This is a genomic window from Rhodococcus sp. IEGM 1241 (assembly GCF_033142365.1).
Taxonomy (GTDB): Bacteria; Actinomycetota; Actinomycetes; order Mycobacteriales; family Mycobacteriaceae; genus Rhodococcus_F; species Rhodococcus_F erythropolis.
In genome coordinates, this window is the sequence record NZ_JAWLSE010000005.1 from 512290 (window position 1) to 553984 (window position 41695).

Genomic DNA, 41695 nt, shown 5'->3' on the forward strand with positions numbered 1-41695 from the left:
CCCGATGACGAACCCTGGCCGTACCAACATCAACTGCACGCCCGAACCGTGCAGCGCGTCGCCCAGACCGCTGGCAAAACCTTCCAAGCCGGCCTTTGCGCTCCCGTAGACGTAGTTGGCGCGGCGAACCCGAACGCCGGCGACGGACGAGAACACCACGATCTTTCCGGTTCCCTGTCGGCGCATGATCTCCGCGAGGTGCGTGAGGATGCTGATCTGCGCCACGTAGTCGGTGTGCACCACCGCGACCGCATGCGCCGCGTCGGTTTCGGCACGCGCCTGATCGCCGAGAATTCCGAAGGCCAGCACTGCAACCGAAATCCGACCGTGCTCGGCGACTACGGCGTCCAGGAGGTCTCCGTGCGTGTCGACGGCGTCGGCGTCGAACTCGACGGTGGAGACGCCGACCGCTCCGGCGTTCCTGAGCATCTGCTCCTGCTCCGACAGCTCGCCGCTGCGTCTGGCAGCCAGAACGATGTTGCGGCCCGGCGCGAGCCTGACCGCGATCTCGAGGCCGATCTCACTTCGTCCGCCGAGGAGCAGTACCGTCTCGATGTCATTCACGTTCGCACCCGCAGTCACCGCTCCAGTGTCCTGGATTACCGTCGTGGCATGACGCTCACCCCCTCCACCACGCCATCGGCACAGCAGACTCTCACCGAAGACGGGCTGAAGTTCGTCGGTGAATACCACCTCGCGACACTCACGACGTTGCGTCCGAACGGCACCCCACACGTCGTGGCCGTCGGGTTCACCTGGGACCAGGAAGCCGGAAAGGCGCGCGTGATCACCAGCGGTGGTTCACAGAAGGCGATAAACGCAGCGCGTGGCGGATACGCCGCAGTCAGTTCGGTCGACGGTGGTCGCTGGCTCACGCTCGAAGGGCCGGCACGCGTGCTCGCCGACGAGGACTCCGTGGCCGACGCCGTTCGGCGCTATGCCGAGCGGTACCGCCAGCCACGGGTCAACCCAGCGCGCGTGGTCATCGAAATCGACGTCACCCGCATCCTCGGGTCCGCGGCGTTCAAGGAAAGCTGATCAGCCGAGGACAGTCAGGCCGTGCGGACGGTTGTTGAACGACTCGCAACCGTCCGCGGTCACGACGACGATGTCCTCGATACGGGCACCCCAACTGCCGCGGAAGTAGATTCCCGGTTCGATGCTGAAGGCCATACCTTCGACGAGTTCGATGGTGTTGCCCTCGACGATGTACGGCTCCTCGTGCACGGACAGCCCGATACCGTGACCGGTGCGGTGAACGAAGACCTCCGCAAGACCTTGTGCGGCAAGCACTTCGCGGGCGGCAACGTCGACGGATTCTGCGGATACTCCTGGCCGCACCGAATCGACGGCAGCCTGCTGTGCCGCTTCGAGTACCGCGAACTGCGCTGATACCTCGGCGGACGGCTGTCCCATGCTGTACGTGCGGGTGGAATCCGAGTTGTAGCCGGGCTCGACCGGTCCGCCGATGTCGATCACGACGACATCGCCGCTCTCGATCACCCGGTCCGAAACCTCGTGGTGCGGATCGGCGCCGTGCGGGCCTGATCCGACGATCACAAACGCGGCCTCGGTGTGCCCCTCTTCGAGAATCGCCTCCGAAATCGCCTCGCCCACTTCGGCTTCCGTACGGCCGACGATCAAGAACTCGGCCATGCGGGCGTGAACACGGTCGATCGCCGCACCGGCCCGTCGCAACGCCTCGATCTCGGCGTCGTCCTTGACCATCCGCAATTCACGCAAGACGCCGGTAGCGAGGATCGGCAACGCGCCCAAGGTGTCTGCGAGCGGGATCAGGTGCAATGCAGGCATCGCATCCGTCACCGCAACCTTGGCGCCGGTCGGGAGTTGCGCCGCCACAATCGCATACGGGTCGACACCGTCGACCCAGTCGAGGACGGTCAGCCCGAGATCGCCCACCGCCGATTCCTTCAACGACGCCAACTCCAAGCGAGGAAGCACGACAGACGCCTTCGCCGTATCCGCAGCGATGACCAACGCGGTCAAGCGCTCGAAGGAGTCGGCCCGAGAACCCGTCAGGTACCGCAGATCCGGGCCTGGAGTCACCACCAGACCGTCGAGCCCTGCTGATCGAGCCAACTCCGCGGCGCGAGCGATACGTGCGCCGTACACGGCGCTGGAGAATCGGGAATCCTGTTCGGCTGGAGACGTCATGGCTTACAGGTTAGTGCCGACTGGCAGGATGGTGACCATGAGTGGGCCATTGCTTCTCCTCGACGGTGCCAGCCTGTGGTTTCGTGCGTTCTACGCGCTGCCCGAGTCATTCGTCGACCCCGACGGAAGACCTGTCAATGCCGTGCGCGGTTTCACCGACATGGTGGCTTCCCTGATCACCAAACACCAGCCGAGTCGTCTCGCGGTGTGCCTGGACTTGGATTGGCGACCGCAGTTCCGCGTCGATGCAGTCCCGACGTACAAAGCGCATCGCGTCGAAGAAGGCTCTGACGGTTCGTCCGAAGAAGTTCCGGACACGTTGACGCCTCAGGTCGACATGATCATGGACGTGCTCGCAGCAGCAGGAATCGCGACGGCGGGTGCCGTCGGACTCGAAGCCGACGACGTGCTGGGAACGCTCGCCGCCACCGAGCGCGAAGATCTCACCGTCGTCGTCAGTGGTGACCGAGACCTTTTGCAGGTCGTCACCGACGAGTACGTGCCCGTTCGTGTCCTCTACGTGGGCCGTGGCTTGTCCAAGGCCGAACTCTTCGGACCGGTCGAGGTTGCCGAGAAGTACGGAGTACCCGGTGACCGTGCGGGCGAGGCATACGCCGAACTCGCGGTACTGCGCGGAGACGCCTCCGACGGTCTACCCGGCATCAAGGGTGTCGGTGAGAAGACTGCGTCGACGCTGATGCTGCGCTACGGCTCGTTGGCCGGACTTCGCGCGGCCGCAGCTGATCCGGAATCCGACATGGCCAAGGGAATTCGCGCAAAACTCACCTCACCAGAGGCCATCGCTTACCTTGATGCTGCGTTGCCGGTAGTACGAGTGGTTCGCGACGCGGACGTTCAGTTCTCGAAGGACGACCAACTCCCGGCGGCCCCCGTCGATCCCGCACGCTTCGAGGAAGTGGCGGCCTCGCTGAACATCGAGCGTTCGGCCGGACGGCTTGCCGCCGCGCTCGAGGCTGCGGCGGCAGGCCGTTCCGACCAGTAGAGCGTCAGCTCGGGCGGCTGACCTCGTACGTGCCGTTGTCGTCGACAAACGTCACAGTCACGTTCGACTTCACACCCGCGATCGAAAGCGTGCAGGTGAACTTGTTGCCTGACTTGACTTCCTGGTCCGCGGGGCACTGAACGTTGCTCACGTTCTTTGCCCCGTAGGACTCGGTGACGATCTTCTCGACGCCGGCCTGAGCCGCGCTCTGATCGAGTGTGTTCTTGCCGAAGACACCGAACACCAGGGCCACCACGACAGCAGCAAGAACGACGAGAACACCGATCGCACCGAAGATCAAGGGCTTCTTCGACTTACCCGACTGGTTTCCGGGCGCACCGGGACTCGGGAACGGCTGAGCCTGGTTCCACTGATTCTGCTGTCCCGGCGCTTGGCCGGGAGCGGCGGCGCCCCATGCCTGCTGAGGTGCGGCAGCAGGCGGCTGACCCCAGGCCTGGGTTGCGTCAGGTGCCTGCTGTTGCCCCGGCTGACCCCACGGCTGAGCGGGAGGCTGCTGCTGAGGTTGTCCCCACGGCTGTTGCTGGCCGGGTTGTCCTTGTCCAGGTTGCTGCGGCTGACCGTACGCAGGCTGACCACCAGGCTGCCCGGGCTGGCCGTAGGCAGGTTGTCCCCACGGCTGTTGCTGGCCGGGTTGTTGACCGGGCTGCGGTGTTTGACCAGGCTGACCCCACGGCTGCTGCTGGCCGGGCTGCTGACCAGGCTGCTGCTGACCGCCCGGCTGCTGAGGATTCTGCCCCCACTGCTGCTCGTTCGGCTGCTGCTGATCACCAGGACCCCATTGCCGATTCGGATCGTTCGGTCCGTAAGGCCCGCTCATGTTCGCCTCCCACTCGAAATACCAGTCTGCGAATCAAACCACATAGTTGCGGTCATGCTGCGTCGACAGCAACTACCCCGCGACGAATTGCAGCTACCGCCCGCGCCGCAGTCTTCGCGACGTCGGCATCCGTCGATGTCAGGCGGACCTGATCGAGGAGATCGATCACCTGACGACACCAACGTACAAAGTCACCCGCAGACAACGCACGGCCCTGCACTCCGGCCGCGATCAGTGCGTCGACAAGCGAGTTCTCACTCGCCCAGTGATAAACGGCGGTGACGAATCCGAGATCCGGTTCCCGCGTCGGCGGCAGCTTGTGACGAATCTCGTCCGACCGCAGTTCGCTCCACAATCGTTGAGTGTCGTTGAGGGCGTGACGAAGCGCCGCTGTCGGCACCCGATCAACGGTGTCGCCGTCCCGACGTGATTCGTAGACCACCGAGGAGACGACGGCCGCCAACTCGGCCGGGCTGAGACCTGTCCACGCCCCGGTCCGCAGGCACTCGGCGACCAGAAGGTCGCTTTCCGAGTAGATGCGGCTGAGTCGTCGTCCGGATTCGGTGACTTCGGGCGCTGCTTCGGCAGTCATGTACTCACGCTCTTTGAGTAGCGCAATGATGCGGTCGAACGTCCGCGCCAACGAGTTGGTGGTGGCCGCTGCCTTTTCCCTCATCGACTGCGTTTCCCGGGCCAGTCGGTTGTAGCGCTCACCGATCCGGCTCAGATGTTCACGATCGGGCCAGCTGTGGCACGGATGCGAGCGAATAGCGCGTCGCAAAGTAGCGACCTCGGCGTCTTCGGACGCGCCCGCCTTGTGGCGCTTTTTCCGCCGGGGGGCACTGATCCCGGTACTACGCAATGCCGAGGCCAGATCGCGCCGGATCCTTGCGGTGTGGTGATCGACATGCTTGGGCAGGCGCATCTTTCCCAGAACGTCGGCTGCTTCCGGGAAATCACCCGAGGAGAGTCGGCCGGCCCACTGATCGGCAGTCAAAACCAGCGGACGCGGGTCCTTCGGATCGTTGTCCGGGACGAGGACCACTGCCACCCCGGAATGACGACCGATGGGAATTGCGATCACGTCACCGCGGGCGAGTGCACGGAGGGACTCCACCGCATCTCCGCGTCGGTCTTCGCGGCCCTTACGTTCGAGCGCGCGCTCGCGCGCACTGAGCCGCTCACGCAACGACGCGTACTCGAAGTATTCGCCGTCCGCACCGCCGAGTTTCTCCTGCAAACCCTTCAGCGCTTCTTCGTTCCGCTCGATGCCACGCACCAGGCCGACCACCGAGCGATCCGCTTGGAATTGTGCGAAGGAACGCTCGAGCAGCTTCCGTGAATCGGCCGCGCCCATGCGTTCGACGAGGTTGATCGACATGTTGTACGAGGGGCGGAACGAACTGCGGAGCGGGAACGTCCGGGTCGACGCCAAGCCGGCGACATCCGTGGGCTCGACCCCGGGCTGCCACAGGACCACAGCGTGCCCTTCGACGTCGATGCCGCGTCGGCCTGCCCGACCGGTCAGCTGCGTGTACTCCCCCGGTGTCAGTTCGGCATGCGATTCACCGTTGTACTTGACCAGACGTTCGAGGACCACCGTGCGTGCCGGCATGTTGATGCCGAGGGCCAGCGTCTCGGTCGCGAAGACCGCACGCACGAGACCCTTGACGAACAGTTCCTCGACTGTCTGGCGAAATGCCGGCAACATGCCGGCATGGTGAGAGGCCAGTCCGCGTCGCAGTGCCTTGCACCAGTCCCGATATCCGAGAACTTCGAGATCCTCCTCGGGTAGTTCCCCGGTGTGTTTCTCGATGATGGTGTCGATCTCGCGAACCTGCTCCGGCGAAGTCAGATCCAGTCGGGACCGCAGGCACTGTGCAAGAGCCGCATCACAACCGGCGCGGCTGAAGATGAAGGTGATCGCCGGGAGCAGTCCGGACTGGTCCAGCTGCGCGATGACGTCGGGGCGTGGCAAGGGCCGGAAATCGTTGGAACTCTGGTAGCTGCCACGACGCCCGCGGCCACGCGGCTGCCAGCTCTCGACGCGTTCGAGAGCCTGACGCTGCTTGACGTGGCGAACCAGATCCTGGTCGACGAGCACGGTCTTCGGCCCAGCCGCAGGATGACTGCGGCTGTCGAAGAGATCGAAGATCCGTCGACCGACCATGATGTGCTGCCACAGCGGGATCGGCCGCGTCTCGTCGACGACCACGGTGGTGTCGCCGCGGACGGTTTCCATCCAGGAGCCGAATTCTTCGGCATTGCTCACGGTCGCCGACAAACTCACCAGCCGAACATCCTCGGACAGGTGCAGGATCACTTCCTCCCACACCGCACCACGGAACCGGTCCGCCAGGTAGTGCACTTCGTCCATGACTACGTGCGAAAGCCCGCGCAGTGCCTCGGAATTTGCGTAGAGCATGTTCCGCAGGACTTCAGTGGTCATGACGACCACCGGTGCGTCGGAGTTGATACTCGAATCACCCGTCAGCAGGCCGACCTCGCTCGGGCCGTACCGCTCGACGAGTTCTGCGTACTTCTGATTACTCAACGCCTTGATCGGCGTCGTGTAGAAACACTTGCGGCCCGCCGCGAGAGCCAGGTGGACAGCGAACTCGCCGACCACGGTCTTGCCTGCACCGGTCGGCGCGCAGACAAGGACTCCGTGGCCCGCTTCGAGCGCAACGCATGCCTTCACCTGGAATGGATCGAGTTCGAACTTCAGGCTGGACGCAAACGTGCTCAGTTCACTCTTGTTCATAACCACCTCGTCAGGGTTTCACACGCCGCCGACGTGGTGGCACGGCGCTCAGAGGGTGTCAGTGAAATCCTGACCGGGCGCGTTGTCGCCGCCGGTGTCGGATTTCTCCGCAACCGGAGCCTTGGACTTGGACTTACGTCCGAACAATCCACTCGATTCGGCCTTGGGTTTGGTCGGATTGTCGAAAGCCTCGTTCAGATCGGACGGAGACGAGATGGAGGAAGCTTCCTCGTCGGACAGTGCGCCCCAGTCTTCACCGGCTCGCTTGGCCTTACGTTTGTCGTTGAGGCGAGCGATCTGAACAGCGACCTCGAAGAGAAGCGTCAGGGCCAGCGCGAGCGCCAGCATCGAGAACGGATCCGAACCCGGCGTGGCGACTGCAGCAAATACGAAAAGCCCGAAGATCAATCCTCGACGCCAGGCCTTCAAACGCTCGTACGTCAGAATGCCGGCAAAGTTCAGCACGACGACGAGCAGTGGAATTTCGAAGCTGACACCGAAGATGAGCAGCAGATTGATGATGAAGCCGAAGTACTCCGAACCACTGAGCGCGGTGATCTGGACGTTGTCACCGATGGTCAGGAGGAAGTGCAAAGCCTTCGCCACGACGAGGTACGCCAGGATCGCGCCGAGAATGAAGAGAGCGGCACCGGCGGTGACGAATCCGACCGCGTATCGACGTTCTTTGGCGTAGAGCCCCGGGGTGATGAATGCCCACAATTGGTAAAGCCACACCGGGCAAGCAAGAACGATGCCGGCGGTGAGCGCCACTTTGAATCGCAGCATGAACTGCTCGAACGGCCCGGTCGCCAGCAATCGGCACGCGTCGTCGGTGCTGAGGTTGGCGCGACTCTCGGACGGAAGCTCGCAGTACGGTCCACGAAGCAGATCGCCCAGACTCTCGAGACCGAGTATCGAGTGTGAGTACCAGAAGAAGCCGAACGCCGTGGTGATGATCACGCCGAGGAATGCGAACAACAAACGAGTCCGCAATTCGTACAGGTGGTCGACCAACGACATGGTGCCGTCTGGGTTGACCTTCCGCTTGCGGTTACGCGGATCTAACGGAATACGCACTGTGCATCCTGGTCTTGGTCAGCAGACAACCGGGGTGAACGAATATTTCACCCCGGCTAGAACGCAGTGTGTACTAGAGCGGCTTGACTTCGGTCGGCTGCGCAACAGGTGCTGCTGCACCGTTTGCGACAACCGCGGTGTTGGCCGTCGGCAACTGTGCCGGAGCAGGCTGTGCGACCGGCGCGCTTGCGGGCGCCGCATCGTCGTTCTGCATTTCCTTGACTTCGCTCTTGAAGATGCGGAGTGAACGACCCAGACCGCGTGCTGCATCGGGAAGCTTCTTCGACCCGAACAGAATTACGACGACAACAGCGACAATCAGCCAATGCATCGGCTGCATTGCACCCATAACGACCTCCCATGATCAGATTCCTCGATGCTACCGGACACAACCGGCGCTCGGAGGTGTCAAAGCACTTACTTCAGCTACCTTTTACCTGTTTGTTTCCTGCGAACCCACTGAACGCGGAGTTTCCCCAACTTTTACGAACCGATTACGTCGTAGGCGTCGAGTGCCGCAACGGCCCGATCATGGACTTCGGAGACCAGTTCCGGCGGATGAAGGACCCGAACTCCCTCACCGAATCCCAACACCAGCCTTGCCATCCATTCGAGTGTTCCGAAACTCATCGTCGCCTCGACCGACCCGTCGTCGTTCACGTGCTCGACGTCCATCGGGTAGTAGTCGAGCATCCACACCCACTCTTTGGTGATGAACAACCGTGCTTCCGGAAGGGAACCGTCGCCGCTGAACAACTCGAGATTCGAATCTTCCTCGAGGGCCTGCGGCGGCGGGTCGGCGGGCTCGTCGAGTTGGACGGCGGCATCGATCCGATCGAATCGGAACAACCGCACACCCTCGGCCTGACGGCACCAGGCCTGGAGGTAGCTGTAGTTGTCGACCAACACGATACGAACGGGATCGACGATGCGCTCGGAGACCGCGTCACGCGAGGCCGAATAATACGTCAATCGCAGGGCGGTCTTGTCTGCGAGCGCGGCTCTGACCGTCGCGGCGATCGGGTCTTCGGCGATGTCCGGCGCCGGCGATGTATCCCGGTCCTGACCGATAGCTCGTGCCGCGGCCGAGCCTGCTGCGTCCTCGATCTTCGCGATAGCGCGCTGGGCCGACGACGGATCGACCATGCCCGGCATTTCCACCAACGACCGAAGGGCGATCAGCAATGCCGTCGCTTCGGTAGAGGTGAGGCGCAGCGGGCGATCGATCCCGGCCGAGAACGTGACCTCGATACTTTCCTCGGAGAAGGACAGGTCGATGAGATCGCCGGGACCGTACCCGGGCAGTCCGCACACCCACAGCTGATTCAGATCGGTCATCAGTTGAGTCGTGCTGACGCCGAGTTCCTCGGCCGCCTCGGCGGGACTGATGCCCGGATTCGCGATGAAGTACGGCACGAGGTTGAGCAGCCGTGCCAACCGCGATGACAGTCGATTGCTCATCAGTTGTCCCCCTGTCCGTCATTGCTGGTGGCCGGGCTCGCCGCGGCGGCGCGAAGCTTCGCGACGACCTCAGCACGCAAATCCGGTGGGTCCAACACCAGTGCATCCAAACCGTGACCGGCGATCAACCGAGCGGTCCATTCCCAGGATCGGACGGGAATGGCCAGCACGCTGCCATCACGATCGGTCAGCCGCCGATCGGACGACGACGTCGCAAGCCGCCGAAGCTCATGTGCGCGGCCGTCTGCGACCCAGACCGTGGCGGTTCCGGTGACGACTCCCGATCCGGTCACGCGGTCGACGACCTCGCGAAGATCAACACCTTCGGGTTTGTGAACCGAACCGGCCGGGCCGAACTCCCTGACATCGTCACCGATCCGGGAGAGCCGGAAGGTCCTCACCGCATCACGGTCGACGTCGTGCCCGACCAGATACCACTTGCCGTTGTGCGTGACGACGCCCCACGGCTCGACGGTGCGCTCGGTGAACGGTTCGTTCAATGCGCCGCGGTGCTGAAAATGAACTGCTCGGCCGGCGTCGACGGCTGCAAGCAGCTTGCCGAGCGCGGGCTCCGAACCCCGGGTGCGCGCGGGAATCGCCGTGACCGGCGCGGCACTGACTTCTGAGTCGACCTGGACGCCGGCCGCTCGGAGTTTGAGTAGTGCACTCTGGGCTGCCGAAATCAGTTCCGGCGACTCCCACAACTGCACGGCGACAGCAACCGCAGCAGATTCCTCGCTGGTGAGGTCAACGTCCGGAAGCTCATAGGCATTGCGATTGATCCGATAACCCTCGACCGTCGAGAACCGTCCTGCCAGACCGGTTTCCAACGGGACACCCAGGTCACGAAGTTCGTTCTTGTCGCGTTCGAACATGCGACTGAACGCTTCGTAGTTCGCGGAATCGTTGTACCCGGCCACACTGTCGCGGATTTTCTCCGCCGTGAGGAACTGTCTGGTGGACAGCAATGCGATCACCAGGTTCATCAACCGCTCGATTTTTGATGTCGCCACGCCGAAATCCTAGTGGCTATCCGATAACCGAACGCGCGCCGGACACTTTCGTGCCCGGCGCGTCGCCGCAAAACAGACCTGCCGTGTTGTAAATCGTGAAAATGAGTGACCTACATCGAAGCGATCAAACGCTCGACACGCTCGTCGACGGAACGGAACGGATCCTTGCACAGCACCGTTCTCTGCGCCTGGTCGTTGAGCTTGAGGTGAACCCAGTCGACCGTGAAGTCCCTGCCTGCGGCCTGGGCTGCAGTGATGAAGTCGCCTCGCAATTTGGCGCGCGTGGTCTGCGGCGGATTCTCGACGGCATCGTCGATCGTCTCGTCCTCGGTGACCCGCTTGACCAAGCCCTTGCGCTGCAGCACGTCGAAGACTCCCCGGCCGCGTTTGATGTCGTGGTACGCCAAGTCGAGCTGCGCGATCTTGGGATCGGACAGGTCGAATCCGTGACGGTCCTGGTAGCGCTGGAACAGCTTGCGCTTGATGACCCAGTCGATTTCCGTGTCGACCTTCGCGAAATCCTGAGCTTCGACGGCATCGAGGGTGCGACCCCACAGGTCGACTACCTGCTCGACCTGCGGGTCCGGTTCGCGGTTACGCAGGTGTTCGACTGCCTTGGCGTGGTATTCGCGTTGAATATCGAGGGCACTGGCCTGACGACCACCAGCTAGACGGACAGGCTTTTTACCCGTCACGTCGTGACTCACCTCGCGGATGGCACGAATCGGGTTGTCCAAAGCGAAATCGCGGAACGAAACCCCGGCTTCGATCATCTCGAGCACGAGTGCTGCAGAACCGACCTTGAGCATCGTCGTTGTTTCGGCCATGTTCGAATCGCCGACGATCACGTGCAGTCGGCGGTACTTCTCGGCGTCGGCATGCGGTTCGTCGCGGGTGTTGATGATCGGACGCGAGCGCGTGGTCGCCGACGAGACACCTTCCCAGATGTGTTCCGCACGCTGCGAGAGGCAGAACGTCGCGGCTTTCGGCGTCTGCAGCACCTTGCCGGCGCCGCAGATCAACTGGCGCGTGACGAGGAACGGCAACAAGACATCCGAAATGCGGGAGAACTCACCGGCGCGCGCGACGAGAAAGTTCTCGTGGCATCCGTACGAGTTTCCGGCCGAGTCGGTGTTGTTCTTGAAGAGGTAGATGTCGCCGCCGATCCCCTCCTCGGCGAGTCTCGCCTCGGCGTCGATCAGCAGTTCTTCGAGCACTCGCTCACCGGCACGGTCGTGATTGACCAACTGGATGAGGCTGTCGCACTCTGCGGTCGCGTACTCCGGGTGCGAACCCACATCCAGGTACAAGCGGGCTCCGTTACGGAGGAAGACATTGGAGCTGCGACCCCACGACACGACACGACGGAAGAGGTAACGAGCAACCTCGTCGGGGCTCAGTCGCCTGTGCCCGTGAAAGGTGCAGGTAACGCCGAATTCCGTCTCGATACCCATGATTCGTCTCTGCACACTTCGACACTACAACCAGAATGCGAGGTTCACCCGTGTACTTCGATCGCGTCGTAAGTCACGACTCGACAACGTCGGGCGGCGGCATAGTGTGACGGTGTGAGCCTTATTCGCCGAAAAGTTGTCCGAAGCGACGTCAAAGTCATGGAAAGCACTGGAGCACTGCGCCCTTCCGTGCTCGACCCGACCATGCGGTTTCTCTCCAGAGCTGCCGATCACGGCGTTTTGTGGATGGTTGTCGCAGCCTTGCTCGCGATGATCGGTGGCCGCCCCAGGAGGGCAGCGGCACGTGGGATGCTCGCGCTGGCAGGTTCGAGCGCGCTGGCCAACGGCATACTCAAGCCCCTCTTCCCCCGCCGGCGCCCACCGGCGCGTGTCTGGCTGAGCCCGAAGCGAGGCGTCGACATTCCGACGTCGTCCTCGTTCCCCTCCGGGCATTCGTCTTCTGCCGCGGCATTCACCGCGGCAGTGGCCATGGAGTCCCCGGCGGCGGGCGCCGCACTCGCGCCACTGGCCGCAGCAGTGGCGTACTCACGCGTTCACAACGGAGTGCACTGGCCGTCCGACGTCTTCGCAGGCCTCGCGGTCGGCGGCGCAATCGCTGCCGGCACACGTCGTTGGTGGGCGGTGCGAGACGAAGAACCCGCCGAACTCGGACCCGAATGTGTGGTTCCCGCGCTCGCGCGCGGAGAAGGCTTGTTGGTCTTCACCAATCCTGGTTCAGGCTCCGAGGACGACGGGATCGTGGAATCGATTCGAGAACTGCTGCCGGAGGCCATCGTCTACGAGTTCGACGCGGACATCGACTTCGACATGCAGATCGATGCCAAGATCCCCGAACTCTCGCCGAAAGCGTTAGGAGTATGCGGCGGCGACGGAACAGTGGTCACGGTCGCGACCGCGGCGACAAAGCACGAGCTACCACTTGCGGTCTTTCCCGGCGGAACGTTGAACCATTTCGCCCGCGACGTCGGGGCGGTGAATGTCGAGGAGACCGCACAGGCAGTCGAGTCCGGTCAGGCGGCATTTGTCGACCACGCGGTGGTGCGCACGGATTCCGGAGTGACTGCACGGTTTCTCAACACAGCCAGCCTGGGCGGATACCCGGACGCTGTGCGTCTGAGGGAAAAGTGGGAACCGCGTTTCGGTAAGTGGCCGGCCGCTGGTGCTGCAATGATCCGGGTTCTCGCAGCGGCAGAGCCGATGACTGTCACCATCGACGGGAAGCGGACCACCATCTGGATGCTTTTCGTCGGAAACGGGCGATACTCCCCCGCTGATCAGGTGCCGATGTCGCGTCCGGAGATGAACCGTGGACTGCTCGACGTCCGCTACTTGCGCGCGGACAAGAAGTTCTCGCGTTCACGCCTGCTGTTTGCTGCTGCCACAGGAACATTGGGCAGCTCGCGGGTCTACGTTCGCGAACTCGTGTCCTCGATGTCGGTTCGAGTGGCCGATTCACCGGTAGCCATCGCCACCGACGGTGAAGTGGTGGCAGACGCGCGCCGGTTCGATTTCGACACCGAACCGGGCGCGGTGGCCGTCTACAGAATCACGCAGTAACTCCCAGACCGACGCAGCAACTACGAGGGTGCGTCGCCGTTTGCCGGCGGCGCGTCCTCAGTTGCTGCCGGAGTTGGAAGCATCTCTTCCAATGCCGAACCAGCGATTCTTTTGAACGCACGGCGTGGACGGTTGCTGTCGAGAACGGCAACCTCGAGTGCACTCACATCGAGTGTTCGCGGTTCCGCCTCAGTGGTTCCGGCCGGCGCCGGACCGCCCTTTTGAAGCGCCCCAACCGCGAGCCGCACCGCGGATTCGAGGTCGAGGTCTCGCTGGTAGGACTCGCGCATCGCCGTCACGATCGGTTCGGTCGTACCGCCCATGACCACGAATTCCTGCTCGTCCGCGATGGAACCGTCGTACGTGATCCGGTAGAGCTGAGCCGGCGTACTACTCCCGAAACGGCCGATCTCGGCAACGCAGATCTCGACCTCGTACGGCTTGGGCTGCTCGGTGAAGATCGTTCCCAAGGTCTGTGCGTACGCATTGGCGAGGGAACGCCCCGTGACGTCCCGACGGTCGTACGAGTACCCACGCATGTCGGCGTGGACGATGCCCGCGCGGCGCAGATTCTCGAACTCGTTGTACTTGCCCACTGCCGCAAATCCGAGACGGTCGTACAGTTCACTGACCTTGTGCAGCGCCCTCGACGGGTTCTCGGCGACAAAGAGCACTCCGTCGCGGTAGGTGAGAACGACGACGCTGCGTCCGCGGGCAATTCCCTTGCGCGCCAATTCCGAACGATCGCGCATGATCTGTTCGGCTGATGCGTAGTACGGCATCGTCATAGCGCAGACTCCCCTTCCGGACTCGCTGTCGCAGTACGAGCCGCGACGATCTCCCTTGCGATCTCGGCAGCCTTGGCCGTCGACAACTCCACGGCACCGGCCGAGGTGATGGTGACCGCTGTCGGATAGATCCCGCGTGTCAGATCAGGACCACCGGTAGCCGAATCGTCATCTGCCGCGTCGTACAGCGCCTCGACCGCGAACCGAAGCGCGGTGTCCTCGTCGATTCCCGGGGAATACAGCTTCTTGAGCGCCGATTTCGCGAACAGGGAACCGGATCCGACTGCGTGATAGCCCGCGCGCTCCTCGTATCGCCCACCGACGACGTCGTAGGAGACGATGCGACCTGCCCTCGACGGATCGACCGCGTCCAGGTCGTAACCCACGAGCAATGGCACGACCGCCAAACCTTGCATCGCTGCTCCGAGATTTCCTCGAACCATCGACGAAAGTCGATTAGCCTTGCCGTCGAACGTGAGTGGGACGCCTTCGATCTTCTCGTAATGTTCGAGCTCGACCGCGAAGAGCCGGACCAGTTCGATTGCGACCCCGGCCGTACCGGCGATACCCGCAGCCGAGTAGTCGTCCGTGACGTACACCTTCTGCACGTCACGGCTGGCGATGAGGTTGCCCATCGTCGCTCGGCGATCACCCGCGAGCAGAACTCCACCCGCATAGCTGATCGCGACGATGGTGGTGCCGTGCGGAGCTACGTCTCCCCCGCCCATGACAACACCTCCTGTGTCGGCGAAGCGGTTCTGCGGAAGATGCTCCGGTGCATGCACCCGAAGGTATTCCGAGAATGACGACAGATTCGAGCCGAAGCTCAACCGTGTGTCCCCGTCGGTGATCCGGGGCGCGCGATCCACCGTCACTGGCCGCCCTTCTGGACATAGGCACGGACGAAGTCCTCGGCGTTCTCTTCCAACACGTCGTCGATCTCGTCGAGCAGGTCGTCGGTTTCTGCAGCGAGCTTCTCACGACGCTCCTGGCCGGCACTGCCGTCGCCACCAGTGGTTTCGTCGTCTTCGCCGCCACCGGCACGCTGCGTCTGTTCTTGAGCCATCGCCGTCGACCTCCTTGTGTGAAGGGAGCTCTCGCGAGCATCCTGTTCGGCCCAGCAGAGTCGGTAACTGATCCCGCTCGGACCTTCACCCTACCGAGCGGCACCGTCAGGTGTGGAGAGACGCGACGGCGAGCCGCATCGGCTGTTTCAGTGAGTGAGCTGATCAACCAGTTCCGCGGCGCTGTCAACGGAGTCGAGCAACGCTCCGACGTGCGCTTTGGTACCTCGAAGCGGCTCTAGGGTGGGGATGCGGATCAACGACTCGCCGCCGAGATCGAAGATGACCGAATCCCAGCTCGCGGCCGCGATATCGGCCCCGAATCGGCGTAAGCACTCGCCACGGAAGTATGCGCGAGTGTCGGTGGGAGGGTTCGTGACCGCGTCGAGAACCTGCTGTTCGGTGACAAGCCGCTCCATGGAGCCGCGAGCAACCAGACGGTTGTAGAGGCCCTTGTCGAGTCGCACGTCGGAGTACTGCAGATCCACCAGATGCAATCGCGGAGCCGACCACGCGAGTCCCTCACGATTGCGGAAACCTTCGAGCAGACGCAGTTTGGCCGGCCAGTCGAGGATGTTCGCGCACTCCATGGGATCGCGCTCGAGGAGATCGAGAACCATCGCCCACTTGGCGACGATATCGTCCGCTCGCGGATCACGATCCGCCTCGCGATCGAGGAACTTCGAGACCCGTTCGAGGTAAATACGTTGCAGCGCAAGCCCCGTCAGTTCACGACCGTCGGCCAGCGCAACGGTCTTGCGAAGAGTGGGGTCGTGGCTGATGTGGTGGACGGCGGTGACCGGACGTGCCAGTTGCAGATCGGTGAGGTCGACGCCCGCCTCGATCAGGTCGAGTACCAGCGCGGTTGTTCCCACCTTGAGGTAGGTCGACATCTCCGCGAGGTTCGCGTCACCGATGATGACGTGCAGCCGGCGGTACTTGTCCGCATCCGCGTGCGGTTCGTCGCGGGTGTTGATGATTCCGCGCTTGAGCGTGGTCTCGAGGCCTACTTCGACCTCGATGTAGTCGGATCGCTGCGAAAGCTGGAATCCGGCCTCGTCGCCGGACTGACCGAGACCCACACGACCGGAACCGCAGATCACCTGCCGAGACGCGAAGAACGGCGTCAAGCCGGTCACGATCGAGGCGAACGGGGTGTCACGCGAGCAGAGATAGTTCTCGTGCGTGCCGTACGACGCACCCTTGCCGTCGACGTTGTTCTTGTACAACTGCAACCGTGGGGCACCCGGCACGCTGGAGGCGTGCCGCGCAGCTGCCTCCATCACTCGTTCGCCGGCCTTGTCCCAGATCACGGCATCGAGCGGGTCGGCGACCTCGGGGGCCGAATACTCCGGATGGGCGTGGTCGACGTACAACCGTGCCCCGTTGGTGAGAATCATGTTCGCGGCGCCGATCTCGTCAGCGTCGATCACCGGAGCGGGACCGCTCATTCGCCCCAGATCGAAGCCTCGGGCATCTCGCAGCGGAGATTCGACCTCGTAATCCCAGCGTGTGCGCTTGGCCCGTGGCACGCCCGCTGCGGCGGCGTAGGCAAGCACCGCCTGGGTTGAAGTGAGAATCGGATTCGCCGACGGCTCACTGGGTGAAGATATTCCGTATTCGACCTCGACACCGATGATCCGCTGCATGACACAAGAGCCTATGTGATTGCGGCGCGGCACCCACAGGCGTGGCACAGTTGGAGGAATGCACCAACCTCTCACCGCAGACCTGAATCCCGCGGACGAGGTAGTCGCCGTGTACGACCGGACGGGTAATCCGATCGGCCGAGCACCACGTTCCGTCGTCTACTCGGGTGGGCTCTGGCACGCGAGTGCGGGCGTCCTGGTTCGCACCGGGGACGGCTCCCGCATCTACGTCCATCGCCGAACCGACACGAAAGCGGTGTTCGGGGGCTATCACGACTGTCTTGCCGGAGGTGTCGTTGATCCAGGTGAGACGCCGCAGGAAACCGCGATCCGTGAAGTCGGTGAAGAACTCGGAATCTTCGGAACAGCAGATCAGCCACTCCAACTGACGGAGATCGCTCGAATCTCCTGGGACGGCGAGTGGAACAACTCTCCGTTGCGCTGTCACCTGTTTGCGTTCGAACTCAGATACGACGGGCCGATGGCACATCAACCCAGCGAGATCGCCGAAGGTTGGTGGTGGACGCCGAAAGAACTCGGCGCCCACCTGCAGGACCCGTCGTGGCCGTTCGTTCCGGACTCACGCGCGCTGCTGGCCGACTATTGCTGGAGCTGAACACCGCTGGAGTTGAACACCGCTGGAGTTGAACACCGCTGGAGTTGAACACCGCTGCGACCGTGATCAGCCCGGGGTGATCGCCGAGAGCCAAGCAGCAAACGCGCTGGGGTTGCGGGTCTGCGCGAGAACGCGTCCCGGGCCGGTGAAGTCGAAGACAAATCCTTCACCGGACTTCATCGACTGAATGGTGCGCCCCTGAACGGCGCGCCGCATGTTGAAGTTCATCCCGAGGTCGTAGGCGACCACGTGACCGGTATCGATCGTGACCGTCTCGCCTGGCTGCAAGTCGATGACGTCGATCGCGCCGTAGACGGCCAGCACTACTTCACCGTCGCCACTTGCCCGCAGACCGAATCCACCCTCACCGCCGAAGAGGTTGGACATGCCTCCCCACTTGGACTCGACGGTCACGCCGTAGGAGTTGGCCAACCAGGTTCCACGGTTGAGGAAGAACGGGCGATCGGACGTGATGGTCAGTGGGATCAGATCGCCGGGAAGCACGCCGGTCACGTCGACCCAACCACCTTGCGGCGGAGCGGTATACGTCGTGACGAAAAACGACTCCCCACTGAGCATCGACCGCTTGAGTCCCTGCAGGACGCCGCCCTGCGCCTTCGCTTCGAGAACTACGCCGGCGGAATGCGCGAGCATTGCCCCGCTCTCCACGCGCAGCGGTTCGCCGGGCGCGAGGTAGCAGCGAGCGACAGTGGACGACGGATTGTGTCGAAGATGTATCTGCACGGCGGGACTCTAAACCAGCACGACCGACCGGTCCAATCGCAACGGAGGGAACGGCAGCGACGCACAGATCGGGCCGACGACTCCCGAGGAGTGGCCGGCCCGATCGGTGTTGGTTTCGCTACAGGTACTGGCCCGTGTTCGACTCTGTGTCGATCGCGCGGCTGGCACTGGCGTTCTTACCGGTGACGAGAGTGCGGATGTAGACGATCCGCTCACCCTTCTTGCCCGAAATACGTGCCCAGTCATCAGGATTGGTGGTGTTGGGCAGATCCTCGTTCTCGGCGAACTCGTCGACGATGGAATCGAAGAGGTGCTGCACACGCAAGCCAGGAGCACCGGTGTCGAGTACCGACTTGATCGCGTACTTCTTGGCGCGGTCGACGATGTTCTGGATCATCGCACCCGAGTTGAAGTCCTTGAAGAACAGAACTTCCTTGTCGCCGTTGGCGTAGGTGACCTCGAGGAAACGATTCTCTTCGCTCTCCGCGTACATGCGATCGACGACGCGAACGATCATCGCCTTCAAGCATGCGGTGCGATCGCCACCGAACTCGGCGAGGTCGTCCGCATTGATCGGCAGACCGTCCACCAGGTACTTCGAGAAGATGTCCTGAGCGGATTCCGCGTCGGGGCGCTCGATCTTGATCTTCACGTCCAGTCGGCCCGGACGCAGGATGGCCGGGTCGATCATGTCCTCACGGTTGGAAGCGCCGATGACGATGACGTTCTCGAGCCCTTCCACACCGTCGATCTCGCTGAGCAGCTGCGGGACGACCGTTGTCTCCACGTCGGAAGAGACTCCCGAACCACGGGTACGGAAGATCGAGTCCATCTCGTCGAAGAAGACGATCACCGGCGTCCCCTCGGACGCCTTCTCACGAGCACGCTGGAAGATCATCCGGATGTGACGCTCGGTTTCGCCGACGAACTTGTTCAGAAGTTCCGGGCCCTTGATGTTCAGGAAGTAGGACTTGGCGTCCTTGCTGTCCTGACCGCGAGCTTCGGCGATCTTCTTGGCCAACGAGTTGGCGACGGCCTTGGCGATGAGCGTCTTACCGCAACCCGGCGGACCGTAGAGCAGTACACCCTTCGGCGGCCTCAGCGAGTACTCGTGGAACAAGTCCTTGTGGAGGAACGGGAGTTCGACGGCATCACGGATCTGTTCGATCTGACGCCCGAGACCACCGATGTCGTCGTAGTGAACATCCGGAACTTCCTCGAGAACCAGATCTTCGACCTCGGCCTTCGGGATGCGCTCGAAGGCGTACCCGGCCTTGGTGTCGACGAGCAACGAGTCGCCCGGACGCAGTTTCCTGGTCGGAGAATCGGCGTCGTACGCGATGATGTCGGCTTCGGGGTCGGCGAAGACGGCTGCCAACGGTGCTGCGAGCCAGACGATGCGCTCTTCGTCGGCATGACCGACCACCAGTGCGCGCAAGCCGTCGTCGAGTACCTCACGGAGCGTGCTGATCTCACCGACCTGCTCGTAGGTGCCGGCCTCGACGATGGTGAGTGCCTCGTTGAGGCGCACCGTCTGTCCGAGGGCAAGGGTGTCCGTGTCGATGTTCGGTGAGCACGTCAATCGCATCTTGCGACCCGACGTGAACACGTCGACGGTCTTGTCCTCGTGTACCGAGAGAAGGACTCCGTAACCGCTCGGCGGCTGACCGAGTCTGTCGACTTCTTCACGAAGTGCGATGAGCTGCTGACGGGCCTCCTTGAGGGTGTCCATCAACTTGCTGTTTCGGATGGACAGCGAGTCCACCTTCGACTCCAGCTCACGCACCTGCTCCGGCGATTGTGCAAGTTGTCGGCGCAGTACTTGTGCTTCCACTCGTAGCGCGTGGAGTTCTTCTGCTGCCGCAACCGAATCCGGGTTCTCTGTCGAGCTCATGTGCGTCTCCTCCCAGTGCGATCCATCAACGCTACCGGCATAAGGCCCCAAGTGTCGCCAGACACGGTGCGCGAGTGCGAATTCACACGTGAGTACGGACCGTGCCGACTGGTCTCGAGCCAGGTTTTGGTCATGTTAGCCTTGCCTACAAGATGGAGACAGCGCCTGTCTCTCTTTACAACGAAAGGTAACGCTGTGATCATCCGCAAGACTCTCATCAGCGCTTGTGCCGTCGCTGCCGTCCTGACCATGGGTGCATGCAGCTCGGACGACAACAAGGATTCGACGGCTGCCAGCTCGACTTCGGTCGCCGCCTCGAGCACCACGGCCAAGGCCTCGGCTTCCGCCACGACGCCTGCTGCCGCTGCCGCAACGGCTCCGACGGCCGAGGAGCTCAACGCTTCGCTCGTCGCTCTGATCGATCCGGCCAAGCCGATCGAGGAGAAGACCGCTCTGGTGGTCGACGGAACCAAGCGTCAGGCCAACATCGAGACGATGAGTGCTGCGCTGGGCGGTAACCCGGCCTACGCGATCACGTTCAACGTGGACAACGTCAAGGTCGACGGTCAGACCGCAACCGCAGACGTCGCCGTCGTCAGCCCGCACGGCGCCGCACCCGCCACCCCGTGGACCTGGGAGCTCGAAGACGGCTCCTGGAAGCTGTCCGACACCTCGGCATGCGTGCTCCTGGAAATGGGCCGCGCTTCCTGCACCGCATAACTTCCAGCTACGACAAGAGCGGCGATCCGGAATCCGGATCGCCGCTCTTGTTGATTTCGTATGACTACTTGGCTGCCGTGTTCGAGCCCTTGCCCGCGCGCCGCTGCGGCTTCGGGGTGACCGTTCCTTCGGCCAGACGACGAGCGCTCACGAGGAACGCGGTGTGGCCCTGCATCCGATGCTCGGGACGCACCGCCAATCCGACGACGTGCCAACCGCGCACGATCGATTCCCACGACCGTGGCTCGGTCCAGCATTCCTGCTCACGCATCGCTTCGACGACCTTCGAGAGCTGAGTAACGGTCGCGACGTAGACGATCAACACGCCGCCTGGCACGAGCGCCTTCGAGACGGCGGGCAGGACGTCCCATGGAGCCAGCATGTCGAGTACGACGCGATCGACCTTGCCGCCGTGCGCTTCCGGATCGAACTCCGCCAGATCGGCGATGGTCAGTTCCCAGTTCGGCGGACGTTCACCGAAAAAGGTCTCGACGTTGCGAACCGCGTGTTCGGCATGATCGTCGCGGACCTCGTAGGAGATGACCTTGCCCTCGGGTCCGACGGCACGCAGTAGTGAACACGTCAGTGCGCCGGAGCCGGCTCCGGCTTCGAGCACGCGTGCTCCTGGAAACACGTCGCCTTCGTGGACGATCTGAGCTGCGTCCTTCGGGTAGATGACCTGTGCACCGCGCGGCATGGACAGCACGTAGTCGACCAGTAGCGGGCGCAGGGCGAGGTAGGGCGTGCCGTTGACCGACTTGACGACGCTGCCCTCGTCGGCGCCGATCAAATCGTTGTGAACGATTCCGCCCTTGTGGGTGTGGTACTCGCGGTTCGCCTCGAGAACGATCGTGTAGTGGCGTCCCTTGCCGTCGGTCAGCTGGACTCGGTCGCCGACGCGAAACGGCCCCGACGGCCGCTTGCCCGGCGCAGTGAGATCAGCTTCTGGAAGCTCTTGTTCGGGAATCTCGGCGACAGCGGACTGCACAACCTCATCCACTTCGGTCGTGCCTTCTTCTGGTTGCAGCTCGTTCGCCATGCGCAGATGATCCCTGTTCGCTTGTTTCCGGTGTCCTCGCCACCGGCTCCGACGGAGTTGTCGGACCAACCGCATAGCCTGCCAGGTGTGAGCTCTGTCGAATTGCCAACCCCCACTCCAACGGGTGCAACATCACAGGAGCGCCCGCGTAGTCGGCCGGCGCTCTCTCCTTCGCGTGCGGGTGACTACAAGCAATGCCCCCTGCTCTACCGGTTCCGAGCGGTCGACAGAATTCCGGAAACACCTACCAGAGCCCAGGTCAGAGGCACCGTCGTCCACGCGGCCTTGGAAGCGCTGTTTGCACTCCCCACCGGTCACCGGGTTCCCGATCGCGCAGCCGAACTCGTCCGTCCCGCGTGGGAACGTGTCAGTGCCGAGTCTCCCGAGGCAGCTGATCTGATTCCGGAAGACGAGCTGGACGCGTTTCTCGGCGAAGTCGGCAAGCTCGTCGCGACGTACTACACGCTCGAAGATCCCACTCGATTCGATGCCGAGGCGTGCGAGGTCTACGTCGAGACCGAGTTGGAGAACGGCGTTCGACTCCGCGGCTTCGTCGACCGGATAGACGTTGCACCGACCGGTGAGGTGAGGGTGGTCGACTACAAGACCGGAAAGGCACCCCGCGAGTTCACCGAGTCCAAAGCGCTCTTCCAGATGAAGTTCTACGCGCTCGTACTACTGCGCACTCGCGGAATCGTTCCCGCGCAACTGCGCCTGATCTATCTGGCCTCCGGCTCGATTCTCACGTACGCCCCGGATCACGACGAGCTCATTCGATTCGAGCGGACCCTCTCCGCCATTTGGAAGGCGATCCTCGCGGCAGGTGCGACCGGAGACTTCAGACCCAAGCCTGGCAAACTGTGCGACTGGTGCGATCACAAGTCACTGTGCCCCTCGTTCGGCGGAACACCACCGCCGTATCCAGGTTGGCCGGACCTGCTGAGCACCGAACCTGTTGCTGCAAAGGAGAATTCATAACATGACGGACAGTTCGTACTACCGCTACCTCGGAACCACGGAGGAAGGGCACGAGCGGTTCGCGAGCACGCAGGCGACTGTCAGCATCTGGGGCCCGACACTGCAGCACGGTGCTCCCCCGTCGGCGCTGTTGGTACGAGCACTCGAGCGGTGTGGTGCGCGCGACGAAACCCGTCTGACGCGCGTCGTCGTCGAGATTCTCGGGCCTATTCCGATTGCCGACCTCGAAGTCCGGTCGTGGATCGAACGCCCCGGTCGCCGAATCGAATTGATCGTCGCCGAGCTGTGGGCAACCACCGCCGACGGATCTGCCCGCGCGGTTGCGCGCGGTACGGCATGGCGGATGGAGACCGTCGATACCGGCGAGGTCGTCCACGTAGTCGATCCCCCGCTCGAACCCCGTGACAGCGGCACCCCGGGCGTTCTCGAGGGTCTCTGGAGCGTCGGCTACCTCAAGACCCTCGACTGGTCCTGGATTGCTCCGATCGGGTGCGTGGGAACCGGGAAGGTATGGGCGCGCCCCAAGCCCGAGCTGGTCGAGGGCGAGAAGATGTCTGCCCTCGAGCGTTTGTTCGCGGTGGCCGACATCTCCAACGGCGTCGGCGCCAAGCTCGACCCTGAGCACTGGACGTTCCTCAACACCGATCTCACGGTGCATATCTTCCGTGTACCCGAGGGCGAGTGGGTCGGTGTCGCCGCCGAAACCACTACCGGTCCGGACGGCGTCGGCATGTGTGCGGGAGTGCTCTACGACGAGCAGGGTGCCGTCGGCCGTATCGCCCAGACTTTGCAAATTCGCGCCCGTTCCTGATTTCCAGGAACGGGCGCGAATGCGCGTAAATCTATTCAGACGGTGATCAGAAAGCGCGTACCGAGCGGATGTTCGACGCGAGGATGGCCTTGGCGCCGAGTTCCGCCAAGGCATCCATCACCTGGTTGTGTCCCTTGATCGGAACCATCGCGCGAACCGCGACCCAGTCGGGGTCAGCCAACGGCGAGAGGGTCGGCGACTCCATACCCGGAGTCATCTTGATCGCGTCGTCGAGGATGGTGCGCGGGCAGTCGTAGTCGATCATCAGATTCTGCTGCGCGAAGACAATTCCGCGTACGCGTTCGATGAGCTGATTGCGTGCGGGATCGTCCTGCGGAGCGCCGGTGCGCTCGATCAGGACACCTTCGGAATCGCAGAGCGATTCACCGAAAGCAACGAGGTTGTGTTGGCGGAGAGTACGACCCGACCCGACCACGTCGGCGATCGCGTCGGCGACACCGAGCTGAATCGAAATCTCCACTGCTCCGTCGAGACGGATGACGGTTGCGTCGAGTCCGCGATCGGTGAGGTCCTTGCGGACAAGGTTCGGGTACGACGTCGCAATGCGCAGGCCGGACAGATCCTCAACGGCCCAGTCCTTGCCTGCCGGTGCTGCGTAGCGGAACGACGAACGGCCGAAGCCCAGTGACAGACGCTCGGATACGGGAGCGCCCGAGTCGCCGGCGAGATCACGACCAGTGATGCCGAGATCCAGCTCACCGGAGCCGACGTAGATCGCAATGTCCTTGGGACGCAAGAAGAAGAACTCGACCTGGTTGGCAGGATCGAGGACCGTCAGATCACGGGAATCGGTGCGTCGACGGTAGCCGGCCTCGCTGAGAATTTCGGCGGCGGACTCGGACAGTGAGCCTTTGTTGGGAACTGCTACGCGCAGCATGGTGGATGTCCTTTCGGAAGGTGTGGGTGACGTGAGACGACATGAATCGGAAGCCCTGGACGAGCGAGATGGCGAACATCTCGCTGGTCAGCTCCGATCACAGATGTCGGTACACGTCCTCGAGGGTCAGTCCGCGACCGACCATCAACACCTGCGTCCAGTACAGCAGCTGGGAAATTTCCTCGGCTAGCTGCTCATCGCTCTGGTATTCCGCAGCGATCCACACTTCACCGGCTTCCTCGATGACCTTTTTGCCCTGAGCATGCACACCGGCGTCGAGGGCGGCGACAGTGCCGGACCCCTCGGGGCGAGTAGCAGCACGCTCGGTCAATTCGGCGAACAAGGATTCGAAGGTCTTCACGGGTACACATTCTTTCACGAGGACGGAAGCGGTTTGCACACGCCCACGAACAGCGGTGTTCACAGGCCTGCGTCGAGGCTGCGCGAACTCACGAACCTGCGAGTCTGCCCGGTGATCGGATCCGGGTATTCCAACGCCCGCGCCAACAATCGCAACGGAGTCGAGAAGTCGCCGGGCACCGCGGGAAGGTACTCGGGGTAGTAATTGTCACCGACGATCGGGACGCCCAGCGAGTTGAGGTGCAGCCGAAGCTGATGGGTACGGCCGGTCCGTGGGAGCAACCTGTATCGGCCGAGAGTCCGGCCGGCCGAGTCGGTGATCGTCTCGATCAGTTCGATCGAAGTCTCACTGTTCGGCTCGCCATCGATCTCGGTAGCCGTCATCTCGCCGTGAACTTTGTTGATGCGGCTACGCACCGTGCGAGGGAAAGTCAGTTCCGGATCGAAGCCTGCAATCGCCTCGTATTCCTTGACGATCCGCTGCTCGGCAAAAAGTTCCTGGTACGGCCGTCGTAAGTCCGGTGTCGCCGTGAACACGATGACACCCGCCGTCATTCGGTCGAGGCGGTGAACGGGCGCAAGGTCCGGAAGATCCAGATCACGACGCAGTCGCACGACGGCGCTTTCGACGATGTGCGCTCCCCGTGGAATGGTCGCCAGGAAGTGCGGTTTGTCGATCACGAGAATGGAGTCGTCGCGGTACAAGATCTCGATCTCGTGCGGAACCGGAATCTCGGGGGCCGGCTCGCGGTAGAAGTACACGAAACGGGTCGGCTGATAGGGCGTTCGGCTCGTGATCTTCCGCCCGTGCTCGTCGACGACGTCTCCGGCATTCACGAGGTCCGCCCACAGGTCCCGCTCCCCCGGGTGCTCGCCGATCAGATGCTCGAGGACGGTATGCGCCGACGACTCCGCCGGCATCCGCAGACGGTCGGGTCCGAGACCGTTTCGGATCGGCAACGGAGCCTTGGGCACTGCTCAGTCCTGCTCGAGGTCTGGTGAACAACTCTCGCAGAGCAATTCGAGGGTGCGGCCGTCGCCGTCGATCCGATTGCGGTACCGCGGTGTCGGAGTACCACAATCGACACACACGCCGAGTGTCTTGGCTTCGGATGAGAACTCGATGTTCATCCGCTTGTCGAACACGTACAGGGAGCCGTCCCAGAGGCCCCGGTCGCCGAAAGTCTCGCCGTAACGGACGATTCCGCCGTCCAACTGGTAGACCTCGTCGAAGCCGCGCGAGCGCATCAGCGAAGACAACACCTCACAGCGCACTCCGCCGGTGCAGTAGGTGACTACGGCTTTGCCCTTGAGATGGTCGTATTTTCCACTGTCGAGTTCGTCGACGAAATCGCGGGTGGTGGCGACGTCCGGAACTACCGCATCCCGGAAGCGGCCGATCTCGGCTTCGAAGGCGTTGCGGCCGTCGAAGAACACAACGTCGTCACCGCGACTGTCGACGAGTTCGTGTAGTTCCTTGGGCGCCAGATGAACTCCGCCACCGACAACACCGTTCTCGTCGACTTTCAGCTCGTCGGGGGCTCCGAACGTCACGATCTCCGAGCGAGCCTTGACGCTGAGGCGAGGGAAGTCGTTTCCGAGTCCGTCCGACCACTTGATGTCAGCGGTACGGAACGGCTCGTAGCCACGCGTTCCGCGGACGTATCGCTTGACATCCTCGATGTCTCCGCCGACCGTCGCATTGATTCCGTGAGGCGAGACGATGATCCGGCCCGTCAGGTTGTTGGACTCGGCCAGGCTGTGCTGCCACAGCTTGATCGCTTCCGGGTCCGCCAATGGCGTGAACTGGTAGAACAGAACAATTTTCGGAATAGCCACAGCAAATCCAGCCTAACGTGCCGCGCTCGAGTGAACGTCGTGAAGATCGTGAATGGACAAGTCCACCAGAGACTCTCGAAACACGCGTCCTGGACCCTCCGGGACATCGACCTCACACGGAACGACGAGCACCGCGCAACCCGCGGCGCTTGCCGACGCAGTACCGGTCGGCGAGTCCTCGATCGCGAGGCACTGCGCCGGTTCGAGTCCGAGCAGATGCGCTCCGCGCAGGTACGGATCCGCCGCCGGTTTTCCGTTGGGAACCTCGTCGCCGCACACCGAGTGCTCGAAGAATTCACGGCCGAGCATGCCGAGTGCCCGATCGACCAGTACTCGCTCGGTGTTGGTGACCAGTGCAGAACGCAGACCACCGTCACGCACGGTCGCCAGTGCATCGCGAGCACCCGGCCGCCAGGTCACGCCGTCCTCGAACAGATCGCCGACGCGGGTGTACATCCAGTCCTTCGCCTCGGCGACGGCATCGGGATGCTTCTCCAAGCCGAGGGCGTCGAACACCGTCGCCAGGGCGAAGGGGCTCGACGCACCGATGACGGCGATGCGTGTCGCTTCCGTCATCGGTCCGCCCAGGCGTAGGGACAACTCACGAAGCGCGATGTCCCACAGCTTCTCCGAATCGAGCAGGGTGCCGTCCATGTCCCACAGGACACCACCGAGGGTCGATTCGGATACCTCGGTTAACAGTTCAGACATTGAAATACTTTGCTTCCGGGTGGTGCAGGACAAAAGCGTCCGTGGACTGCTCGGGATGCAGCTGCAGTTCTTCGGACAATTCGACGCCGATTCGCTCGGGTTCGAGCAACGCCACCAACTTGGCACGATCCTCGAGGTCCGGGCACGCGCCGTATCCGAACGAGTAACGAGCGCCGCGGTACTCGAGATCGAAGTAACCGGCAACCTCGGTCGGGTCCTGCTCCGCGACGGTATGCCCCTCGGGAAGCACAAGCTCTTCACGAACGCGTCGATGCCAGTACTCGGCCAGAGATTCCGTGAGCTGGACGCCGATTCCGTGAACTTCGAGGTAATCACGGTACGAGTTCGACGCGAACAACTCGTTGGCGAAGTCCGCGATCGGCTGACCCATCGTCACCAACTGGAACGGAAGTACGTCCACCTGGCCGGTCGCTTCTGCTTCCTTACGCGAGCGCACGAAGTCAGCGATGCACAGGAAACGGTCGCGGTGCTGACGCGGGTAGGTGAACCGGAACCGTTCAGGTGCATCCGGTTTCGGTTCGGTGAGCACGATGACGTCATCGCCCTCCGAGATCGCCGGGAAGTAGCCGTACACAACCGCGGCGTGCGCGAGAATGCCCTCGGACGTCAGCCGATCGAGCCAGTACCGGAGCCGCGGACGGCCTTCCGACTCGACCAGTTCCTCGTACGTCGGACCGTCGCCCTTGCGCTGACCGCGAAGGCCCCACTGGCCGAGGAAGAGAGCGCGCTCGTCGAGCAGCCCCGAGTACTCGGACAGAGAGATTCCCTTGACGATGCGCGAGCCCCAGAACGGCGGTGTCGGCACCGCAATGTCGGTAGCGACATCGGAACGCTCCGGCAGGACGACGGGAACCGCTGCAGCTTTACGCTTTTCGGCGATGCGCTTGGAACGCTCGTGACGAGCCTTACGCTCGGCAGCCTTCTCGCGAGCAGCGATGGCCTCTGGGCTGTCCGGCGCCGGGCCGCCGCCGCGCTTGGTCGTCATGATCTGGTCCATCAAGTTCAGACCCTCGAAAGCGTCGCGGGCATAGCTGACGTCGCCCTCGTACACCTCCTGCAGATCGTTCTCGACGTACGAACGCGTCAGCGCGGCACCACCCAGCAAAACCGGGAACTGTTCCGAGACACCGCGAGAGTTCAGTTCCTTGAGGTTGTCCTTCATGACCACTGTCGACTTCACGAGCAGTCCGGACATGCCGATGACATCGGCCTTGTGCTCGATCGCAGCATCGAGAATGGTCGCGATGGGCTGCTTGATGCCGAGGTTCACGACGTCGTAACCGTTGTTACTCAAGATGATGTCGACAAGGTTCTTGCCGATATCGTGGACGTCGCCCTTGACCGTCGCAATGACGAGGCGGCCCTTGCCGTCGTCGTCCGTCGCTTCCATGTGCGGCTCGAGGAACGCAACTGCTGCCTTCATGACCTCGGCGGACTGCAGAACGAACGGCAACTGCATCTGTCCGGAACCGAACAGTTCACCGACGGTCTTCATGCCCGAAAGCAGTGTCTCGTTGATGATTTCGATCGGGGACTTGACCGTCATCGCTTCGGTGAGATCGTCGTCGAGGCCGTTGCGCTCGCCGTCGACGATACGACGCTCGAGCCGGTCGAACAACGGAAGTCCGGCGAGTTCCTGCGCACGGGACTCGCGCGCCGACGCAGCCGAGACACCCTCGAACAGAGCCATCAGCTTCTGCAGCGGGTCGTAGCCCTCGCTACGACGGTCGTAGACCAGGTCGAGTGCGGTTTCACGCTGCTCGTCCGGAATTCGCGCCATCGGCAAAATCTTGGACGCGTGAACGATCGCCGTGTCCAGACCGGCCTCGGTGCACTCGTGCAGGAACACCGAGTTGAGGACCTGACGTGCCGCCGGGTTCAAACCGAACGAAATGTTCGAGATACCCAGGGTGAAGTGCAGTTCCGGGTACGCAGCCTTGAGCTGACGGATGGCTTCGATGGTCTCGATGCCGTCGCGTCGCACCTCTTCCTGACCGGTGGAGATGGGGAAGGTCAAGGCGTCGACGATGATGTCGGACTCGGCGAGTCCCCAGTTTCCCTTGATGTCCTCGATCAGACGCTTGGCGATGGCGACCTTGGTCTCGGCGGTGCGAGCCTGGCCCTCTTCGTCGATGGTCAGGGCGACGACCGCCGCGCCGTGCTCCTTGACCAACGTCATGATCTTGTGAAAACGCGATTCGGGGCCGGCGCCGTCCTCGTAGTTGACGGAGTTGACAGCGCAGCGGCCACCGAGGTGTTCGAGACCGGCCTGCAACACGGCAGGCTCGGTGGAGTCGAGCATGATCGGCAGCGTCGAGGACGTCGCCAGACGGCTGGCCAGTTCCGACATGTCGGCGGCACCGTCGCGGCCCACGTAGTCGACGTTGAGGTCGAGCATGTGTGCGCCGTCGCGGGTCTGGTCCTTGGCGATGTCCAGGCACTTCTGGTAGTCCGCGGAGAGCATTGCCTCGCGGAAAGCCTTGGAGCCGTTGGAGTTCGTGCGTTCACCGATCATCAGGATGCTGGCGTCCTGCTCGAACGGCACCGCCGAGTACAGCGAAGAGGTACTCGGCTCGTGGATCGGGGTGCGCTGGGCCTTCTCGACCTGACGGACCGCGTCGGCGACCGCGCTGATGTGCTCGGGTGTCGTACCGCAGCAGCCGCCTACGAGGCCGAGTCCGAACTCGGAAACGAAACCACTGAGGGCTTCGGCCAATTCGTCGGCGGTCAGCGGGTACTCGGCGCCCTTGGGGCCGAGCTGCGGCAGACCGGCATTGGGCATGACCGACACCGGCAGCGTCGAGTACTTGGACAGGTGCCGGAGATGTTCGCTCATCTCGGCCGGCCCGGTGGCACAGTTCAGGCCGATCATGTCGATACCGAGTGGCTCGAGTGCCGTCAGCGCCGCACCGATCTCACTGCCCAGGAGCATCGTTCCAGTTGTCTCTACCGTCACGTGCGTGATGATCGGCAACCGCAGTCCGAGTTGCTCCATCGCGCGCTGACTGCCGAGAATGGCCGCCTTCACCTGAAGCAGGTCCTGGCAGGTTTCGACGAGGATGGCGTCGGCGCCACCGTCGATCATGCCGAGCGCAGCTTCGGTGTACGCGTCACGAAGGACTGCGTACGGTGCGTGCCCGAGGCTGGGGAGCTTGGTTCCCGGTCCCATCGAGCCGAGTACGAATCGGGCCATGCCGTCGCGGCCTGGTCCCATCTCGTCCGCTACTTCACGGGCGAGAGCAGTGCCTTTTTCCGCGAGTTCGCGGATCCGGTGAGAGATGTCGTAGTCGGCGAGGTTGGGCAGGTTGCAACCGAAGGTGTTGGTCTCGACGGCATCGGCACCAGCGGCGAAGTACGCACGGTGGATGTCTTTGAGCACGTCGGGACGGGTGTCGTTGAGGATCTCATTGCACCCCTCGAGGCCGAGGAAGTCGTCCAGGGTGAGGTCCGCGGCCTGCAACATGGTGCCCATCGCTCCGTCGCCGATGACAACGCGCTGTTTCAGCGCATCAAGCAGGGCAGAGTTAAATGGGGCAGACATGCCGTCCAGAGTAGTGGGCGCACCGACAAGCTCTGGCCGTAGGCTGGGTGGGTGAGTCCAAGTGAGTTCCCCGTCACTCCCGACGGCCCGGTCGATTTCGACGATTCCGCGGCCTTCGAGAGCCCTGACGGCTTTGCCGTCGACAGCAGCGACCGCCTCGAGGGCGACATCCCTGTCCTACGTGATCCCATCCTCGTTGCAGCTTTCGAGGGCTGGAACGACGCCGGTGACGCAGCCAGCGGTGCGGTCGAACATCTCGAGCTGATCTGGGATGCCCAGCCGCTCGCCGAACTCGATTCCGAGGACTACTACGACTACCAGGTCAACCGTCCCACGGTCCGTCAGGTCGACGGTGTCACTCGCGAAATCGTTTGGCCGGCAACACGTTTGTCGGTCTGTTCACCTCCAGGCAGTGAGAGCGACATCGTCCTTCTTCGCGGGATCGAACCCAACATGCGGTGGCGCAGTTTCTGCGAGGATCTGCTCGAGTTGATCGACCAACTGAACGTCAAGACCGTGGTCATCCTCGGAGCCCTGCTCGCCGATACTCCGCACACCCGCCCGGTGCCGGTCACGGGCACGGCGTACAGCAGCGAATCCGCGGCACGATTCAACCTCGAACAGACCCGATACGAAGGCCCGACAGGCATCACCGGAGTTCTTCAGGATGAGTGCGTTCGTGCTGGTGTACCCGCTATTTCGTTCTGGGCAGCGGTTCCGCACTACGTCTCGCAGCCACCCAACCCGAAGGCCACAGTGGCCCTCCTTCAACGAGTCGAGGATGTTCTCGACATCGAGGTCCCCCTCGGTGAACTCCCAGCTCAGTCGGAGGATTGGGAGGAAGCGGTCAACGAAATGACCGCGGACGACGAGGAAATCGGCGAATACGTGCGCACCCTGGAAGAGCGGGGAGACGCCGAAACCGACATCAGCGAAGCAATCTCCAAGATCGACGGCGACGCCATCGCCGCGGAATTCGAGCGCTACCTCAGACGGCGAGGACCCGGCAGCTTCGGACTGTGAGCAAGAACACTCCAGTAGAAGGTGGAAGTACACAGCGCCCACTGCGCCTCCGGCTTCAACTGATCGCGCTGTACGCCGGCGGGTTCCTCGGCCCGTTCGGCGGCGGCGTGGTTGCTTCGATCCTCCCCGAGATCGGTGACGATCTAGGGGTCGGACCGTCGGCGGCCGCCTCCTCCCTCACCGCGTACCTGCTCCCCTTCGCCGCTCTGATGTTGGTGTCGGGGACGCTCGGGACACGGTGGGGCAAGGTCCGGACGGTGCGGATCGCATACGGCGTCTACGTCTTCGCGTCGTTGGCATGCTTTCTCGCCCCGACACTCGAGATCTTCCTGGCCGCCCGGGTACTGCAGGGCTCCGCGAACGCATTCACCACGCCGCTGTTGCTTGCTTCGTTGGCGGCCGCAACTCCGCAGGCTCGGTTGGGTCGAGCCCTCGGTGCCTTCGGCGCATTCCAGGCGGCAGGGCAGTCGTCGGCTCCGTTGATCGGCGGACTGGCGGCCGAATTCGACTGGCGTCTGGCCTTTCTCGTCATCGCAGTGGTCGCGGGCATTCTGGGAGCCGTCGGACTCCCGAAGTCCGAAGCACCGGCAGCGACCACCCCCGCCCGTCTCCGCGATGCATTACGCCCCGAAGTGCTCCGCATCGGTATCGCTGCATTGCTCGGCTGGGGCGCCCTCGGTGGACTGAGCTTCCTGCTCGCCTTCCGCTTCGAAGACGAGTTCGGGCTGTCCCCCACCGTCCGCGGCCTACTGCTCACCGTCTTCGGCGTGGCCGGCATCCTCTCGGCCCGGCGCATCGGAATCCTCATCGATCGCATCGGCGCACGCTCCTCCGTGATGATCGGTGCACTGGGCGGAGCAGTTCTGGTCTCCGTCGTCGGCCTTGCCGGCTTGGTGCCGGTGATCGCGATCGCATGGTTTGTCGCAGGTGTCGCGAGCCAGTTCGTCCTTGTCGGCGTCAACGCGGCGGTGCTCGGATCCGCGGGGCCCAACCGTGGCGGCGCCGTGTCGGTCGTCCAAGCGATGCGCTTCGGCGGCGCCGCTCTTGCTCCCCTGGCCCTGACACCGATTTACGACTCTTCGCCTGCCGCGAGCTTCATGATCCCCGCACTATTGCTCGCCGTCGTCGCTCCCCTGATCATGCCGAAGCAACGCTGATCGGTCTCGGCAGTTTCGAATTTGAAGTTGTGTAGGTAGTGAGTTTGTCGGCGAAAGCGACCACCGTTGTCGCGAGGCTGCCACGGCGAACATTGTTCGGAAAATCTTGCGTTTCCGTCGTCGACGGATATTGATACCATCGGAACATGAGCGAATCTGAGTCGGAACCGGAACGGCCGATCGACATTTTTCGGCGATCGGTTGCCGTCATCGAAGAAAATTTGCCTCCTACCTGGTCTTTGTCGACACAGCGCTCCCCCGACCTGTCCGAGGCGCCACTCCGACTCGACCTCCGCTCCCCTGACGGCGCGGTGGCCAAATTCGGCGTCTACGCCGCTCACGGTGTCCTGAGCAGCGACGTTCCCGGTATCGCCGATCGCTTCCCCACCGGTCAACCCGGCTTCGTGTGCGCAAAATATCTGTCCGAGCCGGTCCGCCGGCAGCTCGATTCCCACGCGATCTCGTACGCAGACGCCACGGGCAACGTGTCGTTGACCGCTGATCGACCCGCCGTCTGGGTGCGTGGACGCGGAGCCGACGCCGATCCGTGGCGGGGGCCCGGACGTCCTTCCGGACAGTTGACGGGCGATCCGTCAGCTCGCGTCGTGCGTGCGCTTGCCGATTTCGCGGCGCCACTGGCGATCACTGCCTTGGTGCGCCTGGCCGGTGCGTCGACGGGAGCAACCTATCGGGTGGTTCAGACACTGTCGGATCGTGAACTGGTGACCAGGCTCCCCCGCGGTGGGATCGGTGACGTCCGCTGGCCGAAGATGCTTCGTGAATGGGCGGCTGAAGCCGGCGCCAAAGCGCCGACGCCTCACGGCTTTCACGCGCCGGACGGGTTGGAAGCACTCTTCGATCAACTGCGTCAGCTCAGCGGTCACATCTACGCCGGTACCGCCTCGGTGGCCGCGGCACCCTTTGCTCGGTACGCGCCCACTCGACGTGCCCACTTCCATGCCGACAACGTCGATCAGTTCGCCGACGCTCTCGGACTACGGCGGGTGGAATCCGGCGGTGACGTGTGGATCACCGCTCCCCTCTCACCGTCTGCCTTCGACCGATTGCTCACCCGCGACGGCATCCGCATCGTCGCCCCCAGCCAAGCGTTCGCCGATCTGCTGGTCGGCCCGGACTCCGACGAGGCGGCGGCCGAGCACCTGCTCACATGGATGATCGAGAACGAATCGCAGTGGCGACGCGCCGCATCCCCTGCTACGGATCGCCCGTAGGAAAAAGAGGGGGCGTCTCTCGCCTACCCTGTCATGGTGGAAGAAACGAGTGCGCCCGATTACGCCGCGTACGCCGACACCAATCGACTGAAGCTGTTTTCGTTCACGATCGCGGAAAAACGGGCCGAGTACCTCTGGGTACTTCGTGCCTTCGACCATGCTCGCGCCAACTACACCGTCCTGCTGCATGCCGGAGCCGTCGCGCAAATCCTCGAGAAGATCGGTGGATCGGATCCGGCGGCCGATCTGTCGGCAGCAGAGGTCACTCCCCTGTTGGATCAGCTCCATGTGTGGGAGATCCTCGAGCGCAGCTACGACGGCACCCGCGCGGCCACGCTGGCCGAGTACCGCAATCGCCACTTCGTCTACCAGTTCGGTCAGGCCGGATACCAGGTCTATCGATCAGTCGAAGACGTTCTCGCCGCACGCCTGGACTCGGCCTCGCTCTCGCGTCTCGCTCTGCCGGACCTGCTCGCAGACATGTCCGAACTCGCCGAGGCCAACCGAAGCTCCGACGGCGATCTGATCTTCCGCAAGCTCAAGCGCCTCGACTCGACACTCTCCGACATGGCCGATCGAGCCGCGCACTTCTATCTGACCCTCGGCGACCTCGTACGGACCACGGAGATCACTCCGCAGGCTTTCCTCACGCACAAGGACGCTCTGCTCACGCACATGCGGGAGTTCAGCTCCGATCTGGCGCGCTACGCCCCCAAGCTCAAGGAAGCGATCGAGCACGTCGAATCCACCGGGGTCGATCGCATGATCCGCCTCGCCGCCGCCAGTGACGAACGGGTGTTCGTCCCGATCACCGAACGCGAAGACGACTGGGCTGCGCGTTGGCGAGGATTGACCGCCTGGTTCGTCTCCGCGGAATCGGGGATCAGCGAGTCCGAGCGTCTACGTGAGGGCACGATGAGCGCGATCGCCGCGGTTCTCGCGCTCCTTCGCCGCGTCACGGAAACCCGTCGCGGCGGTGTCAGCCGCGAGAGCCAGCTCCGGCACCTCGCCGGCTGGTTCGCCGCCACGCCGTCCGAAGACGCAGCTCATGCTCTGTTCCAGGCAGTGTTCGACCTCGGCCGTCCACGCCACCTCTCGATGGTGCATCCGGACGCCGACATCATTTCTCACTCACGTTCGTGGTGGGAGGCACCGCCGGTCGAGATCGCGCGAACACTCGCCGAAACCGGCCGCCCGCCCTCACCAGGATTGCCGAGCAAGGTCGCCCGCAACGACGGCAGCATCCGCCGTCTGCGCGAAGAGCAATTGGCGGCGCAACGTACGCGCAGCGCCGCGGCGCAATCACTCGCGTCGAACGGCGTCTATCAGCGTGAACTCAACGAGCAGGAGACCGAAGTTTTGCTGAGTCTGCTCAATGCAGCACTGACCGCGCGCGTTCCGGTGGTGGGACGCGTCAAGAGCTCCACCGGTAGTGAGAACGGGGTGAAGCTGACGCTCAGTCCCTCGGACGGTTCGACCACCATCAAGACCGCCCGCGGGCGTATGCACCTCGACGGCATCGAGGTCAGTGTTCGATGAGAGCCCGCGAGATCACGCCCCTTGCCCTCGACTCGTATCAACGCGCGGCGCGAGTGATCCTGTCCAACCACCTGATCACCTCGACGTACCCGGATCGAATTGCGTTGCCGCTCTTGCGCCGTTGGGCCACCGAGCTGCGTGACGACCTACTCGAACTGTTCGGCTACCGCCTCGAGGTGACGGAGACCACCGCGCGCCTGTTCACGGTGTCGGATCGACTCAACCCGTCGGCACCGGCCCGAACTGCCTCCGAGCGAACCTTCGATCGCACGCGTTACGCCTACCTGGCATTGTGCCTGGCCGCGTTGGGCCGCGCCGGGAACCAGATCACGTTGTCGGAGTTGGCGGATCACGTCGCGGCTGACGCTGCGCAAGTGGACGGCGTCGAACTCTCCACCGATCGTGCGTCGGACCGCGACGCCTTCGTCGACGCAGTGGGCTGGCTCGGCGTCAGAGGCGCCATCGCCCTCGCCGACGGTGACGCAAACGGCTGGGCGTCCAATCCCGAAGCGGGAGAAGCGCTCTACGACATCGACCGTTCCGTCGTCGTGGCCCTGTTCCGTCCGCCGCGCGCCCTGCAGCACCTGCACTCCATCCGCGGACTCCTGGCCACGGAGACCTCGAGCGCCGCCGAGGACGACGGAATTCCTGTGGACGCGAAAGAGATCGGACGCCGAGTGCGTCGGGCACTGGTCGAGCGGCCGGTCGTACTGGCGGGTGAACTCGATCAGCACGAATTGATCGCCTTGGCGCAGCCCAAGACCGCGTCGGAAGTCGAACTACTGACGGGGTTGGTGGCCGAGCGTCGCGCCGAGGGAATCGCGATGATCGATCCCACCGGTCGCCTCTCCGACGTCCGCTTCCCGAGCACCGGAACGATCGCCCAGGTTGCGCTACTCCTCGCCGGCGAGATTGCCGACCGCGTACTCGACGTCGACGCTCCGGAGCTGCCGAAACTTCCGATCCCGCACGTGTCGGACGATCACCTGATCGAACAACTCGATGCCGCCATCCCCGAGGCCGGGATCTTCGAGGACCTCGCCGACGAGGACGACGATTTCGTGCTGCCTGCCGGCGAACCGGCCGAGCCCCCGGAACCCGTCACGTACCCGATGATCGACGACGACTGGCTCGCCGACAAGGTCACCGAGTTGGTGGACCAGTTCGGTCGCACGTTTGCAGCGCAATGGCAGGCCGATCACAACGGGCTGCGCAAGCAGGCGCTCGGGTTGCTGCAACGTCTGCGCCTGACGCATGCGGTCGACGGCGGCGTACTGGTGTTGCCCGTCCTGGCCCGGTACCGCGACGTCGTGGTCTCCGTACGCGAACGCGATCCTCAGATCGACTTCGCGGTAGACAACTCCGCACCGGATCCGGTCGACGAATTCGGCCCCGAATCTTCCACCAACGGCGAACTATCAGAGGTAGAGAACGTATGAGCAACGCCCGCTTCCGACCTACTCGGGCTGGAATCATCAACCTCTGGGATTACCGAGACCAGGAGTTCTCGTTCGCCGACGGTCGACTGGTCCTACGAGGGCCAAACGGATCCGGTAAGACCAAGGCCCTCGAGGTCTTGTTCCCGTTCGTTTTCGACGGCCGCATCGAACCGCGGCGCCTCAACCCCTTCGCCGGTGAAGAGCGCACGATGAAGTCCAACCTTCTCTACCGGGGCCAGGACAGCGCGCACTCCTACGTGTGGATGGAGTTCTGCCGCGGCTCCCTCGAAGATCCCGAGTCGGTGACCGTGGGAATCGGCATGCGTGCAACCCGCACCAACGACAAGGTCACCCGCTGGTACTTCGTCGCCGACGGCCGCGTCGGAGTCGACTTCTCGCTGATCGGCAACGACGATCGTCCTCTCACCAAGAAGCAGTTGGCCGAACAACTCGGCAGCGATTCCATCACCGACCGTCCCCTCGACTACCGCACCGCGATCGACGCGCGAATGTTCGGTCTCGGAGTGCAGCGCTACGACCAGCTGATCAATCTCATTCTCACGCTTCGCCGTCCCCAGCTCGCGAAGAACCTTGATCCGAAGGGCCTTTCGCAAGCGCTCACCGACGGCCTCCGTCCACTCGACGACCAACTCGTCCTCGAAGCTGCGCGTTCGTTCAGCGATATGGAAGAGGTCGGCCGCGCGCTCGAGGGGCTCGCAGCCGCGGATCAGGCAGCGCAGAGTTTCATCGGCGTCTACACCAAGTACCTGCGTCAGCAGTCGCGCGGAGAGATCGAACAGGTCAGCACCCGCCTCGCAGCAGTCACCAGAGGCGTTGCCGCCATGGACGAGTCGTCGCTCGCCCAGACCCGCAGCCGTGAAGCCCGGGCAGCAGCCGAGGAGCGCTTCAACCAGGCCGAGCAGGCACTCGAGAACGCGCGCGCCAATGTCGAGGCGTTGCAACGCTCGAGCGCCTACGAAGGCAAACAGCAGCTCGACGATCTCGCCCAGGCCGTCTCGACGCTCAAGCTCTCGACCGAGCAACAGGCAGACAAGTCGAGGAAGGCGCAGGCTGCACTCGCGCAGCGCGGCGACGAAGCCGACAAGGCCGCATCGTCGGTCAAGCGTGCAGCCGAGGCACTCTCACGTGCCGAGGACGAACTGCAGGCAGCCGCCGAGGACGCCGGCATCGTCTGGACTCCCCTGCCCGACGGCTCACGCAGCGACCAGATCACCGCAGCAGTGCGTGGCCATGCCGAGGAGCGTGACGGCGACGTACGCGTCGTCCGCACTGCGCTCGCGACCGTCGAGAAGGCCGCTACCGAACGAACCCGGGCCGAAAACAGCTCGCGCCGTGGACAAGAGCTGCTCGAAGCGTCCAAGGCCGCTGTGCTCGAGGGCGAAGCTGCCGTGGAACTCGCACGCAGTCAGTGCGCCAGCGGGCTGCGCGCGTGGTGGACCGATCACTCCTCCCTGTTTTCGGCTGTCGGCGCGGACACGTCGCTGTTCGAGGCTCTCGACGCGGCGCTCGCCGAAGTCGGCGACGAGGACGCTCCGGCGCTGTCCGCAGTTCTCACCGAGCACACCGAGGCAGGCACCGAGACGCTGCGCGAGCGACGTCGTGAGGCCGAAGCTGAAATATCTGCATCACACGCCTCCATCGCAGCTCTGAAATCCGAGCGCAAGGCCGTCTCGGCGGAACATGACGATGCTCCGCCGGCCTTCCACGCACGCACCGACAACCGCAGTGATCTGGGTGGGGCGCCGCTGTGGCAGCTGGTGCGCTTCGCCGATTCAGTCGAACCAGACGTGGCTACGGGAATCGAATCCGCACTCCAGGCGGCAAATCTGCTGGACGGCTGGGTCTGCCCCGACGAAACGATTCCCGATCACGTCAGTGAGCAGTTCCTGACCGCTCTGCCGGTCAAGCAGCGCCCGAAGGGACGAACGCTGGCCGACGTCCTCGAGGTCGAAGGCAATGCCGACGTACCCGACGCTCGGGTACAGGACATTCTCGCGTCGATCAGTCTCGTCGAGGCACCGGGCGACTCCGATGCCAGCGTCGCGATCGGCGTCGACGGCCGCTTCTGGCAAGGTGTCGCGCGTGGCCGGCACGTCAAGGCCGACGCCGAGTACATCGGCACGACAGCGCGGGCGCGTCGACGCGAAGCTCGGATCACCGAGATCGACGCGGCTCTGGAAGAACTTGCCGCGGCAGTCGATGCAGCCAAGGCACTGGTGACGCAGACCAACGAGCAGCTGAGCCGAATCAACTCTGCGGCAAAGGAATTGCCGAAGACAGGATCGATCCTCCGCGCACTCAAAACTGTCACCGAATCCGCCGGTGCACTCCGCACTCGCTCGGAGGCCACGGAAACGGCACAACGCGAACTCGATGCGGCGATCGCCGATCTCGCGGCGAAGGAAAAGCAACTCCGGGCGACGGCGTCGCAGCACCGGACCCCGCATATCGGCCGTGAACTCGACTCCCTCGCGGCGGCGATCCGTCATTTCGAGAAGCAGGGCGAACTGGCGCTGCGCTGCCGACGCGAGCATGCCAAGGAAGTCGAACTCGAACGCGAGTCTCGCGACCGTCTCGACGAATCACGCGCCAATGCGGAGGAATTCGCCGAGGAAGCCGCCATCGCCGAGGAGAGTCTGCTTCAGCAGGTCCAGCGCCTCGAGACACTGCGCGACACCCTCGGGGCCAGCGCCGAGCAGATCGACCTCGACCTGGCAAAAGCCCGCGCGAAGATCGAAGAATGCAAGGTCGAACAGCGTGCTGCGCGAAAGGCGTACGACGCCGCCGTCCTCCAGATCGGCACGGCAGAGGGTGCGTACAACACCGCCGTCGAGACGCTTCGGCACACCCTGACCGAAACCCGCAGTGATGCGGAGCGACTCGCACCCTATGCGCGCCCGGACCTTCTCGAGTTGTTGGGCGTCAAGGAACATCTGAGCTGGCCGGCAAGTTCAGCGGCGTGGATGAGCCCCGATCAGTTGGTCTACCGCATCCAGAACGAAGATCGCAGCGAGGATGCGGCCCACCCGCCCGTCCTCCCCGAAGACGTCGACAAGTTGTACCGAGCGCTCGAGGCTGCGACCTCGGCGGTGCGTGTCACCGACGGAGCCCGCAAGGCAAGCCGCACGGCACTGACCTCGGCGTTGCAGGACTTCGACGCCCAACTCGCGGCGGCCGGACAGGACTACCGCCTGCAGTGGGATGCACCGGACGGACTGACCGTCGTACGAGTGCAGGACGATCAGGGCTATTCGTCGATCGGTGAATTCGCAACGCGGATCCACGATGCTCGCGGCGATCAGGAGCAGTTGCTCACCGAATCCGAGCGTCGCATTCTCGAAGATGCCCTGCTGACCGGATTGGCTCAGCAGATCCACGAGCGCACGGTCGACGCACGCGTGTTGATCGCACAGATGGGCACGGAGATGCGTGAGCGTCGGATGTCCTCGGGCAACACCATCGGCGTTCACTGGGTGCTCGCCGACAACCTCGACGACAGCTCGCGGGCGATCTCCAAGCTGCTGGATCGAGACGCGTCGGCCCTCGGCGTCGATGAACTCGCTACTCTGCGAGCTCATTTCGCGACCCAGATCCGTACCGCCCGCGCGGCGCACCCCGAACGCTCGTACCCGGAAATCCTGTCCTCGGCGCTCGACTACAGGCAGTGGCGCGTGTTCTCGTTCACCCTCATCAGCGGTGAGGGCAAGGAAGACCGCCTTACCGTCGCGCGGCACAGCGCGCTGTCCGGTGGCGAGCAGTCGGTTTCGCTGCACCTTCCTTTGTTCGCCGCGGCGCACGTCATGCTGGACTCGGCCGACCCGCACGCCCCGCGTCTGCTGGCACTGGACGAGGCCTTCGCCGGTGTCGACGACAACGGACGCAGCGAGCTGCTCGGCTTGAGCGTTCAGTTCGACCTGGATCTCTTCATGACCGGCTACGACCTGTGGATCACGTACGCAGACGTCCCCGGCTGTGCGCACTACGACCTCGCGCACTCCACGGCCGAACAAGCGGTCAGCGCCGCGCTGCTGGTGTGGTCGAACGGTGAGCTGCTCGCCGAGCACGACGGAACGGATCTGGCGCGGGCATTGGGCTCGCCGCTACGGCGCCGGGTGCCGACACCAGCCGAAGGTGCGTTGGACTACGCCTAGAAACTGCTGTGCGCCTTTATTAAACCCCCCCGGGGAAAAAAAGCGCACAGCACGGGTTCATCCAAAACCAATAACCACCCCGGCGGCGACCGCATCG

At 63.5% G+C, this 41695-nt stretch carries 35 protein-coding genes (1 of these 35 cut by a window edge); 13 read left to right on the forward strand and 22 right to left on the reverse strand.

The window, feature by feature from the left end:
• Positions 1-582, reverse strand: the 5' portion of a protein-coding gene (locus R4P70_RS23590) for an SDR family NAD(P)-dependent oxidoreductase (protein ID WP_051636475.1). Its footprint begins 180 nt before the window's first position; only the first 582 of its 762 coding nucleotides appear in the window; the start codon lies at positions 580-582; its stop codon lies beyond the left edge, outside the window.
• Positions 583-612: 30 nt separating this feature from the next.
• On the opposite strand from R4P70_RS23590, the gene R4P70_RS23595 reads away from it, so the two are divergent.
• The gene (locus tag R4P70_RS23595; protein ID WP_019748505.1) at positions 613-1038 is read left to right on the forward strand and encodes a PPOX class F420-dependent oxidoreductase; all 426 of its coding nucleotides are present in this window, start codon (positions 613-615) and stop codon (positions 1036-1038) included.
• Here R4P70_RS23595 and R4P70_RS23600 read toward each other — a convergent pair whose 3' ends face one another.
• Positions 1039-2175, reverse strand: a complete 1137-nt coding sequence (locus R4P70_RS23600) for a M24 family metallopeptidase (RefSeq protein WP_021344317.1) — start codon at positions 2173-2175, stop codon at positions 1039-1041. It abuts the gene before it with no gap.
• A 37-nt stretch (positions 2176-2212) separates the two neighbouring features.
• Here R4P70_RS23600 and R4P70_RS23605 point away from each other — a divergent pair, with 37 nt between their 5' ends.
• Positions 2213-3178, forward strand: coding sequence for a 5'-3' exonuclease (locus R4P70_RS23605; protein ID WP_029538151.1), 966 nt, complete (start codon positions 2213-2215; stop codon positions 3176-3178).
• 4 nt (positions 3179-3182) lie between these two features.
• On the opposite strand, the gene R4P70_RS23610 is transcribed toward R4P70_RS23605, so the two are convergent.
• The 7 genes from R4P70_RS23610 to pafA form a co-directional block, all read right to left on the reverse strand.
• A complete protein-coding gene (locus tag R4P70_RS23610; RefSeq protein ID WP_020907805.1) occupies positions 3183-4016 on the reverse strand; it encodes a DUF4333 domain-containing protein in 834 nt (277 codons plus the stop codon).
• Positions 4017-4068: 52 nt separating this feature from the next.
• A complete protein-coding gene (locus tag R4P70_RS23615; RefSeq protein WP_021344319.1) occupies positions 4069-6780 on the reverse strand; it encodes a DEAD/DEAH box helicase in 2712 nt (903 codons plus the stop codon).
• A 48-nt stretch (positions 6781-6828) separates the two neighbouring features.
• Positions 6829-7857, reverse strand: coding sequence for a twin-arginine translocase subunit TatC (gene tatC, locus R4P70_RS23620; RefSeq protein ID WP_019748510.1), 1029 nt, complete (start codon positions 7855-7857; stop codon positions 6829-6831).
• A 73-nt stretch (positions 7858-7930) separates the two neighbouring features.
• Complete coding sequence (gene tatA, locus R4P70_RS23625) at positions 7931-8206, reverse strand: Sec-independent protein translocase subunit TatA (RefSeq protein WP_003944836.1); 276 nt, start codon at positions 8204-8206, stop codon at positions 7931-7933.
• Between the two features lie 134 nt (positions 8207-8340).
• Positions 8341-9318 carry a helix-turn-helix transcriptional regulator gene (locus R4P70_RS23630; RefSeq protein WP_021344321.1) on the reverse strand — a complete coding sequence of 326 codons (978 nt, stop codon included), beginning with the start codon at positions 9316-9318 and terminating at the stop codon, positions 8341-8343.
• Positions 9318-10331: a helix-turn-helix transcriptional regulator gene (locus R4P70_RS23635; RefSeq protein ID WP_019748512.1), complete on the reverse strand. Its 1014-nt coding sequence runs from the start codon at positions 10329-10331 to the stop codon at positions 9318-9320. Before R4P70_RS23635 ends, R4P70_RS23630 begins: the two co-directional genes overlap by 1 nt.
• Positions 10332-10441: 110 nt before the next feature.
• Positions 10442-11800: a Pup--protein ligase gene (pafA, locus tag R4P70_RS23640; RefSeq protein ID WP_007729869.1), complete on the reverse strand. Its 1359-nt coding sequence runs from the start codon at positions 11798-11800 to the stop codon at positions 10442-10444.
• 144 nt (positions 11801-11944) lie between these two features.
• Here pafA and R4P70_RS23645 point away from each other — a divergent pair, with 144 nt between their 5' ends.
• The gene (locus R4P70_RS23645; RefSeq protein ID WP_021344323.1) at positions 11945-13363 is read left to right on the forward strand and encodes a phosphatase PAP2 family protein; all 1419 of its coding nucleotides are present in this window, start codon (positions 11945-11947) and stop codon (positions 13361-13363) included.
• Between the two features lie 20 nt (positions 13364-13383).
• Here the strand turns inward: R4P70_RS23645 and prcA are convergent, their stop codons facing one another.
• The 4 genes from prcA to dop all read right to left on the reverse strand — a co-directional run bounded on the left by prcA (position 13384) and on the right by dop (position 16864).
• Complete coding sequence (gene prcA, locus R4P70_RS23650) at positions 13384-14151, reverse strand: proteasome subunit alpha (protein WP_019748514.1); 768 nt, start codon at positions 14149-14151, stop codon at positions 13384-13386.
• Positions 14148-15026 (reverse strand): proteasome subunit beta, encoded by an 879-nt coding sequence (gene prcB / locus R4P70_RS23655; protein WP_317832063.1) that lies wholly within the window; start codon positions 15024-15026, stop codon positions 14148-14150. Before prcB ends, prcA begins: the two co-directional genes overlap by 4 nt.
• Positions 15023-15217, reverse strand: coding sequence for a ubiquitin-like protein Pup (locus R4P70_RS23660; protein WP_003944925.1), 195 nt, complete (start codon positions 15215-15217; stop codon positions 15023-15025). The genes prcB and R4P70_RS23660 overlap by 4 nt, the downstream gene beginning before the upstream one ends.
• A gap of 147 nt (positions 15218-15364) precedes the next feature.
• A complete protein-coding gene (gene dop / locus R4P70_RS23665) occupies positions 15365-16864 on the reverse strand; it encodes a depupylase/deamidase Dop (RefSeq protein ID WP_019748516.1) in 1500 nt (499 codons plus the stop codon).
• A gap of 58 nt (positions 16865-16922) precedes the next feature.
• Between dop and R4P70_RS23670 the strand changes: the two genes are divergently transcribed.
• Entirely contained in the window at positions 16923-17480 is a 558-nt protein-coding gene (locus R4P70_RS23670; RefSeq protein ID WP_020969670.1) for an NUDIX hydrolase, read from the forward strand.
• A 66-nt stretch (positions 17481-17546) separates the two neighbouring features.
• Here R4P70_RS23670 and R4P70_RS23675 read toward each other — a convergent pair whose 3' ends face one another.
• On the reverse strand, positions 17547-18224 hold the full coding sequence (locus R4P70_RS23675) for a TIGR00266 family protein (protein ID WP_003944961.1): 678 nt from the start codon (positions 18222-18224) through the stop codon (positions 17547-17549).
• Between the two features lie 118 nt (positions 18225-18342).
• Positions 18343-20118, reverse strand: coding sequence for a proteasome ATPase (gene arc / locus R4P70_RS23680; RefSeq protein ID WP_003944870.1), 1776 nt, complete (start codon positions 20116-20118; stop codon positions 18343-18345).
• Positions 20119-20313: 195 nt separating this feature from the next.
• On the opposite strand from arc, the gene R4P70_RS23685 reads away from it, so the two are divergent.
• Positions 20314-20838: a hypothetical protein gene (locus R4P70_RS23685; protein WP_021344326.1), complete on the forward strand. Its 525-nt coding sequence runs from the start codon at positions 20314-20316 to the stop codon at positions 20836-20838.
• A gap of 64 nt (positions 20839-20902) precedes the next feature.
• On the opposite strand, the gene R4P70_RS23690 is transcribed toward R4P70_RS23685, so the two are convergent.
• The gene (locus R4P70_RS23690) at positions 20903-21826 is read right to left on the reverse strand and encodes a tRNA (adenine-N1)-methyltransferase (RefSeq protein ID WP_007729892.1); all 924 of its coding nucleotides are present in this window, start codon (positions 21824-21826) and stop codon (positions 20903-20905) included.
• Positions 21827-21964: 138 nt separating this feature from the next.
• On the opposite strand from R4P70_RS23690, the gene R4P70_RS23695 reads away from it, so the two are divergent.
• Complete coding sequence (locus R4P70_RS23695; RefSeq protein WP_370627683.1) at positions 21965-22855, forward strand: RecB family exonuclease; 891 nt, start codon at positions 21965-21967, stop codon at positions 22853-22855.
• 1 nt (position 22856) lies between these two features.
• Positions 22857-23666: a thioesterase family protein gene (locus tag R4P70_RS23700; protein ID WP_019748522.1), complete on the forward strand. Its 810-nt coding sequence runs from the start codon at positions 22857-22859 to the stop codon at positions 23664-23666.
• Positions 23667-23712: 46 nt separating this feature from the next.
• On the opposite strand, the gene hisG is transcribed toward R4P70_RS23700, so the two are convergent.
• The 6 genes from hisG to metH form a co-directional block, all read right to left on the reverse strand.
• A complete protein-coding gene (hisG, locus tag R4P70_RS23705) occupies positions 23713-24564 on the reverse strand; it encodes an ATP phosphoribosyltransferase (protein WP_003944905.1) in 852 nt (283 codons plus the stop codon).
• A gap of 97 nt (positions 24565-24661) precedes the next feature.
• Complete coding sequence (locus R4P70_RS23710; RefSeq protein ID WP_003944933.1) at positions 24662-24925, reverse strand: phosphoribosyl-ATP diphosphatase; 264 nt, start codon at positions 24923-24925, stop codon at positions 24662-24664.
• Positions 24926-24984: 59 nt separating this feature from the next.
• On the reverse strand, positions 24985-25845 hold the full coding sequence (locus R4P70_RS23715; RefSeq protein ID WP_411742486.1) for a pseudouridine synthase: 861 nt from the start codon (positions 25843-25845) through the stop codon (positions 24985-24987).
• Positions 25846-25902: 57 nt separating this feature from the next.
• Positions 25903-26763 (reverse strand): rhodanese-related sulfurtransferase, encoded by an 861-nt coding sequence (locus R4P70_RS23720; protein ID WP_003944828.1) that lies wholly within the window; start codon positions 26761-26763, stop codon positions 25903-25905.
• Positions 26764-26775: 12 nt separating this feature from the next.
• Entirely contained in the window at positions 26776-27474 is a 699-nt protein-coding gene (locus R4P70_RS23725; protein ID WP_317832070.1) for an HAD family phosphatase, read from the reverse strand.
• Entirely contained in the window at positions 27467-31036 is a 3570-nt protein-coding gene (metH, locus tag R4P70_RS23730) for a methionine synthase (RefSeq protein ID WP_020907816.1), read from the reverse strand. The genes R4P70_RS23725 and metH overlap by 8 nt, the downstream gene beginning before the upstream one ends.
• 168 nt (positions 31037-31204) lie before the next feature.
• Between metH and R4P70_RS23735 the strand changes: the two genes are divergently transcribed.
• From R4P70_RS23735 to R4P70_RS23760, 6 genes are all read left to right on the forward strand, one after another.
• Positions 31205-32059: a PAC2 family protein gene (locus R4P70_RS23735; RefSeq protein ID WP_223257810.1), complete on the forward strand. Its 855-nt coding sequence runs from the start codon at positions 31205-31207 to the stop codon at positions 32057-32059.
• A complete protein-coding gene (locus R4P70_RS23740; protein ID WP_387404665.1) occupies positions 32056-33216 on the forward strand; it encodes an MFS transporter in 1161 nt (386 codons plus the stop codon). The genes R4P70_RS23735 and R4P70_RS23740 overlap by 4 nt, the downstream gene beginning before the upstream one ends.
• 146 nt (positions 33217-33362) lie before the next feature.
• Entirely contained in the window at positions 33363-34448 is a 1086-nt protein-coding gene (locus tag R4P70_RS23745) for a hypothetical protein (RefSeq protein ID WP_019748530.1), read from the forward strand.
• Between the two features lie 33 nt (positions 34449-34481).
• Positions 34482-35987: a TIGR02677 family protein gene (locus tag R4P70_RS23750; RefSeq protein ID WP_019748531.1), complete on the forward strand. Its 1506-nt coding sequence runs from the start codon at positions 34482-34484 to the stop codon at positions 35985-35987.
• Positions 35984-37426, forward strand: a complete 1443-nt coding sequence (locus R4P70_RS23755) for a TIGR02678 family protein (protein WP_021344333.1) — start codon at positions 35984-35986, stop codon at positions 37424-37426. The genes R4P70_RS23750 and R4P70_RS23755 overlap by 4 nt, the downstream gene beginning before the upstream one ends.
• On the forward strand, positions 37423-41598 hold the full coding sequence (locus tag R4P70_RS23760) for a TIGR02680 family protein (protein WP_317832075.1): 4176 nt from the start codon (positions 37423-37425) through the stop codon (positions 41596-41598). Before R4P70_RS23755 ends, R4P70_RS23760 begins: the two co-directional genes overlap by 4 nt.
• Positions 41599-41695 lie beyond the last annotated feature (97 nt).

Bases quoted from the DNA above. Each gene is read 5' to 3' on its own strand.
- metH (WP_020907816.1), bottom strand. From the start codon at position 31,036: ATGTCTGCCCCATTTAACTCTGCCCTGCTTGATGCGCTGAAACAGCGC.
- R4P70_RS23700 (WP_019748522.1), top strand. From the start codon at position 22,857: ATGACGGACAGTTCGTACTACCGCTACCTCGGAACCACGGAGGAAGGG.
- R4P70_RS23745 (WP_019748530.1), top strand. From the start codon at position 33,363: ATGAGCGAATCTGAGTCGGAACCGGAACGGCCGATCGACATTTTTCGG.
- R4P70_RS23715 (WP_411742486.1), bottom strand. From the start codon at position 25,845: ATGCCGGCGGAGTCGTCGGCGCATACCGTCCTCGAGCATCTGATCGGC.
- R4P70_RS23600 (WP_021344317.1), bottom strand. From the start codon at position 2,175: ATGACGTCTCCAGCCGAACAGGATTCCCGATTCTCCAGCGCCGTGTAC.
- prcA (WP_019748514.1), bottom strand. From the start codon at position 14,151: ATGACGATGCCGTACTACGCATCAGCCGAACAGATCATGCGCGATCGT.
- R4P70_RS23660 (WP_003944925.1), bottom strand. From the start codon at position 15,217: ATGGCTCAAGAACAGACGCAGCGTGCCGGTGGCGGCGAAGACGACGAA.
- R4P70_RS23615 (WP_021344319.1), bottom strand. From the start codon at position 6,780: ATGAACAAGAGTGAACTGAGCACGTTTGCGTCCAGCCTGAAGTTCGAA.
- arc (WP_003944870.1), bottom strand. From the start codon at position 20,118: ATGAGCTCGACAGAGAACCCGGATTCGGTTGCGGCAGCAGAAGAACTC.
- R4P70_RS23670 (WP_020969670.1), top strand. From the start codon at position 16,923: ATGCACCAACCTCTCACCGCAGACCTGAATCCCGCGGACGAGGTAGTC.
- tatA (WP_003944836.1), bottom strand. From the start codon at position 8,206: ATGGGTGCAATGCAGCCGATGCATTGGCTGATTGTCGCTGTTGTCGTC.
- dop (WP_019748516.1), bottom strand. From the start codon at position 16,864: ATGCAGCGGATCATCGGTGTCGAGGTCGAATACGGAATATCTTCACCC.
- R4P70_RS23760 (WP_317832075.1), top strand. From the start codon at position 37,423: ATGAGCAACGCCCGCTTCCGACCTACTCGGGCTGGAATCATCAACCTC.
- R4P70_RS23645 (WP_021344323.1), top strand. From the start codon at position 11,945: ATGGAAAGCACTGGAGCACTGCGCCCTTCCGTGCTCGACCCGACCATG.
- R4P70_RS23605 (WP_029538151.1), top strand. From the start codon at position 2,213: ATGAGTGGGCCATTGCTTCTCCTCGACGGTGCCAGCCTGTGGTTTCGT.
- R4P70_RS23610 (WP_020907805.1), bottom strand. From the start codon at position 4,016: ATGAGCGGGCCTTACGGACCGAACGATCCGAATCGGCAATGGGGTCCT.
- R4P70_RS23630 (WP_021344321.1), bottom strand. From the start codon at position 9,318: ATGAGCAATCGACTGTCATCGCGGTTGGCACGGCTGCTCAACCTCGTG.
- hisG (WP_003944905.1), bottom strand. From the start codon at position 24,564: ATGCTGCGCGTAGCAGTTCCCAACAAAGGCTCACTGTCCGAGTCCGCC.
- R4P70_RS23595 (WP_019748505.1), top strand. From the start codon at position 613: ATGACGCTCACCCCCTCCACCACGCCATCGGCACAGCAGACTCTCACC.
- R4P70_RS23725 (WP_317832070.1), bottom strand. From the start codon at position 27,474: ATGTCTGAACTGTTAACCGAGGTATCCGAATCGACCCTCGGTGGTGTC.
- R4P70_RS23750 (WP_019748531.1), top strand. From the start codon at position 34,482: ATGGTGGAAGAAACGAGTGCGCCCGATTACGCCGCGTACGCCGACACC.
- R4P70_RS23755 (WP_021344333.1), top strand. From the start codon at position 35,984: ATGAGAGCCCGCGAGATCACGCCCCTTGCCCTCGACTCGTATCAACGC.